Raw genomic sequence first — 57,671 nt, 5'->3', positions numbered from 1 at the left:
TGGCGGAGGAAAAACAATTAGCGATGTCTGCGACAACGCGAAGCGCGAACGCCCCATCTCCAATTTAGAAAAGCCATTACCCCCAACTCTACAAATCCATAAACGGGTAATGATGTCAAGCGAGTTAGAACGATATCGCCAAGTCGGGCAAAAAGCTAGCCTTGCAATGACAGAGGTACTCAAAGCCGCCAAGCCAACTTGGACGGAATATCAATTAGCGGGTGCAGGTGCAGAAGCCTTATGGGCCAAAGGGTTGCATCCAGCGCTGACACTGGTAGCAGGCGAAAGGCGTTTACCACTATACCGTCATGCTACAGCTACCGGAGAACAGATTGGACGGCAAGCGATGTTGGTGTTTTGTGCTAGAGGTTACGGTTTGTATGCAAATCTGACTCGGTTTGTTTGTTTTGGTCAGCTTTCAGGTGAACAAGCCGAATTGCATCGCCATGTGCGTGAAATTGAAGCAGTAATTTTGAATTTGTCCCAACCCGGAACCACTCTTGACAAAGCTTATCACGCGCTAGCTCAGACTTACGATCAGCATGGATTTCCCAATGCCATCCGCGAACATCACCAAGGAGGAACCACTGGATATTTAGCGCGAGAAATCGTTGCCAATCCAACTACTACTGATACTTTGACAGAAGGCATTGCTCTTGCTTGGAATCCCAGTTTACCAGGGGCAAAGGTTGAAGATACTTTTGTGATTCTCAAAGATGGAAAGTTGGAAAATCTGACTTTTGATGCAAATTTTCCTAGTGTTGAAGTAGAAGGAAGGTTACGCCCTGTACCTTTGTACAATTAAAAATTATGGATTTTCAACAAATATTTGGTAAACCACCTGAAACTCAAGCCACTGCCCCAGGAAGAGTAAATTTACTAGGCGAACATACAGATTACAACGATGGCTTCGTTATGCCAACGGCGATTCCTCAATCTACGACGCTACAGATGGGTTTTAGTAGCGACCGCCAACATCACTTTTACTCGGAAAATCTCAACGAGCAAGTGACCATTTTAGATATCAACTATACACCGTCTGGATTTGCCAGTTATATTTTTGGCTGTCTTGAGGTTTTGCAAAAATCAGGATACAGCATACCATCGCTTTGTGTGTATGTTACATCATCGGTTCCTATGGGTTCCGGTTTGTCTAGCAGCGCAGCTTTGGAAGTGGCAACGCTGCGGGCAGCACGCCAACTTCTAAATCTTCCCATTGATGATGTTGAAATCGCCCAACTCGCACAGCAAGCAGAAATTCACTATGCTGGCGTGCAATGCGGCATCATGGATCAGATGGCTTCTAGTTTGGCTGATACTGAGCATATCTTGTTTTTAGATACTCGTACTTTAGAACGCCGTGTGATGCCTTTGCCTAACAAAGCCGAGATTTTGGTGATTGATAGCGGTGTACCCCGTACCCTTGCAAGTAGTGGTTATAACCAACGGCGGGCTGAGTGTGAAGAAGCGGCGCGATCGCTAGGAGTTAAGGCACTGCGAGATATTACAGATGTTGACGTAACAGAAAAACTACCCGAACCTCTGCGGCGGCGTGCCCGTCATGTAGTTACAGAAAATAACCGCGTCTTGGAAGTATTGCAGGGAGTATCATCTGTGCGCTTTGGCGAATTAATGAACGCATCACACGCCAGTTTAAGAGACGATTACGAAGTCTCTGTACCTGCATTAGATACTCTAGTAGAACTGTTACAAAAAACTCCGGGAGTGTTTGGTGCAAGACTCACAGGTGCTGGTTTTGGTGGTGCTTGTGTAGCTTTGGTTGCGGCTGGTGAAGCCAGAAGTATTGCAGGCCATATCCTTGAACAATACAACCAAGCAGGTTACAACGGACAAATTTTGGTTCCTTCTCTGGAGTTAAGTGATGCAGCCTAAAGTTGTTTATGGAAACGCAGCCGTTGAAGGTGTAAATCGTTGGGGATGGTTCATGGGTCACTTTATCACCCCTGAAGACGATCCGCGTTCCACTGAAATCTTAGAAGTAAAATGGGCTGTTCACAAAGCAGGTGAGAGCAGAACTGATTGGGCAGTAAATAACCAAGCTGCTACGCTTTCAATTCTCATTGACGGAGAATTTCGGCTGCAATTTGAAGATAGAGAAATTTTATTAACTTGTGAAGGTGATTACGTTCTTTGGTGTGCAGGCGTTCCCCATTGGTGGGTTGCTGAATCCGACTGCACTATTCTGACTGTCAGATGGCCTTCAAAGCCAGGTGATAGTGTTGAATTGCCTGGAGTGTCAAAGAGTTAGTTTGTTAAGTAATTGGACATATAGTAGGGAGCAGGCAATAGGTAATAGGCAATAGGCTTGAAGGTCTGTTTTTCTCTGTGTTTTACGCTCAGTTTATGTCATAAACTATGGTTCAACGACCATAAATAATTTTAATTATTTGTTACAAGGAATTCGTATAAGCAACTAATTTGGAAAATAGTGCGTTACTATCGACAAGCAATAAAAAAATCTCCTAGAGGACTGATATTAATACGCCTCTAGTTATAAGTTGAAGAGGATAACAAAGATGGTTCAAAGTATAGGCGGTATAGCGAAATATTCAGCTACCGACCTAGACCGATTCGCTCAAGAACTGAATCAAGACGGAATTTGTGTCATTCCGAGTCTTTTTGAGCAAAAATTAATTGACGAGTGGGCACAAGCTTTTGAAAAGTTATTTAGAGAGCGTCAAAATCAACCAGGTGGACTTGCTCCCCGTGAAGTTTCCCGCTACTATCTGACATTACCTTGGATTTACCCATTTGCTAATGAATTAGTTTTTGCCAACCCAGTGATTATGGGTGTCCTAAAGCGCGTGTTTTTCCAAGAATACGTAATGGTTCAGTTGGGAGTTGATGTCCCATTTCAGGGTTCGGATTATCAGGAAATCCATCGCGATTTTCGTCCACTGTTTAGCGATCGCATAGTAACGCCACTCTACGCCTTAGCAGTCAACTTCCCCCTTGTGGAAGTAACCGCAGACAACGGCCCGTTTCAAATGGCACGTGGTACTCATGTGTTACCGCGTGAAGAAGGATTAGAAAAGGTTGCCAGTGGTGAAATTCCGATGGAATCTTTTTATATGCAGCCTGGTGACGTGATGGTGCGATCGCCTTTAGCGCTGCATCGGGGTTCCCCAAATCGGACGAATCAGCCAAGACCGATGGTAGTCATGGGCTATGCGATGCATTGGTTACACACGCCAAAGGTAGAATTAACTCTCCAACGAGACTACTATGAAAGCCTACCAGTGCATATACAACAAATGCTGCGGTGTCAGGTAGTTGAACAGTTGCCTCAAGAAAAAGTTGAAACATACGTAAATTTCAAGTACTAGGAGTAGGGGCGCACAGCTGTCATAGGTGTCAACTTAACGTTAAAGCCCAGCCTGATAAGCATTTGAACATTTGTTGATGTACCACCTAGATTTTCGATCCCCCCCTAACCCCCCTTAAAAATGCAGGGCTGTTTCATTTCATTTCAAACACAATTTGTCAAGATGGTCAGCGAGAAAAATTGTAAGTGAGAGTGACGACCAGATGAACTTTTAAGCACTTAAACAACAGTAAAATTGTTCATTTTATCGGCACGTTGGTAACAAAATAATCAATCTTTAATTGCTATAACCCTTGATTTTTCAGGCTATTTAGGGAATGAAACAGCCCTGCTTTTCAAGGGGGGTTAGGGGGGATCAGGGTTTCAAGCTTCAGTGCGTAAGTCCTGTAATTATTGCAACACATCCTTGGGTGAAGACGCGACGCCAGTCGCTACAACGGGGAGGCAGCCGTGTGGGCGGGTTTCCCGACTTGAAGGGACTGCCGAAAATACGCAACGCGCTGGCTCATGAATCGCGTCTCTACAGATGGTCTATTTGTCGCATTCTTTGTTGAAATTGGTATCACCTAATATTTTATACATTAAATATCCTGTAGCCACTGTAAAATACTAACTTTACTTTCTACCAAGCCCTTATATGCTAAAGCTTCTGGCGTCATCGACTCAATTGCAGCATAAAGTTTAGCATTTAATATTGAATGTTTTTTAACTACAGCACAATCTCTAAAGTAAGTACGAATAGTAAACAGTGCGGCTTCACACTCTGGTATTCCCCAAATTACCTGTCGCTCAATTCGCAGATAAAGCCTGGGATCTTGCAAATCAAACTTTCTACCTTGCCATTGGCTAACTGACACACCAGGCGGTGGTTCGGGATGATGGTTGAGGCGGGTATCGGTACTCAAACCCCAAGCAAAGCGCACCATTGGTTTCTGGGTAATCATTGTATTAGCGATCGCCTTCCCTCGCCGATTTATTTTTTCCATACCCGCCACTGGTGCATGGATTTTGGCAAAATCGCCACCAATTTTCTCTTCGGCTGACCAGTGGTTGGGATAGCACAGATGAACTGCACTCAACCAGTTGCTACCATCAGCAGAACGACAAATAATTGCTAGGTCTTCCTGTACCTGTGCTGCTAAAGCATCAAGAGTAGAAGCGTAAGCTGGAACAACTCGGTTACCTTGAACTTGTTGTAACTGCAACTGTGCATCTAAACAGAGTGTTTCTTTGGTGAGTTGGCTATGAAATTTTAGGGTGTTATCTATTGACTTTTGGCAATTAAAATGTTCTGGATGTTCTTGGGTGAGGCGATTAATTATTAAACGAGCGATCGCACTTGCCGCAGCTTTAGAATAATTGCAGGTTTGGTAATACTTGCTCAAGCGTTCCTCACGAGCTAAAAGTTTAGCTTGACGGTACTGGGTAAAATTATCATCAATTTGAAATACCTGCTCATCAACCTGAGTGTTACCCAAACAGCAGCCAAAAGGCATCATCCCTGGCTTAACTTCGTAGCGTCCACTCATCAGGGGAAAGTAGCAAGCCGCATTCTCAGCAGCTTCCACTGTCCTAACTTCTTGGAACAAGTTGTTTAGAGACACAGATTCTATAGATGCTTGTTTTTTATTATTTTCATTTCCAATATAGAAGAGATGGGGAGAATAACTAATAACCAATGACTATTGTACAGACGCCATTCATCGCGTCTCTACCAATGACTATTGTACAGACGCGATTCATCGCGTCTCTACCAATGACCAATGACTAATAATCAATTTCCTTCCAGCCATGCATAACAGCTATACCTTTAGTAACCCATTCAATTACAATTGGCGGAGCTTCTGAGATCAAGATGCTAGGATAAACTCCTGCACCCCATTCGGGATGAATTAACATACGGCATTGATTTTTTATCACTGGATAGTTGAGTAAAGCTTGAACAGCTGCTGTGTCGTCGTGGGGAATTGCTCCGGGATGGGATAATAAAGGATAACCTGTACGAGGGTCGATGAGGTCAGTTAAATAACCGCGGTCGCGCAGATTAAATGCCAAGTCGCAGCCAAATGTCATAAACTTTTCTCGCAAGCGTTCTTTCTCTGTTTCTATTTCGGCGGTCTTTTCCACTAGTTGATAACGCGATTGCTGTAAGACAATCACTACTCGCAAAAATGTCTGCTGTTTCCAATCTGGTAATATCCGTTCGCAGTTGGCACAGATATATTGACTGGGTGGATGAATTGAAATTTGAACCGCTTGTCCCGTTTCGCCAACTAAATTAATGGGATAGCCTTGCTCCGAAGTGTAAACCCTGGGATAGTTCACCAAATTGATTCGGTTTTTGCAAGTTTTTTAATTTAATCTACGGTATCGATGATAACTCTTAATAGTTGCAAAAAATCATCAAATTTCTATAATATATTAGTTTTCTGGAAAGTAGTTGTTAATAATTTGATAATTTTAATCTGATTTTTATGCTTTATTAACCTGTTTAATAGGATTTGCTCTGTTGGCTTTTGAAATATGGTCAATCAAAATTTCAAAAAATACAGCATAATTGATCAATTGAGCAGCAAAACAAAGACCTGGGTAAACGGCTGACCCTCGCAAGTTCGCTAGCGCTAGGCAACAACTAATCAGTTTAAAATAAGTGTATATTTTAGTGTTTCTTTCGTTAACGTCCGATATCGGCAGTCAGCCAACCACACTATAAACTTCTGAAAGTAGAATTTTTGCCAAGTTATTAATAAGGATACTGGCGATGCAGTTTTCTGTAATCAAGATTGCATACTTATATATTTGCCGACGCAAGGATAAATTTTACACTTGCATCATCTTAGTTGCAATTCACTAATACAGAGAACAAATTATGAATTTCCAACGTACTGTGACAATGGGAAGTTTAACATTGGCGATCGCTATTTCTGCCATTAACCCAGTATATGGTTATAAACCTTCTGTCACCCCACCTGTAAACTTAAATTCTCAGTCTTCATCATTCACTATCGCCCAACTCACAGAAGCTAATTCTCCTATTTACGGAACGTGGAAATTACAGCACAGTGTGAGTGGAATAGTTCATGAGAGTATTCTGACTATGCAAGGATATTATGGCAGCATGAAAACCCAGTATTTCGATCCTCAACCACGCAAGACTGTTGCTGTCGAGCAAACTATGAGTCTGAAGTCCTCATCCAAAGGACTGATTTTGTTAGGTTCTAATCCTGTTTATGCTGGCACTACCATTCAACATCCAACTTACAGTGCGGATAATTTTTTATTTCAAATCCGTCCTGATGGTACATTGTTCGTTTTTACTTGTGATTATAATTTGCAGTGTTCGTCTGTAGATTTAGAAGTCATCCGCTAATCAATGCCTAGATTTTGGTGAAATGGAATAACACACCATCAACAATTTAAGGTGCGTTGCCCTGCGCGACAACACACCTACATTAAATTTATATTTCTTCATATACTATCCGCCAATCACACAGAATTCAACTCTGAATTACAGCAGATTTCAAGTTAATGAAGTACACCATTTAGGTCTGGTAGCTAGGCATAGAGCCTATTGTAATTCTGAATTCAGCAATTGTGACTCTCCGAACTTCTGTTCTGCGGGAATCGCTCAGAGTTCTCTGTGAATTCTTCGTTGTTAATTGAGTTTTAAAGAATTGACAGGAACTTCATCCCAAGAATCGACTGTGCGTAATCGCGCTACCCAACCTGCTGCCTTTTGCGTCTCGGTCAAATTATTCTCAAAGGAATGATGACAATCTTTGGCTTGAGATTCGTTACAAGAAGCAATACAGGCATGAATCATCCCAGACGGATCTATTTGCTCATTTACCCAAATAGCCATAAAGTATTCCCTCAAAAACTCTAGTCAAAAAAGCTATTGATCATTTTAAAATACTAAATGTTCTCCGAGTTTTAATGTATATATGTTGTTACTAAAAAAAATATCAATTTAAGGACTAGTTTATGGCGGTAAACTTTGGTAGGCGTGAGTTGATTTATGGTTCAGCAGTTTTTGCTAGCAGCCTAATGCTAAAAGCTTGCAGTAGCAATAACCAAACTACAACACAAAGTAACGCGAGTGGTGGGGAAGGATTTAAAATAGCGATCGCTCTCCCTGGAGTCATCACCGATAAAGCCTGGAATCAATCTGGTTATGAAGGTGTAAATCTGGCGAAACAAAAGCTGGGTGGAGACATTGCCTATGTCGAACAAGTAGTACAAGCAGATCAAACAGAAACTTTAACAGATTTTGCTCGTAAAGGCTACAGTGTAGTATTTGCCCACGGCGGACAATTTGATGCAGCGGTAGAACAAGTTGCTTCACAGTTTCCCAACACATTCTTTGTAGCTGTTAATGGTTCTATCAAAGGTGATAACATTGCCGCTTTACGAATAGACCACCTACAAGGTAGTTATTTGTGTGGCATTATCGGTGCTTCTTTAACTAAATCCAACAAATTAGCTTATATTGCCGGACAGGAATTTGAAGCCACTCAACAAGAATTGCGGGGATTTGAATTAGGAGCAAAATCTGTCAAACCAAATATTCAGATTACTTCTACGTTTACAGGAGATTGGAATGATGTTGCTAAAGGAAAGGAAGCCACTCTAGCTTTAATTTCCACAGGAGTAGACGTAATTTATCAATGGTTAGATAGTGCCTCCGCCGCAGTATTACAAACTGCCAGTGATAAAGGAGTCTATGCCTTTGGTAATACTCAAGACCAGTTGGATGTTGCCCCAAAAGCAGTTTTAACTAGTGCCGTCAAACGATTAGATATAGCCATTGCCTACATAGCAGAACTCGCAAAACAAAAACAACTTAAAGGACAAATATATACAATTGGACTAGAAAAACCAGATATTTTATTTTTAGGAAAATTTGGAGCAACAGTACCAGAAGCACTCAAACAAAAGGCGTTGAATATCAAACAAGAAATTGTAGATAAAAAAATTACTTTTGAAAACTGCAAACAAGGTGGTAAAGATACCCGTTGTGTAAAAAAATAACGACTTTAAATAGTTACTCGCCTGGGCGACTAGAAGTCGCGGCTACACAGACAAAACCCACCTATCCTGTGGGAACGCCAAGGGCGAACGTGGGTTAAAAACCTTTCTTTTTCATTAGTCCACGGAGGTGGACTTTAGTTGTGTAGTAGCGAATTATATTCGCCCAATACTTTTCTTAATTTTATCTTAGTCCGCGGAGGCGGACTTTGCCTGTGTAGCCGCGAATTCTATTCGCCCCGGCTCTATATATTCCTTTTAAAATCGCTGCAAATGACATATTTACGCTTAGAAAAAATCACTAAATTCTTTGGTTCATTTATTGCAAATGATAACATAAATCTGAGTATTGAAGCTGGGACAATCCATGCAATTCTAGGAGAAAATGGAGCAGGTAAGACTACTTTGATGAATATTATTAGTGGTCTTTATCAACCTGATGCTGGTCAAATTTATCTCAAAGAACAACCAGTAAAAATTACTTCGTCTCATGAGGCTATTAAACTGGGTATTGGTATGATTTACCAACACTTCATGCTGATACCACAGTTGACTGTCACAGAAAATATTATTTTGGGAAAAAATAAAAATTGGCGTCTAAATCTACGTCAAAAGCAACAAGAAATTGCTGCATTATCCCAAAGTTACGGATTAGCGATTGACCCTACTGCTAAGGTAGAAAATTTATCGGTAGGGGCACAACAGCGAGTAGAAATTCTCAAAGTCCTCTACCGTCAAGCAAAATTATTGATTCTCGATGAACCAACAGCAGTTTTAACACCGCCGGAAGTAACATCATTAATTAGTATCTTGCGTCAACTTGCATCTGCTGGTAAGACAATTATTTTTATTAGCCACAAATTAGAAGAGGTGATAAATCTCTGCGATACAGTAACAGTATTGCGACAAGGAAAGGTAGTAGCAACTACAACAACTCAAGCAGCAACACCTCAACAATTAGCAGAATTAATGGTGGGACGCGAAGTTGTTTTACAAATAAATAAATCTCCAGTATCACCAGGAAAGATAATATTATCGGTGCAGGATTTACAAGTTGAAGATGAACGAGGTTTGACTGCTGTACGCAATATATCATTTCAACTGCGCGCAGGAGAAATTTTCGGAATTGCTGGCGTCGATGGAAATGGACAACGAGAATTAGCAGATGCAATTGCTCTTTTACGAAGTGCAAAACAGGGGAAAATTGAATTTTTTACAAGGGAAGTAAGCATCGCATATATTCCAGAAGATAGGCAAAAAACAGGTTTAGTATTGCAATTTACTATTGCTCAAAATTTGATTTTGAGGACTTTTAAAACCCTGCCATTTTGCCGCTATTTGTTATTACAAAAAATAGCGATCGCCAATTATGCCAAATCTACCATGCAAGAATTTGATATCCGCGCCACAGCAGAAGATGTGCAAGTAAGTCAGCTATCGGGGGGAAATCAACAAAAAATAGTCTTGGCGCGGGAACTTGCACAAAAACCAGATTTAATTATCGCCATGCAACCAACGCGGGGCTTAGATGTAGGGGCGACACAAGCAGTACATTCTCGATTATTGCAAGAGTGCGATCGCGGCGCAGCAATTTTGTATATTTCTACAGAATTAGAAGAAGTAATGGCCATGAGCGATCGCATTGCCGTAATCTACAGAGGTGAGTTTGTGGATATTTTAGATGCACAAACCACAACCGTAGAACAAATTGGTTTATTGATGGCTGGAGGTAGTGCGGAGTAGGGAAAATGAGGGAGACAAGGAGAATAACTCCTCACTCCTCACTCCTAAGGAAGCATACTCCCAGTCCCTCTTCTTCATGACACTTGACATAGTTAATAAACCCACGTTATAAAATCTTAAGAAAATTAAATCAGTCTGCCTAATCCACTTTATTACCTGAAAACTTTTGTAAACGGTAAACCGGAGCGGAGGAACCAATTCTGGGGCGTATCTTGCAGAAAGTGAGGAGTGAAGAGTTAAAAGTTACTAAATAAATAACTCATAACTCATAATTCATAACTTTTTCCAGAAGGACATCTCTCAGTCCTAGCCCGTCAGCTAACTTCGTCGGCATTGAGAAGAGACTGAACGAGCAGCATTCTTACAAGTAATGCCCTGTTCTCGTCAGTGTCCTTTGGCTGGTAACTTTGCACTTCGTTGTACCTGCCCTCGGCCTTGAGGAGAGGATAATATTACCTTGATTTCTGGCTTTTGAGGCAGGATTATTTACCTTGAGGTAAAGTTCAACCATGTTCCAGAATAAGAAACATCGCATTGCCCTAATTTCTGTTGATGGTGACCCAGCTATTGAAATTGGTCAAGAAGAGGCTGGAGGTCAAAATGTATATGTGCGTCAAGTCGGTTATGCACTAGCAAAGCTTGGTTGGCAAGTGGATATGTTCACTCGTCGTAGCAGTCCCGAACAAGCTGCGATCGTTCAACATAGTTCAAACTGTCGTACTATTCGGTTAAAAGCCGGTCCATCTGAATTTATCGGGCGAGATAACTTATTCGACTATCTACCAGAATTCATCAGAGAATTCCAGCGATTCCAGCAAGACCAAGGGTTCCATTACTCCCTAATTCATACCAACTACTGGTTGTCTTCTTGGGTTGGCATGGAATTGAAAAAGCAGCAACCGCTGATTCAGGTACACACTTACCACTCTTTAGGAGCGGTCAAATACAGAAGTATTGGTGATATTCCTGTAATTGCTGCCCAGCGATTAGCTGTAGAAAAAGCCTGCTTGGAAACTGTAGACTGTGTGGTTGCAACTAGTCCGCAAGAGCAGAAGCATATGCGGGTACTCGTTTCCAGCAAGGGAAATATTGAAATGATTCCTTGCGGCACCGATATCGACAAATTTGGGGAAATTCCGCGGTCTGTGGCGCGGGAGAAATTAGGAATTGCACCAGACGCCAAAATAGTTCTCTATGTTGGACGCTTTGACCGCCGCAAAGGAATAGAAACCTTGGTAAGAGCCGTTGCCAAGTCTAGTTTCAGAGATGAGCCTAACTTCCAGCTAGTGATTGGCGGTGGTAGCCGTCCTGGTCAGAGTGATGGCATCGAACGCGATCGCATTGCCAACATCGTTACTGAACTCGGACTAGAAAATTGTACAACCTTTGCCGGTCGCCTAGATGATACTATCCTTCCCTTCTACTATGCGACTGCTGATGTCTGCGTAGTGCCCAGCCACTATGAACCTTTTGGTTTAGTTGCCATCGAGGCAATGGCGAGTAAAACTCCAGTGGTAGCTAGTAATGTTGGGGGATTGCAATTTACTGTTGTCCCAGAAGTCACAGGATTACTTGCACCGCCAAAAGATGAAGTAGCTTTTGCTGCTGCCATAGACCGCATTATTGCTGATGCAGCTTGGCGAGACCAGTTAGGTGAAGCGGCTCGCCAACGCACAGAAATCGCCTTTAGTTGGTATAGTGTGGCATTTCGACTAACTCACTTATATACTCGTCTGCTAACTCAAACCGCATCCAATAGCCGACCCCGGATTGCAGCTTAACAAGAGGAGAATTCAGAATTCTGAATGAGAGTAGGCTGTGTGCCTAGCTAACAGACCTAGATGTTGTACTTCAAGGTTCTTGAAATCTGCTGTAACTGGAGTTAATTAGGGAGTTAAAACCATGATAAATATTGGAGATTATGCTTTGCATCAAAAAACAGGGCAGATTGGTCAAGTTTTAGGTTATGGACATCAGTTAATGGATGGAGTCTACATAACTACCCTCAAAGTTAGAATGACTAAGCGTCAAGGAACTCGCCGTCAAAGCACATTTGTGGAAGATGCTTACTCTACTTGGACGGTGACACAGGCAACATAAAAAATACCTAATTACTTTTTGTGGGGTGGGTGTCTGGCGTGCCCATAACTAAAGGCGCACAAAATGTCCATCCTACAAAAGGCAGACAAATCAACTGATTAAAAAATCTCACTCGCTCGTAATGATAGCGATCGCACCTCTTAAAATTAATTAGCATAGCTAATTACTGCTGGAGGTATTCAAATATGAGGCCGCTAAAGTCCGCCGAAGAAATACCTGGTACTTATGGCTTGCCCTTCTTGGGCGAGACTTTGGAAATCTTCCGCGATTTAGAACTCTATATATGGCGACGATTTCATCAGTATGGTTCAGTTTTTAAGACCAGGGTGCTGGGACGTAAACGTGCTTATTTGATTGGTCCTGATGCTAATCGCCTGGTGCTGGTAGAACAAGCAGAAAATATGTCATCGCGGCTCGGCTGGTATTTCCTGGAACCCACATTTGGCAACAATATTTTATTACAAGACGGGGAAGAACATCGGCTTACTCGTCGCTTAATGTATCCAGCATTTCACGGAAAAGCGATCGCTACATATTTCGACACAATTCAAAAGATAGTAGAAGACTTCCTTAAAAATTGGGGAGAACGAGGAACAATTTCTTTAAATTCTAGTTTCCGTCAGTTAACTCTAAGAGTTGCTACTCGCCTGTTTTTGGGAAGTCAAAACGAAAGCGAAGTAGAGCAAACTAGTCGTTGGTTTACACAATTAATCGATAGTAGTTTGGCAATAGTCAAATGGAATGTTCCTTTTACTTTATATGGTCGTGGTCAAAATGCCAGAAGTAAATTAGTAGCTTTTTTGAATCAAGCGATGCAAGAGCGTATCGAAGATGGTAATTTAGAAGAATCAAAAGATGTTTTGGGATTACTGCTAGCAGCTGTTGATGAAGACGGCAATAAATTGAGCCAAGCACAGGTAATCAACGAAGCATTATTACTGCTGTTTGCTGGACATGAAACCACAGCTTCTTTGCTGAGTTGGGTAATATTTGAATTAGGTCATCGCCCAGAATGGCGAGAGCGATTACGTAAAGAACAGTTAGCAGTTGTGGGAAATAATCCCCTAACTCTGTCTCACCTCAAACAATTTCCAGAGTTAACCAACGTCCTCAAAGAAACAGAACGCCTTTATCCCCCAGTGTATGCCTATAATCGTGGCGTCCTCAAAGATATTGAATATGCAGGCTATCGCATTCCCGCTGGTTGGTTTGTGACAATTTCCCCAATGCTGACTCACCGTCTACCAGAACTTTACACCGATCCCGATCGCTTCGACCCCGACCGCTTTGCACCACCTCGTGAAGAAGATAAAAAACATCCTTTTGGACTAATCGGTTTTGGTGGTGGTTCCCATAGTTGCTTAGGCATGGAATTTGCCCAAATGGAAATGAAAATCGTGCTTTCTACACTGCTTCGCCATTACGATTGGACAGTAAAACCAGATTATTCTGAAATTACTCCATATTGTAAAGCTTCTAAAGTTAAGGACACTCTAGAAGCATATATTACAGTAATTTGATTGGAAGTTTATTGTCTAGCTGCTGCTATCAAATGCTGATGTACTAAATACTCAAATTGATAAAGATAGGCAGCGATAATTACTTGAATGAAGATTGAGATTGTCGGCAGATGTGGTACTTCATTCTTAAATAAAGTTAATAAATTAAATAAATCAGGAGATGGTAAGAAAAGCCCTAAAATACCAAATGCTATTACCGTTGAGAGAATATTCACCGACCAACCATATAGTCCTTCCCACCAACTGAGCAAACTGGGAAAAATTCCTGGGGCTGATTCTGTTTCCGTTACTCGACTTTCTGGGAAGAAGCGATCTAAAAACCCATGTAGCCAATGGTGAACAAATGCCACCACTATGATGGGACACAGTTGGGCTATCAAAGTAAATAAATAGATTAACTTGACAAAAATAAACTTGGGTAGCAAATTAATCAGCATAAAAAGAATCATTCCCAGATAGGCGATCGCGTGTTGTAAACCAATTATTAGTAGAATGAGAGCGATCGCATTCACCCAAAACCGGGGAGTAGGAATCCAAGAAGGCCAATTTTGCATAAATTTTTTTAGAATGTTTGAAAAGCTGTAATCCTAGCTGAATTTAATGATTTTGATGAAGTTTTGTCAGGAAACTTGCACCATCACCACAAAATCTGGAATCAGAAACACTTATAGAGACAACACTCCTGAAAATAACTTCATAATCTACAGATAGCAAAATTAAAAGGCAAATATGACTGCCCTGATCCTTACTTTATATCCTGCCATTGAATTAACAGATGAGCAATTCTTCCAACTGTGTCAGAATAATCGAGATTTGCGACTTGAGCGCACGGCAGAGGGAGAATTAATTATCATGCCGCCAACTGGATGGGAAAGCGGAAATCGAAATAGTAGACTGACACAGCGCTTAGGTAATTGGACTGATGCTGATGGTACGGGGCTGGCTTTTGACTCTTCAACGGGTTTCAAACTTCCTAATGGTGCAAATCGGTCTCCTGATGCGTCTTGGGTGAGTCGCCAGCGATTAGAAGCCTTAAATCCAGACCCCGACAGATTCCTACCAATGGCTCCTGATTTTGCTGTGGAATTACGCTCTGCTTCAGACAGCTTAAAAAGCGTACAAGAAAAGATGCGAGAATATATTAACAATGGCGTGCGTTTGGGTTGGCTAATCGATCCCCAAAACCAAAGAGTAGAAATTTACCGCCCAGGACAGGATGTTGAGATTCTGCGTTCGCCTAGTAGTTTATCAGGAGAGGATGTCCTACCTGGCTTTGTGTTGGATTTAGCACAGATTTTGAATTAAATACCGTATTCTTTTACGTCAAAATCGCCCCACCCATCAACCGCTCATACCGATATTTCAACTCTTCTTTCATCAAATACCAACGCTCTAAAGTAACATCCATCTCTATGATTTTCTCGGCTGCTTGGCGTGCTAAAAGTAAAACTTCTTCATCTTCAAGCAAACTTGCTAAGGTAAAATCTGGCACTCCAGATTGACGAGTTCCCAATACTTGCCCCGGGCCACGAAAACGCATATCCATTTCCGAAATGAAAAAGCCATCCTGAGACTGTTCCAACACCTTCAGTCTTTGTTGAGCATCAGGACTCCTAGAACTACTCATTAACAAACAGTAGGACTGAGCCGCGCCACGACCAACACGCCCCCGTAATTGGTGCAGTTGCGATAACCCAAATCGCTCTGCATGTTCAATGAGCATAACTGTAGCATTAGGTACATCTACACCTACCTCAACAACAGTAGTCGAAACTAAAATTTGTGTTTGGTTGTCACGAAATTTAGTAATCGCTTCGTCCTTTTCGGCTGAACTCATGCGACCATGCAGCAGCCCCACCTGAAAATCTGGAAAGACACTCTCCTGTAACTTTTGATGCTCATCCACAGCCGATCGCAAATCTAATTTTTCTGACTCTTCCACCAAGGGTAAAACTACATAAACTTGTCTTCCTTGGGCAACTTCTCGACGCATCAGGTCGTAGGCATGGTTGCGTTGCTGACCTGATAGCACTGTTGTTTGAATCTTTTGCCGTCCTGGTGGTAACTCATCAATTTGGCTAACATCTAAATCCCCGTGTATCGTTAGTGCTAAAGTTCGGGGAATCGGAGTAGCTGTCATAGTTAACACATGGGGTTGCTGACCTTTTTGCTGTAAACGCGCCCGTTGTTCTACCCCAAAGCGATGCTGTTCATCAATCACTACTAACCCTAATCTCTGGAAATTTACAGGGTCTTGAATCAAGGCATGAGTTCCTACTAACAGCGGTAATTCACCTGTTTCTAACTGAGAATGTATTTGTCTGCGTTTCGCAGTTTTAGTGGAACCAGTCAGTAATTCCACTGGTAAATGCAGCAAGTTAAACCAACTAACTAACTTGCGATAATGCTGTTCTGCCAAAACTTCTGTAGGAGCCATCAACGCGGCTTGGTAGCCAGATTGAATTGCTGCGAGGATAGCTAGCACAGCAACAACAGTTTTACCCGAACCGACATCGCCCTGTACCAAACGATTCATTGGTGCAGGTTTTTGCAAGTCGTTGAGGATATCGTTGATGACTCGTTGCTGTGCGCTAGTGAGTTTAAAAGGCAGTATTTCGTAGAATTTTTCTATAAGTTGACCGCGTGGCGCGAGGATAGCGCTGGTTTGAATTGCCCTTGCTTGTTGTTGACGTTGCAGTAAACCGAGTTGCAGGTAGAAAAATTCGTCAAAGACTAGGCGACGACGGGCGACTTGCAGAGTTTCGCCGTCTTTGGGAAAGTGGATATTAGCGATCGCATCTTTCAATTCCATCAAAGTATACTTCTGCCGCAAACCACTTGGCAGAGGATCTTTGAGTTGAGCCGCAGCGGGCAAAGCAGCAATTACCGCTTGTCGCACTGAATTCGCCACCACTCCTTCGGTCAATGCATAAATTGGCACCACGCGTCCAATATTCAGCGACTCAATCGGATCTCCTGGATTTGCCAAAACCTCTAGTTCTGGATTATCCAGCGTCAAGCCGTATTTACTTTCTTTCACCAACCCACACGCCGCTACAATACTACCTACGGCATAGCGGCGTTTTAAACTTTCTTGCCAACCGCGACTACTAAAGCGCGTACCTGCGTAAAAACGCCCAATTTTGATTTGACCGCTATTATCTTTGACTAGCAGTTCTAAAATTGATAATTTCTGATTCTTGGGGCTAGTAAAGCAGTTGCAGCGCTTCACCGTCGCCACTATTGTCACTGTCTCACCGGCTTGTAACTCACGGATATTCACCTGACGCGCATAATCAATGTGGTCGCGGGGATAATAAAAAAGCAAATCGCGGACAGTGTATAAACCAAGACGCGCTAAGTTATCAGCTCTTTTAAACCCTATTTCCGGTAAATCACTCAGTTTTTGCTCAATTTTCGGAGCAAGCCTCCGACTCACTTCAGCAACAATTGGAGTTGCTAGATTTTGAGTTTTGGATTGATAAATTCTCCCTTGCTCCCCTGCTCCCCTGCTCCCCTCCTCCCCCTCTTCCTCCTGCTGTAGCTGGTAAAGATACCTACGAGTTTCTGCTACTAAGTTTTGTCTTTCTTCCAGTGCTAAATGTGGATAACTAGCAAATTGCACCGCTAGTCCTTGCCAACGACGGCGTTCAGTTTGAGGTAAGCCTGCGGGAAATTTTCCCAAAGTCAGGCTCAGAAATTCACTGAAACGGTATTGTCTGCCCACCAAATCTGAGAAGCCATGTTCGGCTTCTACCGCCAAGGCTTTATGCAATCGTATCCAATCTGGTTTTTCATTACTCATTAGTTATTAGTCATTAGTCATTAGTCACTGGTCATTAGTCACTGGTCATTGGTCATTAGTCATTGGTCATTAGTGAATAACAAAGGACAAAGGACAATCGACAAAGGACAAATGACTAATGACTAATTTTCAAACCAACTAGCACGCCAGGCAGCTTCGGCTTCAGCAACTGCCCTTTCTCGAAGTTTCTTTTGATACTCTCGTTCTAGCTTGTTTAGCTGAACTAAGATACCGCGGATCTGTCTGCGTTCAGATGAGAGTGTAGGGTCAGCAAATTCAATTTCCCCTAGTCGCAAATTAATAGCCATAATCTGCGTCAGACTAGAATCTTCTGACTGCTGCTCATTTTCAATTTCAATTATTAAGTTTAATAAGTTGGGTGGCCCTGGCATTACCTCGGCAGATGCTTCTGATGCAGCCGCAGCCGCAGCTGCTAAAATCGGTTCTGGTAATTTTTTGGGTAATATCGCGGCTTTTTGTAATAAAAGATTTGCATCATGGGAAACTTTTTTCAGTATCTCTTGGGTAACCTCCTCTAAGTTCTGTTGCCATTTTGCCAGTTCTATAGGACTAGAGGTATCAGGAGTAAAAGGCTGAAGGCCAGAGACACCAAGAAACACAGCAGATGAAGAAGATGTTACCCTCCCATCTCCCTCATCTCCCTCATCTTCCCCAACTTCGTCATCTCCCTCATCTTCCCCAACTTCGTCATCTCCCTCATCTTCCCCAACTTCCTCATTTTTAATATAAGTAACCAACTGCTCAGCGGCCACTTGACCTAACTTACGAATAGCTTGTTGCAATTGTTGGCGCTGATTCAATGACAAATGGAGGAAGTTTTCGGGATAGCCTTGAGTACAAAGGTGGTAAGTAGCTAGAATCAACTGTTTTTGTACAGCTAGTCCCAAGGTGGCTAGATAACTAGCATAAGCGGTTTGTAGTTCTAGTGCGATCGCTCCAATCGCTTCTTTGAGTGCTGCAATATCCCGCTCAATTCGCTCGATTGCTCTTGCCATAACTTCTCGTTCTTACCCATATCAACCATTAAATAGTACAAATGCACTTATTTATTTTAGGATAACTGTCCCAAGGATTTTAAATTTTGAATTATATGCGAAATTTCGCTACTTTTTCGCTACTTTATTAATAAAATACAGGTCAGGCTATTGGCTTGACCTGTCTTTAAAGAAGTTAGGAGTTATGAATTGTGAAGCCAACTCCTAACTTTTGTAGAGACGCGATTAATCGCTTCTCTACTTAGTTCCCATTTGTGCAGCGACTTCTTCAGCGAAGTTACTTTCTTGCTTTTCAATGCCTTCGCCCAATACATAGCGGACAAAGCGATTTACTTGGATGTCTTCGCCTACTTGCCCCTTGACTTGCTTCAATAATTCTTCTACAGAAATACTTTGATCCCGAATATAAGGTTGATCTAGCAAAGTCAATTCTTTGAGGCGTTTGTCAATCCGTCCCTGAACAATCTTTTCTTTAATGTTATCTGGCTTGTTTGCCAAATCATCCTTGCCCATTTCAATATCTTTTTCCTTTTGAGCTACTTCAGCAGGAATTTGATCTAGGCTGACATACTCGACATTGGGGCAGGCTGCAACTTGCATAGCTGCGTTCCGCGCCAAGCTTTGGAACTCTTCTTTGGCAGCAGCTGAATCTGTTTGAGAACCCAACTCTACTAACACACCAACTCGACCGCCAGTGTGAATGTAGCTGTCCACGATACCTTGCGTGCCTTCTGCTAGTCCAAAAGTGATAAACCGACGCAGTTGGATGTTTTCGCCAAGCGTGGCAATAGTTTGCTTGATGAATTCATCTACAGTCACGCTTTCATTTTCAATGTAGGGTTGAGCTAACAAGGACTCAACACTGTCAGCTGTTGCTGCTTGCTTGGCTAGGTTCTTCACCAAAGCTTTAAAAGCTTCGTTACGAGCCACAAAATCTGTTTGGCAATTGACTTCTATGAGTACACCCACCCGGCCACCAGGTTGAATGTAGGTGTCTACTAGACCTTCTGCCGCAATGCGATCGCTTTTTTTCCCTGCCGAAGTAATCCCCTTTTTCCGTAGCCAGTCTGCGGCTTCTTCTATGTTGCCATCAGTTTCTTTCAGGGCCTTTTTGCAGTCCATCATGCCAGCACCAGTTTTTTGGCGTAGCTCTTGGACGAGTTTTGCAGATATTTCCGCCATGTTCCCTCAATTCCTAACTTGACCTCGAATTGTAATCGCTCACCTAACTTAGTACTGAGTCACCGAAGTTCAAAGCGGCTTGAGCCGCTCTAACTTCTGGCTGAATTTTGAGTGTTCAGTTATCAATTTTGAGTTGCCAACTCACAATTGATAACTTCAAAAATCAAGACTCAGCACTATCCAAATTTGCCGAGTATTTCTATCTTACTCAGCAGTTTAGCCGAACCATCAAGCACTATTCTTCTTCTTCTTCGTCATCAGGAATCAAGGTCTCAGTGTAGTCACCTTCCTCGTACTCTTCGTCATACTCAGTACCATCGTAATCTTCGTAATCCTCTTCGGCATCGAGTTGACCGTGACGACCTTCATAAATGGCATCTGCCAATTTTCCAACTATCAGCTTAATCGATCTGATAGCATCGTCGTTTGCTGGTATTGGGATATCAACTACATCCGGGTCGCAGTTTGTATCCAACATGGACACAATGGGAATGTTGAGTTTTTGGCATTCTTGAACAGCGTTATATTCCCGACGTTGGTCTACAATCACCACGATATCGGGGACTTTTCGCATTGTTTTAATACCACCCAGGTATTTTTGCAGCTTCGCCATTTCGCGACGCAGCATCGACGCTTCTTTTTTCGGCAATAAATCCAGTGCGCCAGTTTCTTCGCGCCGTTCCAAATCTTTAAGGCGGTCTACCCGTGTTTTAATGGTTGCCCAGTTGGTCAACATTCCGCCCAACCAGCGCTGGTTAATGTAATGCGAACCGCAACGGCTGGCTTCTTGGGCAATAATTCCAGCAGCTTGGCGCTTAGTGCCCACGAAAAGAAATTTCTTTCCTTGCTCTGCTTGCGATCGCATGTAACTATAAGCGTCTTCCATCAACTGGGCAGTCTGCACCAAGTCGATGATATGTACACCATTGCGGGAAGTGTAAATGTAAGGAGACATTTTTGGGTTCCAACGCCGGGTCTGATGCCCAAAGTGAACCCCTGACTCCATCATTTGAGCCAATGAAACGACTGGCATATATTTTTTAACTCCGATTCGGGTTAAACCTCCATCCAAGCGTATTTCCCAATTGAGAAACACCCGAATTCTTAGATGTGCGAGATTAGTTAGCCATACTAGGTTAGCATATTTGCTAAATTTAGGGCATTGGGCATTGGGCATCGGAAGAGGACAAGGGAGAATAATTTTAACTCCTCACCGGAGTTTCGGAGTCTCCGGCTCAGCTGAACAGTCAACAGTCAGCACTCCCTGTTTGGCCCATGCCCCATACCCAATTATGCAAACTCGATAGTCTCAACAAACTCTAAAATATTTTCCTTGATATATTCGGCTTCTTCTTCGATGGAATCCGGTGTTTCGCCGTTGAGAATGCTGTGCTGGCTGCTAACTATATATAAAAATTCACCACTGATAAAAGTCAGTAGCCCTCGATACGCATCTAGTCTGACGGCAGTTCCATTATTTTCTTGTTTGGAAATAGTCGAACCTTTGGGCATATCAAGTAATACGTAGTAAGCTCCTGACAAAGTATCTTCTAAATATTCAGTATATTCTACAGTAGCATCAGGTACGTTTGCTAAAATTGCTTGGGGCACGTACTTCTCTACTAAGATTGATTGTAAATATTTTTGTTGTCCAATAGATTCCAGTTCCTCTAACTGTTCTAGGGGGAAAGGATAATAGTCAATTCTCAGCAAAGTACCGATGTCATCGGAAAAGCCCACTACTCCTTCCTGACTTTGAATTCTACCGCCGTTTTCGGGATCGACTGGAACCGATACTGTAAAATTCCCTAAGGGAGATTTATAAGTCTGTTGAGTATATTCTTCTATAACTACTGTTTCATCTTCGTCATCTGCAAATTCTTCCTCTTCTGCTTCTTCAAAGGCTGCAATTACCTCCTTAATGATTTCGTCTGCTTCTTCATCTTCAAGTTCCAAGGATGTTTGTAGCTTTTTGAGGTACGCTTGTTTCTGTTTGGGAATGGCAAGTTCATCGTCTAAAAGCACTATCACCCCGGCGGCGAAACCATCGAGTACTAATTCATCAGAGAGAGAAATTTTAGCGGTATTAAATAAAGCACCAAGTCCTTCGTCTTCTGCAATACCAATGAGTCGGTCTACGATTTCGACAATTTCATCTTCTGAGTATTCCTCAAAGACCTCGAATTCCCAGAGGATACCTGCTAGGCTTTCTGCATCAACATCTTCAATGGATAAATCAGCGATCGCTGTTACAGTTGCGATCGCGGCTACGGCTTCTTCTGGACTCAGCGATTCCTCTGAAGTCTCGGATGAGTTAAAAATCTTGTCATATTTGCTCATAATTTTACCAGGATCAATTGCTTTATAGTAATAACAGTTTGAAAGTGACAATGGTCAGTTTAGCAATGGAGTGAATCTCCAAAAGAAAAAGTTTGGTAATACGTAAATTACAACAATGTAGAATTGGAGATTTCTGATTAAAAGTCTTTACCAAAAGGCTGTTGAGTGTAATTTCCATAAAGTCGATGGTGAGACAATCCCACTACCAAGGATGAAAAATATTTCTTCCTCCCTTACTCCCTTTTTCATTCCTCATCCTGATTCGCTACATACAGGAAGCGTTCGGCAATGTTTTCGTAAAAACTTGCATCGAACCAGTAACCTTGGTGTCCTTGGTCACCCCAAGATGCTTGATATTTCATTTCAACGTTATCCAGGTTTTCATAGTAATCTAGGTGACCGCTGATTGGATCTTTGAGATGGTAGTAATTGACCCAATGAACTTGATCTAGTTTGCATTCAACTGGACTTTTGATTGAGTATTGATTTTTTTGTGCAAATTCTGGTTTCACACGAAAGGAGTTGAGGTGTTCTAAAATCCGCTGTCTGATATACTGTCCCTCCTGTGCTACCTCTCGGAAGAAAAAGGCAATTTTATCTAGTGGTGAACCAAAGGTAATTAACCCTTTAATCTTATCCAATAAAAGATTTTGATTCTTGTCTGGAGAAAGACTTGTTTCAACACAGAGAAGGTTTAATGTGTCGTAAGCGATACAGCTACCAAGAGAATGTCCAGCTATTATTACTTGGTTGTAATCTGCTTGTTTATCTTTAAGAATTGCTTTCAATAATGTTAAGGATTCCCTCAGTATTTGCTGACGAATTATTTTATAGGGCGATTTTTGGTCGGTGATAGTGTAGATAGTAATATCACCAATAAAATTAACCAAAGGTGGAGTTACAAGTTGTTTACTTAACTGCCAAGCTGACTGTAGAAAACGACCTTTAAGAAATGGCCCTGCCAAAAATAGAATTAACCAAACCCCCATTCGTAATACTGGATATAAAAAATTAAATATCCGCAGCAATATAGTGAGCGATCGCAGGCGATATGTAAAAAAACTTTTTCTATTTCTGTTAGCCAAAAGGCTATCTAATAAAGGTTGGTTTTCCTTACGGTTATAAAACTTAATTGTGCCATCAAGTGTTTGTTCTGCCCATTGTAATATCTCAGGTACAGTGATTTTATTTTCTGTATAAGCTGACCAGTAGTACTCGTGAATATCAATTAGCCAATCTTCATTGCTGTCAGTTGATTTCAATCTGACAAAGCTTTCTGTCCAAATAGAGCCTGTTGATAGTCTGCGTTTAGCAATTAGATGTTCTAGTTTGAAAGCTAAATTTTGCTTATCGAAGTATTGAAGAAAATTATGGGTGAAAAAGTCTACAGTTTCCAAAGGATTTTGTTCACCAATACCGTGGATAAATAAAAATGCTGTGCGACCTTTGAGCAATCTCACCTTTTTTTGTTTATCTGTCATAGATGATTCCCATTTTGATAGTAAATACTTGAGTTTTTCTAGTTATCATCGGCTATCTATTGCCACTATAATTAGTGTTTTCAGAATTCTCAGAGAACAGAAGTTATATGTTTTCGATTAATCTTATTTACTTTATTACTTTATTAAAAAACATCGAAGATAATTAGTTATTTTTTAAACAATTAATTTCACTTAATTTATGTGTGAAGCTCAACAAGTATGTAACAGAATGTGTCTACTTTACTTAAATACAAGCCAGTCCCAGTATTTACCGTGAGTTTTTCACTATGCTATTGATAGTATTAATTTTTGTTAAGAAGTAATGAACGTTAATAGCTGCTATATTCCTTTGTTTTTATCCTCTAGCAGATGAATTATATCTATCGATAGAATTATAAACTAGCTAGCGATAGATACCTACACCGTAGGCAGGATGTCACAATACCGACGTTTGCAGTTACACAAGATATTCAAAACACCTACTGGAATTACGTGAAATTTTGAGTTTTTTATGGTAAAAACACCTCCATCCCAATTCTCACCAGACCAATACAAAGTTGATTCAGCAACAGAAAAAGTAGAAGCTTTGATACAAGCGCCTCCTTCAGATACTGAGATCGATCTAGACTTTCTGTACACTAGGGATATTGAATTTCGTCAGGAGACAATCTACTTTCTTGTGGTCGATCGCTTTTATGATGGCGATCCAAATAACAGCGAAGGTGCAAACTCAGAACTCTACGATCCAACTAGGCAAGATTGGGGTAAGTACTGGGGTGGCGACTTACAAGGTGTGATTGACAAATTGGATTATCTCAAAAACATGGGAGTTACCGCCGTTTGGTTAACTCCGCTGTTTGAGCAAGTAGAAGAGTTATTTGTTGGTAATGCAGCGCTACATGGTTATTGGACAAAAGACTTTAAGCGAATTAATCCTCGGTATATTGCTGACGGAGAAAACCCTTCTTTAAACGCTACTCAAGAAGAAAAAAATACCACCTTCGATCGCTTAATTACCGAACTGCACAAGCGCAACATGAAGCTGGTATTAGATATTGTCTGCAACCATAGCAGTCCTGATACCAGCGGTAGCAAAGGTGAATTGTATGATGATGGCGTCAAAATTGCCGATTTCAATGATGATGTCAATCACTGGTATCACCACTATGGCGAAGTGCAAAACTGGGAAGACGATTGGCAAGTGCAAAACTGTGAATTAGCTGGCCTAGCAACCTTCAATGAAAACAATACTCAATACAGAGAGTATATAAAGTCAGCAATTAAACAATGGCTAGACCGGGGTGTAGATGCCCTGCGGGTGGATACTGTCAAGCATATGCCGATTTGGTTTTGGCAAGAATTCACTGGCGACATTACCAATCACAAGCCAGATGTATTTATTTTCGGTGAGTGGATTTATAGTAATCCTAGCGACGATCGCTCAGTGGAATTTGCCAATCACTCAGGCATGACCATGCTAGACTTTGGGCTATGCGTGGCGATTCGGGCAGCACTGGCGCAAGGTTCCGAAAATGGATTTCACACGATTCAATATATTTTTGACCAAGACCATCGCTACAGTGGGGCTACAGAGCTAGTCACCTTCATCGATAACCACGATATGCCCCGCTTCCAATCGCTGAACCCCGATCCAGCGATGCTGAAGGTGGCGATCGCCTTGATTATGACATGTCGCGGAATACCGTGTATATATTACGGCACAGAACAATATCTGCACAACGACACTGATGGCGGTAACGATCCATACAATCGCCCAATAATGGAAAGTTGGGATACGGATACAGAAATATACCGTTACATCAGGTTATTGTCTGGCTTACGGCGACTCAATCCCGCAGTCTCAATGGGTAGCCACTGGCAAAAATACTTAACACCAGACGTTTATTGTTACGTCCGCCGCTATCGCGATTCCCTGTGTTTTGTAGCTTTAAACCGGGGAGGAGAAGTTACTCTACCAGAAGTAGACACAGAATTACCTGATGGCGAACATACTTGCGTCGTGACTCGCAACAAGTATGAGGTGAAAGATGGTAAAATTTACGACTTGGTACTCGAAGAACGGGGAGTGATTGTTTTCAGCCACGTTGGAGAACGGATTAAAGCGCAAACCATAGTTCGCGTACAACTCAATGGCGTGCAAACTCAGCCTGGTGAAACCATTGTTGTGACTGGAGACTGTCCAGAGTTAGGCAACTGGGATATCAGCAAAGCCTATCCGTTGGAATACATCAATACCAATACTTGGTCTGCGGAGATTCCCTTTAATGAGAGTACAGGTAAGTTGATTGCTTATAAATATGCCATGTGGCGGCAAGGGCAATCGCCTCTGCGGGAAAATCTCGTTAACCGCCGTTGGGTAATTGCCAAAGAAGGTACTGTTAAATGGCGTGATACCTGGGCTTCCGGACGGGAATCGTAGAATGGGGCATGGGGAAGAGGCAGAGGGGTAGGGGGTAGGGTGCAGTGGAGAAGATCCTCTCTCTATGCTCTCCTGCCTTCTGACACTTCCTACTAACTTGTTAAACTAACGTGAGTTCGATAGCTTATATCCCAATACGGTTGAGTTAAGGCTAAAACCTTTTGCCAAAGTCATTTTTTTTAATGAACCACACAGGCGCAGAGGGCACACAGAGAAGAAAGAAATGCTTAACTGAACTGTATTGGCTTATATCCTAAGGTCAATCAAAAAACCTCTCCCTAGTTTTACTACGCAAAACCGTCCCTCTCCGATTCACATAGGGACAGACTTAAACTTTAGTTCAAGGCAGGGAGAGGTTCGTCGAACTCACGTTAAACTAAATCGCTCGGTTTTGAACCAGAAGTATAATATTTTGCTACGAATTATGAATTGAAACTGGCTGGTGTAAAATTATCATCTGTGGCTTAATTTTTTTAGATACAGATTTCAGATTTTAGTGGTAACAGGCTAATCACGATGACAAATAGACCTCCTTCCGAACCTGAGTCATCCCAAAGAACTGCCCTTGGCTTTGATGAATTTATAGCCATTCTGGTTGCCTTCACCACTATCGGAGCAATTCTTTTTTGGTCATTGTCCCGCAGAAATTCTAGCTGGAATTTTAACGGGTTGCTGTCACCTTCTTCCACTCCGTCTGGTAGCGCTTACCCTGATAAAGTATTGCCCTCCCCTACTCCTAAAGTAGAATCAAATACAGTTCCAAAATTCGACTCACCTCCACCTGAGGCTGTTGAACCCAAGAGACCTTCATTGCCGACTAATAGGGCAACTCCTTCGCCTGAACTTTTACCACCAGTTGAGGTAACGCCGACTCAATCTCCACAACCACAGACGCCTGTATCCTCTTCAGTAGGGCTTGAGTCATCAATTACATCATCAGCGTTACCTTTAGTAACTCCAGCAAAACAAAAATCTATTATTCCGCCGCCAATTGCATTTAACGATGTGCCTAATAACTTTTGGGGTCGCCGTTTTATAGATGTTCTTTCTTCTCGTGGTATTCTCAAGGGGTTTCCTGATTATTCTTTTAGACCAAATCAGCCTGTAAACCGCGCTGAATTTGCTGCCATACTGGAAAAAGCCTTTGACCAACAGCTGTCTAAGAGTGCGATCGCATTTCAAGATGTACCACCAAAATTTTGGGCAAATCCAGCAATTAACCAAGCCATCACTAGCGGATTTCTCAAAGGCTACCCCAAAAATACCTTCAAGCCACAAGAAAATATTTCACGAGTACAAGTTTTAGTTGCCCTTGCTAGTGGGTTGAATTTGAAAACACCTACTTCACCGAATCAGATTTTAAGTATTTATAAAGATGCTAAAGATATTCCGCCATATGCTAGGAGTAAAATAGCTGCTGCTACAACTAATGGACTCGTGGTTAACTATCCAAGCCCACAAATACTTGCTCCTAACAAAGTAGCGACTCGTGGTGAACTGGCGGCAATGATTCATCAAGCTTTAGTCAAACAAGGCAAATTGAAGGGTATTTCATCTGAAAATATTGTGCGAGCGCCGAATATATCTCCAGAAGTATCACCGACTCCAAAACGCAACCCAAAGGTTAACTTATCAGCAGGCGGCTCATCTCAATAAATATCGGGTTTACTTAGATCAAAACTTCTCCTATGGAAGACGCTACGCCTAGCAAAACCGCCACGGGTGGGTAGACACTCACAATAGCGCGTGATTTGGAATTAGAGCATTGGCGTAGCGTCTTGGCAGGAGAAGCAATAGTTCAGATATTAAGCTTCTGGAACTTGTTTACCAACAACTTGTGATTTAAGAGTAGTGATTTCACTAGTTAACTCTTTCCTAGTTGAGGCTTTGAGTAAATAGCGGTAAACAAACCAAACAGAGTAACCAATACCAATCAACTCAAAAGTAGGAGCTACCAAGGGAATATCATTCAAAGCATCTAATACTGCCAAGAGTACTTTAACTCCAACAATTGCTCCCACAATTAGACCAACACTAACTAGGGGCTGCTTATATTGATTAAAGAAGTTTCCGACATATTCTGGCAATGATGCTAAAAAGCTAGAAATTTGTTCGCCATATTTTAGCCATTCATCTTGGGGCTGCGCGGGAGGCTGGAGTTTGGTAATGGTTCCCGTTTGGCTGTTGATTTCTGGCACTGTAGCCTCTTTGGATGTGGTTTCTGTAAATTCTTGTTCTGGCATTTTCACTCCCATAAATTTGACAGTTGAGTTTTTCTAATCTAGATAATTACAACCAAAAGGCTGTTGATTAGGTAATGGACGAGTTCACCACTACAATTGGGTCAAGGGCAGAAAACGGTTTTAGTATCCTATAACCATAATTGCCCGGTAATATCTACTGCATCAACTACAAGGTAGAAAGTCAGTAGGAGGATAGAACTCACAAGTCAGCAAAATGTATTATAATCAGCTTCCTGAGTTGTATTTTTTGTCATTAACTAAAATCCTCAGGTTGTAGATTATCCGATTTCGTGTCATTTGCTCATAATCGTACTAAATCTAGGTACAAATCATGCAAAAATTAATCCACCTCTCATTTATATAAGCTTAAAAGCCGATTTTATACGATATTAAAGCTATCTTAAGGCGGGATGGTTAATAAACGCATTGGTATTGATATTAATACGTAATATCAGTTTTTCTGTGTTCACATATACTTGACTTTAAGACAATTTTATGGTATTCAAACTGAGGATTGGGGATTAGGTACTGGGAAATCTTCCTAATCTCTAGTCCCCAATTCCCAGTCCCCAGCATAAGCTTATCCTAATTAATTGGTAACTAATGATTTGCTCTTGCTATAAAAGAGGATAATCTAGATGTTAATCACCAGTTGAAGTGTTTGCACAAGCTAGACTGATTTGGTGATGTTTGCGGGAAGGCAAGGAGGTTTGAGAAATGCCGACTCAAAAGCCAACCCCTATTGACAGCAGTTCAGAAAGCAAAAAAGTGTCAGCGTCAGAGCCATCAACAGACGAACTCCCGACCATAGAATTTCCCTCGCGAGGGAAACTCAAAGCCAGTTCTTGGCGCATCCATCAAAAAATTGGCTATGGCTACTTTGTAGCTATTGGAATTGGCTTTTTTGGTTCACTGACTGGGTTGGTAATTGCCAACTATTACCGAGGAAGGGAAGTAAGGCAATTAAATCAAGCCCATGAACAAGGACAACTACTGAGTAATTATAAAGATGCAGTAGTAGGGGCACAATTGCATAGTTCTAACTTAGTTGCTGTGTTGGAAAATTCACAAAGTTTGCAAAGCAAAAAAGCTGATTTTCTGAAAAGTTTTGAAAAAGCTAAGCAACTAGAGTCAGAAATTAACGGGTTTATCGATAGTAAGCCTAAGAGATTAGCCGCAACAAGTTCTACTTTACAAACGTTATTGCAGGATTATAAAACTAATTTAAAAGCTTATGTTGACCAAATAGAGGCGGTTTTAGAAAAAATTGACTCTCAGCCAGTAAAGCCTCAGGAGATTTCCTTAGTCCGATCGCAGTTATTAGAAATAATGCGTAGTGATACAGCTGTGCGGCTAGATCAGCTTTCGCAAAATTTGACTAATATCCTACAAACTGCTGAAGATCAAGAGCAAGAAAGGCAAAAATCTGTTGAGCAGGCAAGAATAGTAGAGCGATTCATTGTGATTGCGAGTATGCTGGTTTCCGTGGCGATCGCAGCTATTGTAGCTTGGCGGACTAGTCGAGCGATCGCTGAACCAGTAATCGTTGTTACCCAAGTGGCTGAGCAAGTGGCGAGGAAATCTAATTTTGATTTGCGAGCTCCCATCACCACCGAAGATGAAATTGGTCTACTCGCCAAATCTCTGAATCGTTTGATTGAGGGAGTTTCTGAGCGAACTAAAGAATTACAACAAGCTAAAGAATTAGCTGAAGCTGCTAGCAAGGCAAAAAGCATATTTTTGGCAAATGTCAGCCACGAGTTACGTACACCGTTAAATGCTGTGATTGGCTTGAGCCAGCTTCTAGAAGACGATGCTACCGATCTTGGTTTATCGCCAGACTTTATCACAGACTTAGAAACAATTAACTCTGCTGGTAAACATCTACTGCATTTGATTAACGAAATCCTCGACTTGTCAAAAATTGAAGCGGGGAAAATGACTCTCTATCCAGAGACATTCGAGATTGCGACGCTGATTCATAACGTCGTCCTCACAGTCAAACCAGCTATAGAAAAAAATGCCAATGTCTTAGAAGTGGATTTGGATGAGCAACTTGGCACTATGTACGCCGATCAAACTCGGATGCGTCAAGTGTTATTAAACTTACTCAGCAACGCGGGCAAATTCACGACAAACGGCAAGGTGACTCTGACAGTCAGAAGAGAAAAGGACGATTTTAGACTAGAAGCTCCTTTAGGGAGCATTACTTTTACGGTGAGAGACACAGGCATAGGTATGTCTCACCGTCAACAGCAGCAGTTATTTCAACCTTTTACACAAGGGGATACATCGACTACGAAAAGATACGGTGGTACAGGACTGGGTTTGGCAATTAGCCGTCACTTTTGCCAGATGATGGGTGGTGAAATTATTGTCAACAGTCAGTCGGGAGTTGGTTCTACTTTCACCATTCGTCTGCCAATGACTGTGCAGGACTAAAGTAGGTAGCCAGCAGTAGAATGCGCGTTACGTTTGTAACCTAATAATCGTCTAAGGTGGTGCATTATGCTGCTACCGCTGTCTTTGGACATAAAACGTCAACCAGAGGCAGGCAAAAAGCTATTAAATAAGCAAAATGTCAGTAGCCATAGCAAATACGGTTGCTGTAACACTTGTGAGCAAGTCATAAGTGTTACAGAGTAATACTTATTTGGGAATACTTTTATTTATAGGAGTGATAAGGAAAGCGATCGCGCTAACACTTTTAATTCAAATGTACTACATTACCTTACAATCACTCCCATTCTACGAAAAAATTGTATCCATACTCACTAATCTACCAGGAGCAACCAAGATGGGATTCACTGAAGATATTGCTAAGGTGTCTGAACAAGTGCGTAAGCGAGCTGACCAAGTTGTTGGCGAAGAAGCTACTAAGATGGCACTAATTGTTCCTTTTTTGAATGCTCTTGGCTACGATGTCTACGATCCTAGTGAAGTCATGCCAGAATATGTAGCAGATTTTGCTACTAGAAAAGCAGGACAGTTTGAAAAGGTAGATTACGCCTTAGCTATCAACGGTACTATAGTTATGCTCGTAGAGGCAAAAGCCCGTGGACAAAAAGCTGAAGCACATGATGGGCAACTCAGCCGCTATTTTAATGGGCTTGTGACAGCAAAAGTAGCTATTGTAACCAATGGGATAGATTACCGTTTCTTTACAGACTTGCGTGAGAAAAATATGATGGACAAGGAGCCATTTTTTACTTTTAACATTCTTGAATATGATTCCAAAGATATTGATAACCTGAAATTCTTTCACCGTGATAATTTTGATATCACGGCTATTACTAGCCATGCAGAAGAAATGGTTTATGTAAAAGGTATGACTCAACTTGTAGGTAATCTTTTACGTTCTCCTTCTGAAGAATTTATTCGGTTCTTAGTTGCTGAACTTCGCGCTTCTGCCCCTAAATATGAATTTCCAGGTAATATTAATACTAGAATTATTAACAAATTTAATCCAATCATTAAAAAATCGATCCAGGCAAGTTTACTAGACTTAATGACAAGCTCACTTAGCCGAGAAATGTCTCAACCTGTCAAAGTTGAAGTAGAACCAGAAATTGAAGAAGAGGAACAAACCCAAGATCCTCAAGAATCAAGGATAGTAACAACGGCTGAAGAAATCGAAGCATTTGAAAAAATTAAATCAATTACGCAAACTTCAAAGAGCTATAGTTTTGAACTTAAATACAAGGATACTACTTCGTACTTTGGCATCCATCTTGGCAAAACTACCTGGTGGTTTCTGCGACTGTATTTGTCTTCGCAGAAAAAAAGTTTTATTACTCGGTTAAGTGTAGATGAAGTAAAATCTCTAGCTCCAAATTTTGAAGTACAGGAAGTAACCGCCTCACTGGGAGATGCAGCATCAAAAGTAATTATTTCGTCGGTGAGTGATTTCGATAAGCTTACATCACTGATTCTCAGATGTTACGAAGCAGAAGCAGCTAAGCATCAAGTATTTGCAACAAATGTAATCAGGATGGAAAAATCAGCATAACTCAAAATATTTACTGCAAAATTAAATCTGATTTTCGCCTGCTAGCAAATGAGGCGAAGAATTAAATGCAAACAGGTAAGCATAAAAAAAGTGGTTCTGCAATCAACAGAACCACTAAAGCTTTCGCAAAACTGTTATGACTTAACGAACTGCGCCTTGAGCAGAAGCAGCATCAATGGGTTTCATCAAGTACAGCCGTAACAACTGCCAGCCAGTGGAGATGTAAACCGGCAGTTTTTGGAAGAATTGCAGAAATTTGGGAGTATTAGAGTTAGCGATCGCACTCAGTTTCTCATTATTGCTGATACAAGTATCCAACCGTTGATAAAACTCTGGATTTTCCACATCCAGCATCAACGGGAACACTCTACCTGCCGTTTCGTTGGTCTTTTTAATTACATGGATGTCATATTCTCGCGCATCCAGTCCAAGGGTGGCATAAAAGTCCTTGCGTTGGATGTCATTGAGATACATTGTTGCAAACACTGACAACAAGAAGAACCGACTCCATAGCCGTGCCTTCCAATCATTGAGCATTTGCGGTTGGGATTTCATCACCGCATCGAAGAAATCACCATGACGGTTTTCATCTTGACACCAGTTTTCAAAGAACCGGAAAATCGGATAAATCCGGTCTTCGGGATGTGCTTCTAAATGGCGATAAATCGTGATGTAGCGCCAATAACCAATCTTCTCAGAAAGATAAGTAGCGTAGAAGATAAATTTTGGCTTAAAGAAGGTATAATCACGGCTCTTAGTCAAAAACCCTAAATCTAGGGACAGATTAAAGTCCGACATAGCTTTATTTAAAAAGCCAGCGTGACGTGCTTCATCCCGTGACATCAGGTTAAAGCACTCTGCCAAGACGGGGCTTTTGTCTTTCAAGCGACGGCCGAGTTCTTTATACAGCAAAAATCCGGAAAACTCTGCTGTACAGGAACGTTCTAGAAATTCAACAAACAACCGACGAGTGTCTCCATCAATATGATCCCAGGATTGTTCAAACTCGGCATCCCGAACAAAGTGATGGCGGTTATAGTCAGCGCGAAACTCGTCGAGAATGGCTCTTAACTCGTCTTCGTTGACAGAAATATCCATCCGCGCCATTTCATCAAAATCGGTAGTATAAAACCGAGGTGTTAACAGGGTTTCTTTCGCGGGGACTTTAATTCCTGGCCGTATTTCTTCAAAGCCTGGTTTTTTGAGGGAATCTACCATGTCTTGATTGCAATGAGTGTCTTTATTATCTTGAGTACACCAGAAAGCCAAGGATAATGCTCTGGCAAAGCTCAACAGCCGACAAATAATTCATTTGTATAAAGTTCAGTCTACCAAGGTGCGGGGGAGAAACAAGTAAGCAAAACATTAAGAGTTGCAACAATAATCCAATTTTGGCGGAATCGACAATGGGCGATCGGTAGTCAAATTAACATCGGCAAACTGAGATCTTACACCCAGTCTCGGCAATTATAAATTGCGGTTCATGTTGTACACAAACTCTTTTTCGGTCTGCAAAGTCAAGCAATTTGAAACCTGTCGAGGTAGATTTTCTCCGTATAGTCCAGCTAGTGCGTTGACGTTCAGTTCTCCGACTTCAAAAAACTGGTGTGGGACTTGGAGTAACTTAGTACTATTACAGTCATTTTCTGTGGTTCTGACTACAATAAATAAAGCGGTCTGATCAATAAGTTGCTCATCTGAAAATTAATAATCTATGACTGGCACGATTACCGAATACTTATTATGACTCTACTCCAGAGCTTGCACCATTATTAATAAGCGTAGACAAGGCACTCCCCACTACAGAAAATCAGGGTTTAAGCGGATAGTCAGCAGTGCCAAACTAGAAAAATTGTCATCAAATATCATCAAATATCATCAAATAACTGGTGCAAGATATCAGCCTAGCTATGCATACTGTTCTCAAATAAAACAGTATGGAAAAACCATTTTAGACAACAAGAGCAAATCCAAAGGGTTGACAACAAGATGAATCCTGAAAACAATCAGCATAAAGACCGACTTCTTGTCTCTTACATCTTGTGTGGAGTCGGATTTTTTGGCTTAGGGGGACTACACCGCTTATACAATGGCAAGATCGGCACAGGATTGTTATGGCTGTGTACTTTTGGTTTATTTTACATCGGGCAGGCTGTGGATTTGCTTCTCGTCCCTGGTATGGTTGACGAATACGAAACCAACCTGAAACTAAAAGCAGGTGTATCGCCATTTGGTGTACCTTTAAATCAGCCTGCGGCGATCGCTACTCAAGTTCACCCTCCAACTGGTAATCAACTGATGATTAAACTCATTGAAGTGGCGGAAAGCAAGGGTGGCTATCTCACTGTCACTCAAGGGGTAAAAAGCACGGGAGCCAGCTTCGCTGAAGTAGAAAAAGCTCTCAAAGAAATGTATAAATCAGGTTATGTAAAAATTGATAACGACCCCATTACTGGAGCCGTTACCTATCATTTCCATGAACTTTAATTGTTTTTTGTCATTAGTCCTTTGTCATTAGTCCTTTGTCTGAAATACTGATGACCAATGACCAATGACCAATGACCAATGACTAATTTCTACCTAGCCACTTTTGACCGTCTAAACGCTGCACTAGACCGAATACCAATAGGTCTAGTGTAGTTTTGCGCTCATCAATTAAGAATGACTCAAGAGTGCTGGGTTTTTTGCCTTCATTACAAGAAAAACCCTTTTTCCCTTGAATATCTTCTTCGGGAAAATACAAATTAAAATTGTACAGACCGTTTTGCAAACTGCCGATAACTTGCCATGATTCGTCAGCCGATTCAAAGCCTTTGATTGGCACTTTTTGCTTAGCAAAAGCCACTTTTAAATCTTGCACACCTTGTTGAGCGATCGCTTTTTGTAAAGCTGGCAAGTAGTCTTGCTCAATAAACTCTACAAATGGTTTATCTTCAACAGATGGGGCTTTTTCCTTTTTGGCGGCTTTGGCTGCGGCCGCTGGTTTTTCTTCTCCTGCGGCGGCGGCGGGTTTTTCTCGCTTGGGTGATGCCGCAGCTGGTTTAGCAGCATTAGGGTTCTCTTCGGGGTTTGCGGCTTTAGGATCTGGCGCGTTGGCAGTAGGGATGTCTGTCGCTTCGGGTGAGTTTGTACTAGGAGCATGTTCTTCGGCGACACTGGGAGCCTGCTTGTCAACAGTGCTGGGAGCTACTTCTCCCGCTTCATTGTGATTAGTTTCTTCTGCCATTACTCAGGTCAATCCTTTACTCTTGCTTTAGGAGCGATCGCTCACCTTGAGATATCGGGTATTTTCATTTTGACATACTAGTGCAGCTGTCAAGAGTGCGGAGTGTGGGAAGGCAGGGGAGCAGGGAGCAGAGGGGATCTTCTCCCCTGCTCCCTGCCCCTCGGCCTCTTCTCCATACCCAATGCCCAATCCTCTTCAAATCCCCTTAAATCCCATATTAGTTTCTACCTGTTGTTGTGTTTGCATAGAATTTACTTTGGCGGAGGCAATTTTGCTATGGGTCTTACGCCTAATGCCAAGATGGCTAAGGATTATGCCTACTAAAATCAAGCTACCGCCAATATATTGAGCTAAGGTAGGAACTTCGCCCAAAATTAAATAGGCTGCTAAGATGCCTGCAATTGGGCCAAATGAGCCAACTAAGGAAGCCATTGATACAGTGGAAGTTTTTAAGCCTTTAATCCAGAATGACTGACCCACTACTACAATCAACCCACCATATAAAAACATCCACTGCCAGAGAAATGGTGAGAGGACATCAGCAAAATGCTCCTTACCATAGAGTATCAAAGCAATAAAGAAAAAGATTACAGTTCCTATTGCAGTGCGAAAGATACTATAGATTCCTACTGGTATCTGCGAAAGCTGTTTTTTGCTAATAATTGTGGAAGCGGATATGGCCACCGATCCTGCTACTGCCAAAAGTTCTCCTATACCTAAACTCAAACCTCCCATATTCATCATCGCTTCTTGTGGGGGTTGGAGGATAATAGTTAGGATAACGCCAACAAAGGCGGCGATCGCTCCTGCAATTTCCCAAAGATGTACCCGTTCGCTCAATAACCAAATCGATAAAGCCAGAGTTAACGGTGGTTCCAAGCGTCCAACTAAGATGATATTATTCACCCCTGTAAGTGCCAGTGCTTGGAAAATTAACCCAGGGGCGAGCGCTCCTGAGAGGATAGCTACGGCTGTTAGACTGACCCAATCCTTCTGGGAAAGCTGCTTCAAAGTCGTTTTGTTCCACTGTCGCCCATAAATTAGAATTAGAAGTATCAAGGCACACAGGTTGCCTACAAACAAAACATTACACAAAGAAATCGGATTGCGTAGCTTGCCGCCGTAGGCATCGCCCATAAAATGTTGGGCACCAATTTCTGTAAGCTTGCGGGTGACTGCGCTAGATGCTCCAAAAATTAGCATTGCTAGCCAGAGATATGTTTGTCCGGAAATTTTTATAGGGATGAGGCGAGGTAGTCTTTTGGGTCTAGTCACAATAACATCACCGCAATCAAGGCATTGTTAATTATATTAATTTGTTTTATTTAAGTTAAAAATGAGGTTTTGCTGAAAAAATATTTAAATTAAGCTGTGGCTTGTGAACACCATTCTTTGCTGAAAAAATGCTGAGAATTCACTAAATTTTCTTCAGTCAGAAATTCATGAAACTAGTGCCTTAGTTTCAGTTCTGCTTCAGTCAGAACTGCGATGCTTTGGTTGTTCGGGATAAATCAAAGTTCAGGAGTAACAAATGAAACTTGCCCCACTACTCACAAGTATCGCCTTGGTTGGTTTTTTCACAGTTTGGGATGCGCCACTCAAGGCAATTAATCCTTCATTAGTTCAAGCATCAGCAGCCGAAGAACTCCCTGTCTCACAAAAACTAGACTTGCTAACTAAGAGTAAAGGTCAAATCGGTAGTGGCGATCAACTGCGTCGTTTCTTCTTTGGTGACTTGGAACCAATTGGTATTCAACCAGGTGGAGCAGGCCATGTAGTTAATCTTTATAACAAAGCTAATGATGTTACATTTTCTTACTGTTCAACTTATGATGTAATTGTCGCCGTGAAAAAAGGTAAGGTGACGAAGTTTGATCCCAATGAAGTGAAGTAAGTACAACGGCTTAAATAATTCACGCTATGTCATTGCGAATGGAACGAAGTGAAATGAAGCAATCGCAAGGTTTATGCAGATTTTACATTCCGTTACATAGTTGGGTTTATTTTCACCGACTTACTTAAGTTAAAACGCGATCGCCTGCAAAAATTAAATTATTTATCAACAAGATACCCGACTTTTTTGAAAAGTCGGGTATCTCTAGTATTCGATTCTAGATTTGAGATTCTTATACTTGTATGCTAATAACACAATTGAGTTTTAGTTATTTTAGTCTTATATAAATTTACATTTATTTTAAGTAAAATTTCACAATTTTGCTGTATACAAATAGCATATATCTTTAGTAAAATCTTGACATCAAACTAACCGGAGCGACCGGAGTTGTTATTTACAACAATTTTCAGGTAAATACATCAAGCTGTTAGGATACAGCAATGCTGTGTCCTAATAAAATATGTGCTTTAGCTAAATAAAAACTGTTGTAAAAACTGGAAAACTTAGTATTTGATTTTGAAAATTATTTTTCTAAGTCGTGCAATATGCATCCATGAGCAAAACCAGTGATGACGAATCGTTTTTACAAAACCAAAGTTGGCAGCGTGAGCGACAAATTATAGCACGTTTGTCTTCTTTAAACTATAGAACTGGTGAACTGGGAAGCTATTTGCACAATATTGCCTGCGGAGTCAGCGAATTAATTAGAGTAGATTGGACAGTTGTTACTTTTTGTCAAGAGGGGTTTGAAACTGTTCTAGCGAGTAGTTTGGAAATGGCGGAAGATGCGCCCCGTGTTTATGCTTTGCATGGCCGCCTAATTGCTACAGTTTTGCAAATTGGGCGTACATTAGCAGTTAAAGATGCTGTAACTAATCCAGAGTACGGCAAACCTGCACCTGGTTATCGAGCATATCTGGGGATACCGTTGCAAACTTCTGAAGGCCAAGTATTTGGTACTATTTGTTCTTTTCATCGCCAGCCAAGGGAGTTTTCTGGTGATGAAATCCAAATTGTGGAGTTATTTGCAGAACGAGCAGCTACCGCGATCGATCATTATCATCTTTACCAGCAACAGTGTCAATTTAATCATATCCTGGAGGCTGAAGTACAAAAACGTACGGCAGAATTACGAGCAGCCCAAGCCAAACTAGTAGAACAAGAACGACTGGCAGCTATTGGTGAATTTGCTGCTATTATTGTCCATGAAATTCGTAATCCTTTGACTACAATGATCATGGGATTAAAGTATTTCCGAAAAATCATTCTCGCTGAATCTGCTCAAGAACGATTAGCATTAGCACTGAGCGAAGCTAGTCGTCTAGAACGTCTATTGAGTGAAATTTTACTCTACGCTAAACCCCAAGTTTTGCAACTTTCTGAATTGGACGTAAATGAATTCATTGGTGAGTTACTTTTATCCATGCGTGAAATGCCAGAAGCTGTGGAACGACAAATTGAATTTATTCCAGCATCGTCTCAGATAAAAATTTTAGGGGATAAAGACAAACTTAAACAAGTATTTATTAACATTGTTCGTAATGCTTGTGAGGCAGTAGCACCAGGAGATGTTATCAAGTGGACAGTAGACTTTTGTCATACAGATAAAGTCTGTATTAATGTCCAAAATAATGGCGAACCAATTCCATCAGAAGTTCTCGCTAAGCTTGCTATGCCATTTTTCTCTACAAAACCTTCTGGCACTGGGCTAGGGCTTGCTATTACCAAACGCATAGTCAATGCTCATAATGGAGAACTATTAATTTCTTCTGAAGTGTTAACAGGAACTACTGTGACTGTTCAGTTAGCTGTAGTTAATATTCAGAACTTTTAATTGATAAGCTGTTCAACATCTAGTTTGCATATCTAAATTTAATACAACTCTTGTGGGGAGGGCAAGATGCCATTGGTGTCAAGTTAAGAAAAATAGAATCTTGTCAAGTGGTTAAAGCTCAATAGTTAAACTCAACACAAGGGTGTTGAGAATAGCCATGACAAAGCCACGGAAAAAACAAGGAAATCCAGACTTTCGACATCGGGTAAGTTGCCCTTGGTTAAACCTGTTCGTCAACGGCATCGACGCAACGCCGCAAGGTCGCTTGACATCTCGGCATCTGCTTTCACTTGACACCAATGGCAAGATGCCCACCCCACAAGAGATTCATTTTTTTGAGAATGCAAATTAAAATATTTTTAGCTTACGATAAAAAGCAAATGAGTGTGGAATTCTTGCCTGTGATTTGGACCACATCGATTTTTGGTCACCAGAGGCCTGTAATTAGTCATTAGTCATCTGTATTTACAAAGGACAAATGACTAATGACTAATGACGATTTCGTAAATTTATAGAATGCCCCAGAAGTGTAAAATCCCTTGACCAGAGAATGCTTCAATTAAAACGGCAGCTAAAAAACCAATCATTGCAAAACGACCGTTCCAGTTTTCACTCTGAGGAGTAAAGCCCCAGCGTAAAGCATTAGGATCTTCTGAAACCGAAGGCGTAGTTTTGTTAGCGTTTGACATAATTAACACTCCGAGCTTCTATGTTGTGACAGTTATTACTGCCTGTAAAGTAATGTAACAGATTTTTACGAAATTGCAACATAAACTAAAATTAAATCCGTGGTCTAGTATATATTACGGATACGTAGTTTTTATGGTATGGTGGCGATGCCTACGGCGGCAAGCTACGCTTCAACAAAAAATTACCATAGAGGGCAAAAGATTGCGTGAAAAAACTTATCACAACTTGAAAAGCCTAATTTCCCAATCACTATCTATATAGATAAGTTCCAAAATCAAATATGATTCCTATATAATTTCTAATTATGATTAAAAGCCCTCTCCGATACCCTGGTGGTAAGTCAAAAGCAATAAATCAAATAGTTGAATACTTACCAGATAATTTTTCTGAATTTCGAGAGCCTTTTGTCGGTGGTGGTTCTGTATTTATTTACTTAAAACAAAAATTTCCCGATCTCAAAATTTGGATTAACGATTTAAACCGCGAACTTTTCTTATTCTGGAAATTTGCCCAATTTGATATAGCTCAGTTAGTTAAAGAAATTCGAAAGATTAAAGTCAAATACAGAGATGGTAAATTACTCTTTGCAGAATTGACTAGCGTAGATGTCAACAAGTTATCTGATTTTGAAAGAGCAGTCCGCTTTTTTGTCCTCAATAGAATTACGTTTTCTGGCACTGTAGAATCAGGCGGTTTTTCGCAAGAAGCTTTCCATAAACGTTTTACTGATTCTTCAATAGAACGACTAGAAAAATTAGAAAATATTCTGGCGAAAAATGTAGAAATTACTAATTTAGATTACAGTCATTTATTAAGCCAAGCAGGCGAAAAAGTATTTCTGTTTTTAGATCCGCCATATTTTAATGCCACCAAATCAAAACTATATGGTAAAGACGGTGACTTGCATACCTCATTTCAACATCAAAGATTTGCTGAACTTTTGCAACAATGTGATCATCGCTGGCTAATCACTTACGACAATTCCCCACAAATTCGAGAAAATTTTCAATGGGCTAATATTTCAGAGTGGGAATTGCAATATGGCATGAATAATTACAAGCAGAATGGTGCTGCCAAGGGAAAAGAGTTATTTATTACTAATTACAAACTTCAACTTGATTTGAATAAAAAATTACAAAATCAGAGTCTTATGAATGCAGCTTTGCAGTTAAGCCTCGATCTTTGAGCTGAACTTTGATGAAACCCAATTTTCCGGTAGGATAGCTCCCATGCCATGCAACGTAGCTACACCCTACAACACACACAAACCCTAGCGATGACTACTTCCCCAATTCCTGCACAAGAATCCTATTATGTTCTGCTGCAACAATTAATAGATGGCCAATCATTGTCGCGTACTCAAGCTGCTGAATTGATGCAAGGTTGGCTTAGTGAAGCCGTTCCTCCAGAGTTATCAGGAGCAATTTTAACAGCACTGAACTTTAAAGGCGTTTCTGCCGACGAGTTAACCGGCATGGCTGAAGTCTTACAATCACAATCAAGGCTGGGGACTGGGCAAAAATCCACCCAATCCCCAATCCCTAATCCCCAATCCGTAATTGATACCTGTGGTACTGGTGGAGATGGCTCGTCAACTTTTAATATTTCGACAGCAGTTGCTTTTGTTGTCGCAGCTTATGGTGTACCCGTCGCTAAACACGGCAATCGTTCAGCCTCAAGTCTCACCGGAAGCGCCGATGTTTTGGAAGCCTTGGGTGTAAATTTAAATGCCTCTAGCGAACAAGTACAAGCTGCTTTACACGAAGTGGGGATCACTTTCTTGTTTGCCCCTGGCTGGCATCCAGCACTCAAGGCGGTCGCGTCATTACGGCGGACTCTTAGGGTGCGAACAGTGTTTAATTTACTCGGACCGTTGGTAAATCCCTTGCGTCCAACTGGGCAAGTGGTGGGGTTATTCACTCCCAAACTTTTGGCCACGGTTGCCCAAGCTTTACAGAATTTAGGCAAGGAAAAGGCAATTGTGTTGCACGGGCGAGAAAAACTCGATGAGGCTGGGTTAGGAGATTTAACTGACTTGGCAGTGTTATCAGAGGGAGAAGTGCAGTTAACTACCATTAATCCCCTGGATTTAGATGTCACACCTGCTCCCATAGGTATGCTTCGGGGTGGCGATGTCCAAGAGAATGCGCTGATTCTCAAGGCTGTACTCCAAGGCAAGGGAACTCAAGCGCAACAGGATGCAGTAGCTTTAAATGCTTCGTTGGCGCTGCAAGTTGCGGGGGCTATACCTTTCCTGGATCATGCCCAAGGTATTAAAATCGCTAAGGATATCCTGCAAACTGGGACGGCTTGGACGAAGTTGGAGCAGTTAGTTCAATTTCTGGGGAATTGACTTGCGATCGCAATTGCGGCCGGAACTCTACCACATTACGCTTGATTGTGACATCGTAATTACCAAAAAAATCATGTCCTAAAAGTCCGGTTTCGAGTTCCGTACCAGCGATCGCAACAGGTACTCGATTCACCGTTACCCCGCCAAGTGCCATTGATTCAACATAGCCCACAGGAAATTCTACAGATCTAGAACTGGCGGTGTTTGCCTTAGCTCTCCCCACTGGCACTATTCCCAAAGAATTTGCAATCTCTTGGGTGATTACAGTGCCACTGGCTCCCGTATCTACAATCATTTCAAACTTTCGCTGGCCATTGAAGGTGACTTCCACAATTGGCGTACCACCAGCCCGCCTTTTAATCGGGGCTGTAAACACTGGTTGATCTGGAATTACAACTGCTGACGAAGCTCTCTGTGTTTCTGGTGGTAATAATTTTTTTTCTACAGGAATCGATAGAGGCGATGTGAACTTTGGTGTAGTTGCTGCTTGGGGAACCACAACTACTAGTTTTTGAGGTTCCTTAACTGCCACCGGGCGAGGAGTAGCTTTTTGTTTGGCATATTTGATTTGGCGCTGATATTCTGTGATTTTAGATTGAGCGAAGGCAAATTCTGGGGTTTGTCGCCCGACTTGTTGCATCAGAGCGATCGCATCCTGGTATTGACTGGCCACTAAATTCCAATCACCCGGAGATTGAGCAGATTGGCTGATACTCCAAGCACTGACAGCTTTATCTAACGCCAGTTCAAAAACACTAGGTTCAGTTTCAGACGCCTGTGGCGGCTGTGCTTCAGGGCTTGCTACTGGTGTTGGTGGTTCGGTAGCGGCAGGCTGTACTGATGCCAAATCACCAATTGCCGCGGGTTGCTCATTGCCAGTAGTCGTAGTGTTTCGTTTGTCTTCACTACAGGCAACACTTAAAACCGCTAGAGCGCTAAGTACAAAAATTAGGGTTGCACGGGATAAAAGCATAATTAATATTAACTGCCCAAGCTCCTGCGAATCCACTCTTTAAAGATTTTAAGTAAAAGGCAATAGGCAATAGGCAATAGGCAATAGGGAATTTTAATTTTTACTTAACAACCTGAAAACTCTTAATTGCTCGACTCATGGGATAATTGACGATTGCAGTCTTCGGGAGTAGGGAATAGGAAGTAAGAACTAGGGACTAGAGAAAAGTTTTCCCAATCCCCAGTACCCAGTACCCAATCCCCAATCCCCAATCCCCAATCCCCAGCCTATGTCCTTGTCTGACGCAATACCAGCTTTACTTGTCTTGGCAGATGGAACCACTTATCGCGGTTGGTCTTTCGGTGCTACGGGAACCGCGATCGGAGAAGTGGTATTCAACACTGGTATGACTGGCTATCAAGAAGTACTGACCGATCCTAGTTACTGCGGTCAGATTGTGATTTTTACTTATCCAGAATTGGGGAATACTGGCGTCAATTCTGAAGATGAGGAATCAGAACGCCCCCAAGTGCGCGGTGCGATCGCGCGTAATATTTGTCACAGGCCAAGTAACTGGCGATCGACCCAATCCTTACCTGACTACCTCAAACAGCACCAAATACCAGCTATATACGGCATCGACACCCGCGCCCTCACGCGCAAAATCCGGATGTTCGGAGCTATGAACGGTGGCATTTCTACGGCTATTCTGGATGAGGCAGAATTGCTAGAGCAGGTGCAGGCAGCTCCTTTGATGGCGGGATTAAATCTGGTTCGTGAAGTGACTACACCAACAACTTATGAATGGTCAGATCCCACAATTCCAGCCTGGGAATTCAACCTAGAAACTGCGAACAATATTGAGGAACCCTTTACCGTTGTTGCCCTTGATTTTGGCATCAAACGCAATATTTTGCGTCGCCTAGCAAGTTATGGTTGTCGGGTGATTGTTGTACCTGCTGATACGCCACCAGAAGAAATTCTCAACTACAATCCTGATGGTGTCTTTCTTTCTAACGGCCCTGGCGACCCTGCTGCCGTCACAGAAGGGATTGCAACTGCCAAAGCGCTGCTGCTGAGTCAAAAACCCATTTTTGGGATTTGTATGGGACACCAAATTTTAGGCCATGCCTTGGGAGCAGAAACCTATAAACTCAAATTTGGTCACCGTGGTTTGAATCAGCCTGCCGGTTTACAACAAAAGGTAGAAATTACCAGCCAAAACCATAGTTTTGCCATTGACCCAGATTCTCTACCTGCGACAGTTGTGGAAGTTAGCCACCTCAATTTAAACGATCGCACCGTTGCCGGGGTACGTCACAAGTCTCTGCCTGTATTCTCTGTACAGTATCACCCAGAGGCCAGTCCTGGCCCTCACGATGCTGATTACTTGTTTGAGCAATTTGTTCAAGCTATGCGAACAGCACGTCAAGGTGATGGGGGCTAGGGAATGGGGAGATGGCAACGCCTTGGGGAAAGGGGCAAGGGGCAAAGGGGAAAGGGAATAAACCCTACCTTTCCCTTTTACCTTTTACCTTTTCCCTACCCGAAGGGTTTTGCTCCAACAGATTGTAGACAACACGCTCAAAAACCATCTATACTTGAGCGTTCACTTTAACTTATGAGGAGGGAATTATTGCTGAGCCACTGAATCTAACCGTGAGCCTGAGGGGCACTCGTGAAGTCCGGGATAACTGTCAGCTATTCCGCCTCACAGGTTTGTTAGATGCCTTTTCTGAGCCGACATTTCGCAAGGTACTTGAGAGCAAGATTGAAGAAGGTCCTAAGCATATTATTTTGGATCTCTCACAAATCGACTTTATTGATAGCTCTGGCTTGGGTGCTTTGGTGCAAGCAGCTAAGAAGGCTCAAAACGCTAATGGCACTTTGCAAATTGTCACGAATGCCCGGGTCACTCAAACGGTCAAGCTTGTTCGCTTAGAGAAGTTTCTCTCCCTGCAACAAACAGTTGAAGCGGCTCTAGAAAACGTCAAGCAGTCTTGATTGCTCGACCTGAGAGATTAACTTAGCTATCCAGATTCAACATCGGGTAGCTGAATTTTTAAAACTTCTGGCAAAACCTCTCTCCTTGTGGGAGAGGCGCTAAGCCAGTTGAGCTATTATATATAAAACTGGTTAAGAGTAAAGATATAAACAGTCAATCAATTTTGTTTGGATTTTAGATTGCTGATAGTCCAGCTTTAGCTATTCTGGCAGTGTCTTTTGGATTTCAACGAGTACCAGAGTAATTTTTAATCTAAAAATTTAAAGTTGGCACTGTAGATTCTTATAAGGTGTTTGTCAAGTATAAATGTTTAACTCGCTCCCGCTTAACGACAATTGAAAAGTCGAGAACATAAAATACCAAGCTCTACTCAAAAAAGGGAGATTTAGGGAAATTTTCTAACTGGTTTGGGTATCATCAAGAACTTTTCAACCATGTTCTTAGAGATGTCACTGTTGGCTAGGATATTTGATAAAAACCCCAGAGAGAGAAAGTTGTAGTAAATATCAAGTGAACTGATTAATCTTGCTCTCAACTTTAACTCGATCTTCTATGCTTAGGGATCGATACCTACTCAGTAAACATAGCAATTTAGCCAATTTCAAAGACGAGCTAGTACTTCTAAATTTTCTCTGATGTAAGTAAATCTAAGAACGCAAGAAGTATGCAAAATTACCTGATGCCGAATTTGATATTAAGGTAATCTAAAATGCCAAGTTTTCATCGAAAAGATAAAATTTAGTAAGTAATTCTGATAGTGTTGATGATGCTAGGTATACTATGATGGCATACTTCAGAAAAATCACTCTTTGCGAAGAATGCCTGCAAAATTGAGCTAGTCAAGGAATGATTATTTGTGAAGTCACAGGAGGAGGAAGGGCTATTAGATGAACAAGATGAAGCTGCCAAACAGAGTTTATCTTGGACTCAAGTACTGTTGTTAACTACAGCGCCATTATCTCAACAGATTTCTTTATCACAAGTACAACAAATTTCTCCCGCTGCTTTAGCCTATCTGGGGGATGCAATTTATGAAGTTTATGTTAGAATGTTCTATCTACTACCACTACAGCGAGCAGAAACTTACCATCGTCTGGTAGTGGCACAGGTAAGAGCGGAAACACAAGCGCTACATTTGCGATCGCTGACTCCTCATCTGAGGGACACCGAATTAGAAATTGTCCGCCGGGGTCGAAACGCTGCCACAGGACGCCCTAAGCGGCTCGATCCCGGAATCTATCAACAGGCAACTAGTCTAGAAACCTTAATTGGCTACCTCTATCTCACCGATTACCAACGTCTAACCGAACTGTTGGAAATACTCCATCTTGAAAAATAGTGAGAACTCAATTTCACAATTATCAAAACAGTAGAGTAGGTCTGGTAAATCGAGCTGATCAAGATGCCCATCATACGCTATATCCTAAAACTAAAATGTCAAATCAACCAAGAAAAATCAAGACTTCTAGCGAACCCAATCGTGGGAAACCCGTAAAACTTCAAGGTAAGCGTGTTGTTACTAATCCCATTCGCAATCCCAGAAAGAAAATAGATATCAACCCCATTTCTGGCAATTCGCGTCCACAAAATAGCAACTTCTCCCATCCGTCTGTATCTGCAAAACCAGCAGAAGATAGCGATTTAATCTACGGCCGTCATCCCGTATTGAGTGCATTGCAAAATCAGCGGGGTCTCAACCGCATCTGGATTACTACCCGTCTGCGCTACGATCCCAACTTTCACCATTTGCTTTTGCAAGCCAAGGAAAATGGCACAGTCATTGACGAAGTTGAACCCAAGCGCTTAGACCAAATCACTAATCACTCTAATCATCAAGGTGTGGCGGCTCAAATTTCTCCCTACACCTATATTGAATTGCCGGATCTCATTGAGCAAGCAAAATCTGTAACCGATCCCGTCATTGTCGTGGCAGATGGAATTACCGATCCCCACAACTTGGGAGCAATTATTCGCACTGCTGAGGCAATCGGCGCTCAAGGATTAGTAATTCCCCAAAGAAGGGCTTCTGGGATCACTTCTACTGTTGTCAAAGTTGCGGCGGGTGCTTTAGAAAATTTCTCTGTAGCGAGAGTTGTTAACCTCAGCCGTGCTTTAGAAGAATTAAAAACAGCTGGGTTTTGGATTTACGGCACTGCTGCAACCGGCAGTGAACCCTTACACACAGTCAATTTCAGCGGCCCCATCGTTTTGGTAATTGGCTCTGAAGGTGAAGGTCTGAGTATGCTAACTCAACGTTCCTGCGATGTCTTAGTATCAATTCCTTTACAAGGTAAAACTCCTAGCCTTAATGCCTCAGTAGCAGCAGGTATGGCACTCTATGAAATTTATCGCCAGCGATCGCAAAATACCCTGCATTTAGAAAAATTACAAAAAATCTCTTTGAAAAAATAGCAGTAAAAGAGTATAAAGAAATGTAAAAGATAATAAAGTAACATATCCTTTAACACCCTGTAGCACGTTTACAAATCAGCGAAAACCATGAAAACCATTTGGCATAATCTCAAGGAAGGGTTGATTAATACGTTCAACTACCTCGGCTTGGCTTGGTGGGTAGAAATTGCAACGCAAAATCCCCGCTGCACATACTACTTCGGTCCATTTCTAAATTATTCTGATGCAAAATCTGCCAGCATTGGATACATAGAAGATTTGGAGATCGAAGGAGCGCAGGGAATTGTTGTGAATGTCAAACGCTGCAAACCCAATAATTTAACAATCGCTGAAGACTTGGGGGAAAGATTTGACCGCAAAGTACAGCCTGCCTTTGGCGGTCAAATTTAATAATTTAGGCAAGAGAAGAGGACGCAAAGATGCGGGGACGCGGGGACACGGAGAATTCTTTTAGTACGTCGTCTCTGGGTTTTACCTTGTTTGTATCTTCTTCTTTCACCGCGTCACCTCGTCCCCCTGTGCTATTACCTGAGGATGTTCTTCCAACCAATGGTCAATGTCACTCAGTACGAGTTGGGGAATTTCCCAGGGGAAAAGGTGGGCGGTATTGGGGTAGCATTGCCACTGGCAATTGTTCAGGTGTCGAGCTGTTTCTAAGCTAGAATCAACTGTGATGTGACGGTCTTGAACACCAGCAAGTACCAAACTAGGACATTGAATTTGTGGTAAGTCTACAAGTCTGTTATACCCTGCTTGAATTGCGCTATAAAGGGCGCGAGTAGCAGCAGGAGAAGTTTGCAAATATGCCGGCACTGCTTCGGTGGCAATATAGTTGTAACTAGTGGATGTATGTTGTTGGATTAAGTAGCGAAAAAGCGATCGCTTGCCAAAAGTTTCAATATTCCACTGCCAACTCGGTTTTATATAATTCAGTAAGGCAGCAACGCCAGTATATAAATTATCTTGCCAACTGATGGGAGGATGACTACCACGGGGTTTTGCTGCTGTTGCTACCAAAATCAGACCTGTAATGCGCTTTGGCAAACGTAGTGCCAGTTCCATTGCCAGAATGCCGCCAAGTGACCATCCCAATACTAAGCATTTTTCAATTTCAAAGCGATCTAGCAACGCTTCTAAGTCCGTCAAATGGTCATTCATATCAAATTTACCATTCCAGCGACTTTTGCCGTATCCGCGTAAATCTGGGGCAAAAGTTTTGTAGCGTTTTGATAAATGATTGGTGAACACAGAAAGACTGCGACCAGAACCAGGATGACCATGTAGGGCTAAAATTGGAAATCCTTGGCCTTGGACGTAGACGTTGAGATTTGCAGCAGTAGTAGTATAACTTTGGCGATCGCTCATCATATCATGTCTGGTTAATTACTTTCTAAACTCGAAGAACCCCACCCCGCCAAAGCTATGCCTTGTCTCCCCTAAGAGCAAGCCTACGGTGTACACACAAGTCCGAAATAGTAGTCTGTGAACGAATAATTGACGAGTAAATTCTCTGTAGAGACGGCGATTTATCGCGTCTTGTGAACGTGTCAGTCTTTTAGACGCGATAAATCGCGTCTCTACATGAGGGCTTTCTGGCTTATCCCAAGCGTATTGGAATAAAACTCGATCTGACTTGTGTGTACACCGTAGCCCCGCAAGCGGGGAGGAGATTAAGGGGTGGGGTCTAATGATTAACGAAATCATAACTAATTACCCGAAGATAATATTACTCACCGTTCTCCTATCTGACAAATAAATGTTTCAAAATACGCTGATTTTCAGTTTCCAACGTTCTAATTTATAAAATTGCCTTAATCCAATCTAGCCTTTGCGTCATAGCCGTTTGTTGTCCTATTTGTTTAATTGTGTCATACCACTAGCAACGAAGAATTAAGCAAGATTTACAGGTAGTTTCAACTAAGTACAGCTTTGCAGAAGTTTGTAGATAATTGAAATAATAAATTTCTTACTATAAATTCATGGGAAACTGTAGTTGGTGAAGTTGAGAAACTTCTTTGTAGACACCAAGATTAATTGAGAATAGTATTAATCTTAAATAGGTAAGTTTAAGAAATCGGTTCAAAAACCATTTGGGGGATCAACACTTCGTCTTGTAATTCTCCAATACCTAAAAAGCGAGTCTCTTCATCATAAACTCGCACGATTCCAGAAACATCGAAAGTTAGAGAAATCCGCTGACCTTGACACCATTTTTGAGCAGATGTTGGTGGTAAAGTAATAGGTGACAAATGTTGTAATGGTGCATCTGGAGAGATGGGTTGAAATGTCCCAGCTTGGAGTTGCGTTTCTAAGTCTGCCAAAGTGAGACTATCTGTTAAATGGAAACCACTGCTTTCGGTACGAATTAAAGCCGCAAGGGTGCCACCAGTTTCTAAAATTGCACCCAAGTCACGAGCGATGGCTCTAATATATGTACCACTTCCACAGGCGATCGCCACATCCAATTCCGGAAAATCTCCTTGGCGCCAGTCCAAAATTTCTGTGTGAAAAATTTCCACTGTCCGCACTGGAATTTCTACTATTTCACCTTTACGTGCTAAGTCGTAGAGACGTTTTCCATCCACTTGAATTGCACTGTAACTGGGTGGTATTTGCTCTATTTTGCCTTGAAATTTTGATAGTGCAGTTTTTACTTGTGCCAAACTCAATCCAGCACAAGCTTGAGAATTAATAATTTCACCTTGTAAATCATCGGTTGTAGTACGCACACCCAGCCGAATTGTCGCTTTGTAAGCTTTGTTTTCTGGTAAATATTGTAATAGTCTAGTGGCTTTACCAAAAGCGATAGGTAACACTCCGGTAGCTGCTGGATCTAAAGTTCCTGCGTGTCCCACGCGTTTGAGGCGCAACAATTTCCGCACCCGCGCCACACAATCGTGGGAAGTCCAGTCAAATGGTTTGTTTAAGTTGAGAAAACCTTGAAATAACACAAAATCAATACTTCCACTTTTTAAAGTTTATTAAATGCTCAAAACCTATTAACCACAATCAAAACTTGTTTTCAACATCTTACCGAAGAATACACAAAAACCCCAGATAGCCCGAAACATTATCCGCAAATATCAGGTTGTCATTTATAAGTTCAAATACATAAAACTATAATAGATAAAATTCACATGACACTTCTTGTTTTTGTTAGCTACAAGCTAGGGTAGCACAGCTGTGCTACCCTACAAAATGCTGTATATCAAGATTAACTATTATATCATGAGTTCGGGCAATTAGACTTTAATTAACATCAATAAAATGAAAAAAACAATCTTCACTACTACATTTCTTTTTTGCTCTATATTGATTGTCAGTTGTGGTAATTCTGGCAACAGTACTTCTCAACAGAATCAATCTAATCAAGAAAACATACCAATAGTTAAGCAAAGTAATTCTGAATCTAGTTCAGCAAATAAAGCAAAGATAGAAAATCAGGAAAATCCAAAAGAAATTAATCATTCAAGCTCATATGAACAAACAGCTATTAAAAATGATAATCCAACTTCTGGCACTATTAAAGGTATGCAAAATGGTGATTTAAAATGCTATGTTACCGTTGTTGATCGCAATGGTAAATTATACGAAAGTGTTGGCGCTACATTTGATGTTTGTGAGCCAGATAAATACGCGAATAAAAATGTAAATTTATCTTATGAACTAGAAAATGTCAATGATTGCCAAAGTATTGAGCCTTGCGGAAAAACAATCAAAGAATGGCTAATTAATAAAATCGAAATTCGAGATTAAAAATCACAAAATTAATCTCATGGAAAAACGCCAATTTATTGAGTTATGAATTCTGGCTATGCCGAGAGTTGACCCATTGAGAATACCTTTGGTAAGGTGACTGTAACTTTAGTTCCTTGTCCTACTTGACTGAATAAAGCGATATTACCACCGTGTAACTCTACACAAGCTTTGGCGATCGCCAACCCTAAACCTGTGCCAGGAATTGTATCAACGTTACTTCCACGACTGAAAGATTGAAACAAATTTTCTTGATCTGCCATCGGGATACCAATTCCCCGATCTTGGATGGAAAAAATGACTTGTGATTCTTTACCAATGAGGTGGAACTCTACAGTACCCCCATCTGGAGAATACTTAATTGCATTGGACATTAAGTTAGTAAAAATTTGCTGTAAAAGCCCGCGATCGCCCCAGAAGCCCTGATTATTTCCAGTAATCTTAAAAATCAATTCGTGGCGATCGCCTGCTGTTTCTCGCTCTTGTTCTATCAAGTCAGAAAAAAATTCTAATAAGTCGAGCTGCATTGGCTTCAGCTTGGGCTTTTGCACTTCAAATTGATTAACCAAAAGCATATTGTCCACAAGTTTGGACATATACCTTGCTTTTTGTTCAATAATTCCCAGAAACTTCTGCTGTCTTAACTCATTGAGCTGCTGGCTATGTTTTACCAAAGTTGATGCAGCAGCCAAAATTGAAGTCAAGGGTGTTCGATACTCATGGGAAACTGTTCCAATAATTTGAGATTTAAATGCATTGAGTTGTTTTTCTTTTGTCAGGGCTGCTTGAGTTTGGGCTAGCAATTCCGCCTGTTGGATAGCAATAGCTAGTTGCACCGATACTTCATTTAACATCTGGGCATCATCAGCTTGCCACTGTCGTTCAAAAGAATTATGGTGGGCAATCAACAAACCCCAAAGCTTGGGAGTTGGGTTTCCATTGTTGCTCAGATTAATCGGAACTACCAGATTTGATTCAGTATTAAATTCCTCTCTCAGGCTTAAACGATTACACAAGCCAAGCTCATAAATGTGAGGGATGGGGGATTGGGGATTGGCGATTGGCGATTGGGAATAAGACGCCGTAACGCGGTGACGCGGTGAGGAAGTCGGAGTCTTGGACGCCACTTCCTTCAAGCCGGGAAACCCCTCCAACGGAGTGGCTCCGCTTTCCGTCGAGTCCGAACTTCCGAACCCCAAGGGTGACGCGGTGAAAGAAGAAGACACGGTGACCGGGAAACGCGCTGATTCAGGGAAAAAATTCTCCGTGTCCCCGTGTCCCCGTGTCCCCGTATCCTCTTTGTTCCCAGCCCCGACAAGATCGCATAGCGCTACGGTGGTGTATGGCTCAACTGATGAGGCAACTATCTTACCGTCTCTATCAGTGGCAAACTGATATACCATCACGCGATCGCATTTCAGAAGTTGTTGCACCTCCGCTACAGCCGTATTCAAAATTTGCTCTAGGTTAAGAGACTGGCGAATTCTCAGAGCAGTTGTAGCAATTAAGCGCTGACGCTCAAGAGTTTTACTGAGTTGGGCTTGCAAGTATAATTGCTTAATAGCGTTGCGGACTGCTAGTTGCAGTACATCCTGTGTCAGGTGTTGCTTGACTAAATAATCCAGCGCACCTCGTTTCATTGCTTGCACAGCAACTTCTTCATCACCACGTCCTGTCAACATAATCACAGGCACAGAAGTCTTAAATATCTCCTGTTGCATTTGATCGAAAAGTTCTAACCCACTTTTATCAGGTAGGCAATAGTCCAGCAGAATCACGTCACAATGTATTTTTTGACACAAAGCGAGTCCGTCTTCTGCACAGTCAGCCTCCAAAATCTGGTAGGACTGGTGCGGATCTTTCAAAAGATATCGACGATAGATTTTCCGATCTGCTGCACAATCATCGATGATGAGTAGCGTCCATGTGTCCAACATATTAAGTATGAGGATTGGGGAGCTATGTAGATCCCTTTTATCCAGATTGTGGTTTATTGCATAATTCTAAAAATAATATAAAATAAATATAAATAAAATCTAAATTCTTTACGAAACCTAAAGCGCTCGCAAATACTACAAGGCAGCAAGAAAGACGGGAAAATGGGGAAAATCAATCTCAGACAGACAAGCAAACACAGTGACTCAAAGACGAGAATGTCTCTGTGCCCTCTAAGTCGTCTTCTTTGTTATCCCTTTGTCCCTACTGCCTTATCAGCAGAAAATAAACAAACTAATCCAAGACGGGCGGCGTATTCGCTTCAAGCCAGTAGTCCACGAAAGCCCGAATCGTCTTTTTTAGTTCTTGAGCATCCATTGGCTTTACTAGATATCCATTTGCGCCCTTTTGGTAGCACAATTCAATATCTTTGGGGTTCGATGACGTAGTAAAAACAACAATGGGGATTTCCTTAAAACTGTTGTCTTGCTTAAGCCGAGCTAATATGTCACGGCCATCAATACCGGGTAAATTGAGATCGAGCAAGATCACAGAGGGTCGTAATGCTAGTTGAGAGTTGCATGTGTCTTCGCCCTGGTCGTAGGTATCGCTCCTATTTTGATAGAGGAACTCTATAACCTCGTCCCCATTAGTACAACGATGTATGGGGTTCTGGACGGACATGTGCCGCATCAGACGTTGTAGCATCCGAAAATCTTCATTGCTGTCCTCAACAACGAGCAGAGGTTCATGAAGTTTTTTTGTCATTCGTGGTCTTAAAACAACTTAACAAAAATATATATTTGGTGACTATCTTAAACTATTCGAGCGTAAAATAGAATATCGAACCGACGCCTAAAGTAGACTCGACCCAAATTTGACCGTTGTGAAGTTCAACAATTTTCTTAACAATAGCTAGCCCTGCACCTGCTCCTCCGCCGTATTTTTCCTGGGAGTGCAGGCGCTTAAATAGTCGAAAGATAGTTTCTAGATGATGTTGTGGAATTCCAATACCGTTATCGCGGACATAAAAGATTGGGGACTGGGAAGAAGACGGGGTGACGGGGTGACGTGGGGACGCGGGGAAAGAAGACGCAGGGAGGGCGTGACGCGATGACGCGGTGAGTAATTTCTCAGTGTCCCCGTGTCCCCGTGTCCCCGTATCCCCTCGTCCCCGCGTCCCCGCGTCCTCTTCTAAGTAGCCAATCTCAACCCATTTTTCAGCTTTATCATTATATTTGAAGGCGTTACCAATCAGGTTGCTGAAGACTTCGTTGACGAGAACGCGATCGCACTGAATTATGGGTAAAGGTCGAGGAATGCGAACATCGACAAATTGAGAGGTTTGGCGACTAGCACCAAAGACTTCAATTACTTGGGTGACCAATTCGTTGAGGTCGGTTACTTGCTCTCGCAGTTGTGCTTGTCCTAACTGGGAGAGTCGCAGCAGAGCATTAATCAGTGTTTCCATGCGTACAGACAAGGAGACTACTGTCTGCAAGCACTCAACGCCGTCATCATCTAAGATTTGGGCATAGTCTTCTAAGAGTACCGTCGAGAAATTATAAATACCGCGCAAAGGTTCCTTGAGGTCATGGGAAGCAGCGTAGGCAAAGGAGGCTAGTTCTTGATTGCTGCGTTCTAACTCCAAATTAATTTTGGCTAACTCATCAGCCTTGGAGAGTACAATACCAACGATCGCATTTCTCAAACTCAAGGCACTCTCAAGTTCGGACGTCCTCCAAGGTAGAGAAGTTAATCTCACTGTTTCTTGCCAAGCGGCAAAAGATTTTCGCGCAGATACGGTAACGCTACCATCTGCTTGGGCTTGAATTGATTCCTTGGGATTACCTGCCCAGTTTACCGTCTGGATAACTTCAGGACGAAACCAAAGGATGTAATAGCGCCGGACTTGAGAAATCCGCAGTAGCAACAAGCCGCTAGCTGTATCTTTGAATATCAGCGCCTCTGGATAAAGCTTTGGCAAAGAATCAGTGGAAAACAAGTCGTCATTAACTTGAGTATCCGCCCATTCAATCAAGGCCTGCACCTGGTGAATATTCGGTGTTGCTCCCACAAGAGTAACTTCATTATCCAGACAAATCGCTGCTCCTGAGGCACTGACAAGATCCAACAAACGGATTTCAGGTTTGATGAGGGCATCGATAAAATTGTCTGCTTGGGAAATTGATTTGAGAAACTCAGACTGTAGAGATTTGAGCTTTACTTCATAGTCCCATTCCGAATGACTAATTTTGTGCGCCAATTCTGAAGAAACTATCTGTCCCAAAAATTCGCACATTTTCAGCACTTCGTAAGAAATATACTTTGGTGTTTGATGATGGCAAGATATTAATCCCCAAAGCTTTTGATCTTGAATCAGCGAAATCACCAAAAGAGCCGTCACTTGCATGTTTTGATGATATTCAATACAACACGAATCAAAACTGCGTAGCATAGAGTAGCTTAAGTCAAGATGGTGATGTGTTGTCGGATTTTCTGTGGGAACTAGCTTTACAGGTTCGGCAGTCAAATCGGGGATGAAGCGGAGAAAGCAACGTGTGTATAATTCCCTAGCTTGGGCTGGAATATCTGTAGCGGGATAGTGGAGTCCTAAATAAGGTGATAAATCTTCTCGTTTGACTTCTGCAACTACAGAACCGGCTGCTGACTCGTCAAATTGATAAACCATCACCCGATCGAAACCAGTGATTTCTTGGAGTTTCTCTGCTGCGATGTGCAAAAATTCTATTAGATTGGATGTGCTTTGCATTTTAGCGATCGCTTCACCCACCAAATCATGAAAGCCGAAGAAACTCAACTCCGATTCCGAGTCTCTCGGTTCTAGCTCTACAATCACAGCCTCTTGTGTTCGATGAACAATAGCATCAAAGTATCGTTCACCATTTGAAGTGTTGATTAATACTTTAAAAGCGTTAGAAATACCAATTTTTTTCACCAAGCACTGCTTAACAGCTTCCACTTTTCTCGCGTCAAGCAAATAGCTCAGCGGTTTACTGAGCAAATCTTCTGGTTCTTTACCCAAGTATTCTTGGGTATTGTTGCTGACTTGCACTATCTCTAGGTGAGTATTGAGTGCTAACAGTACGCCATGAGGTTGAATAGAGCCAGGTATATGAATAGGTTTGCGATCGTGGTTAGTCAGAGCAGTAGCTTGGGCAGTGGTATCTTCAGACTGGCTCATAAATCAACTGATGTAAAGCTGATTTTTACAATAGCGCAATTAAATGTCACATTTCTTAAAAGTATATGCCTAGAAGTGTGAAGGCGATCGCATCTAACCCTACTTCATGTAATAGATTTAAAGGTATTGGACTCGGCTGGCTTCTAGAACTGATAATGCTCGTGACAACTACAACTAACGCAAAAAATGCGATTAACAGTTGTTTTCCTTAGCCATTGGCTCTGAGAATTACTTTTGTTTGTTGTAGTTAATATGACAATAAACGAAAAACACTACTCAAGCGCTAAGAATATGGATATGGGTAAAAACAAACACCAAATTTCAAAAAACAACTAAATTTTATATATCTAAGGAAATAAGACTAGTGACAATGAAACTTGATTAAATCAAGTTGATAACACTAAATGATGCCCACTAGGCAGCTAGTTCGCAGCTAGCTACCTGTAGGACTTCCTCCCTAATTGATTAGCCAACTCAGGAGACGAATACATCGTGTCAAACAATTTTGAGTGTGTACATCCTCTTGAAGATAGAGTAAGCATAAATGTGGATAATTTTCATCATCAAGAAGATAGAAAAGATATAGGTATTTTTCAAGGGAGGACAATTCTTGTAGTAGATGACAATGAAGATATTATTGCTTTAATTACCTGTATTCTTAAAAATTATGGCATTCGTGTAATTACCGCTTCATCAGCTTTAGAAGCATTTGAAATTCTGAAAAAAATGACAGTGGATCTTTTAATTAGCGACATTGATATGCCAGAAAATTCTGGATATTTATTAATTAAAAAAATGCGAATGATTGCGTCTGCAAAAATTAGAGAAATTCCCGCGATCGCCTTTAGCTATCGTGCTGAAAATAAAGCTTATAAACAGGCTCTTGCATGTGGGTTTCAAAGTTATATGAAAAACCCTTCAAACCCGACAAAGTTAATAACAGAAGTAGCAAAACTACTGGGGCGTTCTTATAACAGAAACTTTTCGTTATTTGGTGATTATTCCTGTTGAGATAAAAGGTGAGGAAATCAAAATTCAAGAGTTAAAATTAGGACTGACATATTGAAATAGAAATCAAGTATAGGGATTTTCATTATGAATGTAAGTAAGTCGGCGGGGAAATTTATAACTATGTAACGAAAAGTTAACCGTAGAG

Annotated in this window: 50 protein-coding genes and 1 riboswitch (1 of these 51 running past the window's edge); of the genes, 28 read left to right on the top strand and 22 right to left on the bottom strand. The window is 41.7% G+C overall.

The window, feature by feature from the left end:
- From ACM0OY_RS24180 to ACM0OY_RS24165, 4 genes are all read left to right on the top strand, one after another.
- Window positions 1–805, top strand: the 3' portion of a protein-coding gene (locus ACM0OY_RS24180) for a M24 family metallopeptidase (RefSeq protein WP_414571368.1). 308 nt of this gene lie to the left of the window's left edge; the window shows 805 of its 1,113 coding nt (coding positions 309–1,113); its start codon lies beyond the left edge, outside the window; the stop codon is at window positions 803–805.
- Between the two features lie 5 nt (window positions 806–810).
- The gene (galK, locus tag ACM0OY_RS24175) at window positions 811–1,893 is read left to right on the top strand and encodes a galactokinase (protein WP_414571367.1); all 1,083 of its coding nucleotides are present in this window, start codon (window positions 811–813) and stop codon (window positions 1,891–1,893) included.
- Window positions 1,883–2,269 carry a signal peptidase I gene (locus ACM0OY_RS24170; protein ID WP_414571366.1) on the top strand — a complete coding sequence of 129 codons (387 nt, stop codon included), beginning with the start codon at window positions 1,883–1,885 and terminating at the stop codon, window positions 2,267–2,269. The genes galK and ACM0OY_RS24170 overlap by 11 nt, the downstream gene beginning before the upstream one ends.
- Before the next feature lie 268 nt (window positions 2,270–2,537).
- Window positions 2,538–3,347, top strand: a complete 810-nt coding sequence (locus ACM0OY_RS24165) for a phytanoyl-CoA dioxygenase family protein (protein WP_414571365.1) — start codon at window positions 2,538–2,540, stop codon at window positions 3,345–3,347.
- 580 nt (window positions 3,348–3,927) lie between these two features.
- Here the strand turns inward: ACM0OY_RS24165 and ACM0OY_RS24160 are convergent.
- Entirely contained in the window at window positions 3,928–4,875 is a 948-nt protein-coding gene (locus ACM0OY_RS24160) for a heme-dependent oxidative N-demethylase family protein (RefSeq protein ID WP_414571374.1), read from the bottom strand.
- A 238-nt stretch (window positions 4,876–5,113) separates the two neighbouring features.
- Window positions 5,114–5,674, bottom strand: a complete 561-nt coding sequence (locus ACM0OY_RS24155) for a methylmalonic aciduria and homocystinuria type D protein (RefSeq protein WP_414571364.1) — start codon at window positions 5,672–5,674, stop codon at window positions 5,114–5,116.
- Window positions 5,675–6,215: 541 nt separating this feature from the next.
- Here ACM0OY_RS24155 and ACM0OY_RS24150 point away from each other — a divergent pair.
- Complete coding sequence (locus ACM0OY_RS24150; protein WP_414571363.1) at window positions 6,216–6,716, top strand: hypothetical protein; 501 nt, start codon at window positions 6,216–6,218, stop codon at window positions 6,714–6,716.
- A gap of 285 nt (window positions 6,717–7,001) precedes the next feature.
- Here the strand turns inward: ACM0OY_RS24150 and ACM0OY_RS24145 are convergent, their stop codons facing one another.
- The gene (locus ACM0OY_RS24145) at window positions 7,002–7,208 is read right to left on the bottom strand and encodes a glycogen debranching protein (protein ID WP_414571362.1); all 207 of its coding nucleotides are present in this window, start codon (window positions 7,206–7,208) and stop codon (window positions 7,002–7,004) included.
- Between the two features lie 122 nt (window positions 7,209–7,330).
- Here ACM0OY_RS24145 and ACM0OY_RS24140 point away from each other — a divergent pair, with 122 nt between their 5' ends.
- From ACM0OY_RS24140 to ACM0OY_RS24125, 4 genes are all read left to right on the top strand, one after another.
- Window positions 7,331–8,377: a BMP family protein gene (locus tag ACM0OY_RS24140; protein ID WP_414571361.1), complete on the top strand. Its 1,047-nt coding sequence runs from the start codon at window positions 7,331–7,333 to the stop codon at window positions 8,375–8,377.
- Between the two features lie 270 nt (window positions 8,378–8,647).
- Window positions 8,648–10,117: an ABC transporter ATP-binding protein gene (locus tag ACM0OY_RS24135; protein ID WP_414571360.1), complete on the top strand. Its 1,470-nt coding sequence runs from the start codon at window positions 8,648–8,650 to the stop codon at window positions 10,115–10,117.
- Between the two features lie 126 nt (window positions 10,118–10,243).
- A riboswitch (cyclic di-AMP (ydaO/yuaA leader) is annotated at window positions 10,244–10,465 on the top strand.
- 161 nt (window positions 10,466–10,626) lie between these two features.
- The gene (locus ACM0OY_RS24130; protein WP_414571359.1) at window positions 10,627–11,898 is read left to right on the top strand and encodes a glycosyltransferase; all 1,272 of its coding nucleotides are present in this window, start codon (window positions 10,627–10,629) and stop codon (window positions 11,896–11,898) included.
- Window positions 11,899–12,019: 121 nt separating this feature from the next.
- Window positions 12,020–12,217 carry a hypothetical protein gene (locus ACM0OY_RS24125; protein WP_414571358.1) on the top strand — a complete coding sequence of 66 codons (198 nt, stop codon included), beginning with the start codon at window positions 12,020–12,022 and terminating at the stop codon, window positions 12,215–12,217.
- Window positions 12,218–12,224: 7 nt separating this feature from the next.
- On the opposite strand, the gene ACM0OY_RS24120 is transcribed toward ACM0OY_RS24125, so the two are convergent.
- Entirely contained in the window at window positions 12,225–12,374 is a 150-nt protein-coding gene (locus tag ACM0OY_RS24120; RefSeq protein WP_414571357.1) for a hypothetical protein, read from the bottom strand.
- A gap of 28 nt (window positions 12,375–12,402) precedes the next feature.
- Here ACM0OY_RS24120 and ACM0OY_RS24115 point away from each other — a divergent pair, with 28 nt between their 5' ends.
- Window positions 12,403–13,737, top strand: a complete 1,335-nt coding sequence (locus ACM0OY_RS24115; RefSeq protein ID WP_414571356.1) for a cytochrome P450 — start codon at window positions 12,403–12,405, stop codon at window positions 13,735–13,737.
- Window positions 13,738–13,745: 8 nt separating this feature from the next.
- Here ACM0OY_RS24115 and ACM0OY_RS24110 read toward each other — a convergent pair whose 3' ends face one another.
- On the bottom strand, window positions 13,746–14,291 hold the full coding sequence (locus tag ACM0OY_RS24110) for a hypothetical protein (RefSeq protein ID WP_414571355.1): 546 nt from the start codon (window positions 14,289–14,291) through the stop codon (window positions 13,746–13,748).
- 175 nt (window positions 14,292–14,466) lie between these two features.
- Here ACM0OY_RS24110 and ACM0OY_RS24105 point away from each other — a divergent pair, with 175 nt between their 5' ends.
- Window positions 14,467–15,042 carry a Uma2 family endonuclease gene (locus tag ACM0OY_RS24105; protein ID WP_414571354.1) on the top strand — a complete coding sequence of 192 codons (576 nt, stop codon included), beginning with the start codon at window positions 14,467–14,469 and terminating at the stop codon, window positions 15,040–15,042.
- Window positions 15,043–15,055: 13 nt separating this feature from the next.
- Here the strand turns inward: ACM0OY_RS24105 and recG are convergent, their stop codons facing one another.
- The 6 genes from recG to ACM0OY_RS24075 all read right to left on the bottom strand — a co-directional run bounded on the left by recG (window position 15,056) and on the right by ACM0OY_RS24075 (window position 23,561).
- Complete coding sequence (gene recG, locus ACM0OY_RS24100) at window positions 15,056–17,542, bottom strand: ATP-dependent DNA helicase RecG (RefSeq protein ID WP_414571353.1); 2,487 nt, start codon at window positions 17,540–17,542, stop codon at window positions 15,056–15,058.
- Between the two features lie 122 nt (window positions 17,543–17,664).
- Window positions 17,665–18,558, bottom strand: a complete 894-nt coding sequence (locus tag ACM0OY_RS24095) for a hypothetical protein (protein ID WP_414571352.1) — start codon at window positions 18,556–18,558, stop codon at window positions 17,665–17,667.
- 237 nt (window positions 18,559–18,795) lie between these two features.
- Entirely contained in the window at window positions 18,796–19,740 is a 945-nt protein-coding gene (gene tsf, locus ACM0OY_RS24090) for a translation elongation factor Ts (RefSeq protein WP_414571351.1), read from the bottom strand.
- A gap of 235 nt (window positions 19,741–19,975) precedes the next feature.
- Window positions 19,976–20,773 carry a 30S ribosomal protein S2 gene (rpsB, locus tag ACM0OY_RS24085; protein WP_414571373.1) on the bottom strand — a complete coding sequence of 266 codons (798 nt, stop codon included), beginning with the start codon at window positions 20,771–20,773 and terminating at the stop codon, window positions 19,976–19,978.
- A gap of 257 nt (window positions 20,774–21,030) precedes the next feature.
- The gene (locus ACM0OY_RS24080) at window positions 21,031–22,080 is read right to left on the bottom strand and encodes a hypothetical protein (protein ID WP_414571350.1); all 1,050 of its coding nucleotides are present in this window, start codon (window positions 22,078–22,080) and stop codon (window positions 21,031–21,033) included.
- 245 nt (window positions 22,081–22,325) lie between these two features.
- Window positions 22,326–23,561, bottom strand: a complete 1,236-nt coding sequence (locus tag ACM0OY_RS24075; RefSeq protein ID WP_414571349.1) for a hypothetical protein — start codon at window positions 23,559–23,561, stop codon at window positions 22,326–22,328.
- A 511-nt stretch (window positions 23,562–24,072) separates the two neighbouring features.
- Between ACM0OY_RS24075 and ACM0OY_RS24070 the strand changes: the two genes are divergently transcribed.
- Entirely contained in the window at window positions 24,073–26,001 is a 1,929-nt protein-coding gene (locus ACM0OY_RS24070; protein WP_414571348.1) for an alpha-amylase family glycosyl hydrolase, read from the top strand.
- Window positions 26,002–26,517: 516 nt separating this feature from the next.
- On the top strand, window positions 26,518–27,657 hold the full coding sequence (locus ACM0OY_RS24065) for an S-layer homology domain-containing protein (protein ID WP_414571347.1): 1,140 nt from the start codon (window positions 26,518–26,520) through the stop codon (window positions 27,655–27,657).
- Window positions 27,658–27,806: 149 nt separating this feature from the next.
- Here ACM0OY_RS24065 and ACM0OY_RS24060 read toward each other — a convergent pair whose 3' ends face one another.
- Window positions 27,807–28,244, bottom strand: a complete 438-nt coding sequence (locus ACM0OY_RS24060; RefSeq protein ID WP_414571346.1) for a CAAD domain-containing protein — start codon at window positions 28,242–28,244, stop codon at window positions 27,807–27,809.
- Between the two features lie 717 nt (window positions 28,245–28,961).
- Between ACM0OY_RS24060 and ACM0OY_RS24055 the strand changes: the two genes are divergently transcribed.
- Window positions 28,962–30,686, top strand: a complete 1,725-nt coding sequence (locus ACM0OY_RS24055) for an ATP-binding protein (protein WP_414571345.1) — start codon at window positions 28,962–28,964, stop codon at window positions 30,684–30,686.
- Window positions 30,687–31,041: 355 nt separating this feature from the next.
- Window positions 31,042–32,253 carry a type I restriction endonuclease gene (locus ACM0OY_RS24050; protein WP_414571344.1) on the top strand — a complete coding sequence of 404 codons (1,212 nt, stop codon included), beginning with the start codon at window positions 31,042–31,044 and terminating at the stop codon, window positions 32,251–32,253.
- Window positions 32,254–32,394: 141 nt separating this feature from the next.
- Here the strand turns inward: ACM0OY_RS24050 and acsF are convergent, their stop codons facing one another.
- Window positions 32,395–33,471: a magnesium-protoporphyrin IX monomethyl ester (oxidative) cyclase gene (acsF, locus tag ACM0OY_RS24045; RefSeq protein WP_414571343.1), complete on the bottom strand. Its 1,077-nt coding sequence runs from the start codon at window positions 33,469–33,471 to the stop codon at window positions 32,395–32,397.
- Window positions 33,472–34,242: 771 nt separating this feature from the next.
- Here acsF and ACM0OY_RS24040 point away from each other — a divergent pair.
- Complete coding sequence (locus tag ACM0OY_RS24040) at window positions 34,243–34,740, top strand: TM2 domain-containing protein (protein ID WP_414571342.1); 498 nt, start codon at window positions 34,243–34,245, stop codon at window positions 34,738–34,740.
- A gap of 82 nt (window positions 34,741–34,822) precedes the next feature.
- Here the strand turns inward: ACM0OY_RS24040 and ACM0OY_RS24035 are convergent, their stop codons facing one another.
- Window positions 34,823–35,479 (bottom strand): DUF2996 domain-containing protein, encoded by a 657-nt coding sequence (locus ACM0OY_RS24035; protein ID WP_414571341.1) that lies wholly within the window; start codon window positions 35,477–35,479, stop codon window positions 34,823–34,825.
- A 195-nt stretch (window positions 35,480–35,674) separates the two neighbouring features.
- A complete protein-coding gene (locus ACM0OY_RS24030) occupies window positions 35,675–36,754 on the bottom strand; it encodes a DMT family transporter (protein ID WP_414571340.1) in 1,080 nt (359 codons plus the stop codon).
- Window positions 36,755–37,010: 256 nt separating this feature from the next.
- Here ACM0OY_RS24030 and ACM0OY_RS24025 point away from each other — a divergent pair, with 256 nt between their 5' ends.
- The 3 genes from ACM0OY_RS24025 to ACM0OY_RS24015 all read left to right on the top strand — a co-directional run bounded on the left by ACM0OY_RS24025 (window position 37,011) and on the right by ACM0OY_RS24015 (window position 39,559).
- Window positions 37,011–37,373, top strand: coding sequence for a hypothetical protein (locus ACM0OY_RS24025; RefSeq protein WP_414571339.1), 363 nt, complete (start codon window positions 37,011–37,013; stop codon window positions 37,371–37,373).
- Between the two features lie 553 nt (window positions 37,374–37,926).
- The gene (locus tag ACM0OY_RS24020; RefSeq protein WP_414571338.1) at window positions 37,927–39,207 is read left to right on the top strand and encodes an ATP-binding protein; all 1,281 of its coding nucleotides are present in this window, start codon (window positions 37,927–37,929) and stop codon (window positions 39,205–39,207) included.
- Window positions 39,208–39,364: 157 nt separating this feature from the next.
- Window positions 39,365–39,559, top strand: coding sequence for a hypothetical protein (locus tag ACM0OY_RS24015; protein WP_414571337.1), 195 nt, complete (start codon window positions 39,365–39,367; stop codon window positions 39,557–39,559).
- Between the two features lie 157 nt (window positions 39,560–39,716).
- Here ACM0OY_RS24015 and ACM0OY_RS24010 read toward each other — a convergent pair whose 3' ends face one another.
- The gene (locus ACM0OY_RS24010; protein ID WP_414571336.1) at window positions 39,717–39,896 is read right to left on the bottom strand and encodes a high light inducible protein; all 180 of its coding nucleotides are present in this window, start codon (window positions 39,894–39,896) and stop codon (window positions 39,717–39,719) included.
- A 305-nt stretch (window positions 39,897–40,201) separates the two neighbouring features.
- Between ACM0OY_RS24010 and ACM0OY_RS24005 the strand changes: the two genes are divergently transcribed.
- On the top strand, window positions 40,202–41,083 hold the full coding sequence (locus tag ACM0OY_RS24005; RefSeq protein ID WP_414571335.1) for a DNA adenine methylase: 882 nt from the start codon (window positions 40,202–40,204) through the stop codon (window positions 41,081–41,083).
- 90 nt (window positions 41,084–41,173) lie between these two features.
- A complete protein-coding gene (gene trpD / locus ACM0OY_RS24000; protein ID WP_414571372.1) occupies window positions 41,174–42,250 on the top strand; it encodes an anthranilate phosphoribosyltransferase in 1,077 nt (358 codons plus the stop codon).
- On the opposite strand, the gene ACM0OY_RS23995 is transcribed toward trpD, so the two are convergent.
- Window positions 42,180–43,232 (bottom strand): TIGR02281 family clan AA aspartic protease, encoded by a 1,053-nt coding sequence (locus tag ACM0OY_RS23995; protein WP_414571371.1) that lies wholly within the window; start codon window positions 43,230–43,232, stop codon window positions 42,180–42,182. The two genes, trpD and ACM0OY_RS23995, sit on opposite strands and share 71 nt — an antisense overlap.
- A gap of 259 nt (window positions 43,233–43,491) precedes the next feature.
- Between ACM0OY_RS23995 and carA the strand changes: the two genes are divergently transcribed.
- The 5 genes from carA (at window position 43,492) to ACM0OY_RS23970 (ending at window position 48,009) form a co-directional block, all read left to right on the top strand.
- Window positions 43,492–44,649 carry a glutamine-hydrolyzing carbamoyl-phosphate synthase small subunit gene (gene carA, locus ACM0OY_RS23990; RefSeq protein ID WP_414571334.1) on the top strand — a complete coding sequence of 386 codons (1,158 nt, stop codon included), beginning with the start codon at window positions 43,492–43,494 and terminating at the stop codon, window positions 44,647–44,649.
- Between the two features lie 212 nt (window positions 44,650–44,861).
- Window positions 44,862–45,206 (top strand): STAS domain-containing protein, encoded by a 345-nt coding sequence (locus ACM0OY_RS23985; RefSeq protein ID WP_244918039.1) that lies wholly within the window; start codon window positions 44,862–44,864, stop codon window positions 45,204–45,206.
- Between the two features lie 857 nt (window positions 45,207–46,063).
- Entirely contained in the window at window positions 46,064–46,546 is a 483-nt protein-coding gene (locus ACM0OY_RS23980) for a Mini-ribonuclease 3 (RefSeq protein ID WP_414571333.1), read from the top strand.
- Between the two features lie 95 nt (window positions 46,547–46,641).
- Window positions 46,642–47,619, top strand: coding sequence for a 23S rRNA (guanosine(2251)-2'-O)-methyltransferase RlmB (gene rlmB / locus ACM0OY_RS23975; protein ID WP_414571332.1), 978 nt, complete (start codon window positions 46,642–46,644; stop codon window positions 47,617–47,619).
- Window positions 47,620–47,706: 87 nt separating this feature from the next.
- Window positions 47,707–48,009, top strand: a complete 303-nt coding sequence (locus ACM0OY_RS23970) for a DUF1816 domain-containing protein (RefSeq protein WP_414571331.1) — start codon at window positions 47,707–47,709, stop codon at window positions 48,007–48,009.
- Between the two features lie 105 nt (window positions 48,010–48,114).
- Here ACM0OY_RS23970 and ACM0OY_RS23965 read toward each other — a convergent pair whose 3' ends face one another.
- Together ACM0OY_RS23965 and truB are read right to left on the bottom strand one after the other, a co-directional pair.
- Window positions 48,115–48,984, bottom strand: a complete 870-nt coding sequence (locus ACM0OY_RS23965; protein WP_414571370.1) for an alpha/beta fold hydrolase — start codon at window positions 48,982–48,984, stop codon at window positions 48,115–48,117.
- Window positions 48,985–49,685: 701 nt separating this feature from the next.
- Window positions 49,686–50,570 (bottom strand): tRNA pseudouridine(55) synthase TruB, encoded by an 885-nt coding sequence (gene truB / locus ACM0OY_RS23960; RefSeq protein ID WP_414571330.1) that lies wholly within the window; start codon window positions 50,568–50,570, stop codon window positions 49,686–49,688.
- A 316-nt stretch (window positions 50,571–50,886) separates the two neighbouring features.
- Between truB and ACM0OY_RS23955 the strand changes: the two genes are divergently transcribed.
- The gene (locus ACM0OY_RS23955; RefSeq protein WP_414571329.1) at window positions 50,887–51,375 is read left to right on the top strand and encodes a hypothetical protein; all 489 of its coding nucleotides are present in this window, start codon (window positions 50,887–50,889) and stop codon (window positions 51,373–51,375) included.
- 56 nt (window positions 51,376–51,431) lie between these two features.
- On the opposite strand, the gene ACM0OY_RS23950 is transcribed toward ACM0OY_RS23955, so the two are convergent.
- From ACM0OY_RS23950 to ACM0OY_RS23940, 3 genes are all read right to left on the bottom strand, one after another.
- Window positions 51,432–53,312 (bottom strand): ATP-binding protein, encoded by a 1,881-nt coding sequence (locus ACM0OY_RS23950; RefSeq protein ID WP_414571328.1) that lies wholly within the window; start codon window positions 53,310–53,312, stop codon window positions 51,432–51,434.
- Window positions 53,313–53,604: 292 nt separating this feature from the next.
- Complete coding sequence (locus tag ACM0OY_RS23945) at window positions 53,605–54,078, bottom strand: response regulator (RefSeq protein ID WP_414571327.1); 474 nt, start codon at window positions 54,076–54,078, stop codon at window positions 53,605–53,607.
- 52 nt (window positions 54,079–54,130) lie between these two features.
- Window positions 54,131–56,515 carry an ATP-binding protein gene (locus ACM0OY_RS23940; protein ID WP_414571326.1) on the bottom strand — a complete coding sequence of 795 codons (2,385 nt, stop codon included), beginning with the start codon at window positions 56,513–56,515 and terminating at the stop codon, window positions 54,131–54,133.
- A gap of 492 nt (window positions 56,516–57,007) precedes the next feature.
- On the opposite strand from ACM0OY_RS23940, the gene ACM0OY_RS23935 reads away from it, so the two are divergent.
- A complete protein-coding gene (locus ACM0OY_RS23935; RefSeq protein WP_414571325.1) occupies window positions 57,008–57,526 on the top strand; it encodes a response regulator in 519 nt (172 codons plus the stop codon).
- The last annotated feature ends 145 nt before the right edge of the window (window positions 57,527–57,671 follow it).

This window comes from Nostoc sp. CCY 9925, from assembly GCF_963920935.1.
Classification (GTDB): Bacteria; Cyanobacteriota; Cyanobacteriia; order Cyanobacteriales; family Nostocaceae; genus Nostoc.
This window is presented reverse-complemented; position numbering and strand designations above follow the sequence as displayed.

What these genes read in the sequence shown, in the direction of transcription:
- galK (WP_414571367.1), top strand. Translation starts at nt 811, where the DNA reads ATGGATTTTCAACAAATATTTGGTAAACCACCTGAAACTCAAGCCACT.
- ACM0OY_RS24170 (WP_414571366.1), top strand. Translation starts at nt 1,883, where the DNA reads ATGCAGCCTAAAGTTGTTTATGGAAACGCAGCCGTTGAAGGTGTAAAT.
- ACM0OY_RS24165 (WP_414571365.1), top strand. Translation starts at nt 2,538, where the DNA reads ATGGTTCAAAGTATAGGCGGTATAGCGAAATATTCAGCTACCGACCTA.
- ACM0OY_RS24160 (WP_414571374.1), bottom strand. Translation starts at nt 4,875, where the DNA reads ATGAGTGGACGCTACGAAGTTAAGCCAGGGATGATGCCTTTTGGCTGC.
- ACM0OY_RS24150 (WP_414571363.1), top strand. Translation starts at nt 6,216, where the DNA reads ATGAATTTCCAACGTACTGTGACAATGGGAAGTTTAACATTGGCGATC.
- ACM0OY_RS24145 (WP_414571362.1), bottom strand. Translation starts at nt 7,208, where the DNA reads ATGGCTATTTGGGTAAATGAGCAAATAGATCCGTCTGGGATGATTCAT.
- ACM0OY_RS24140 (WP_414571361.1), top strand. Translation starts at nt 7,331, where the DNA reads ATGGCGGTAAACTTTGGTAGGCGTGAGTTGATTTATGGTTCAGCAGTT.
- ACM0OY_RS24135 (WP_414571360.1), top strand. Translation starts at nt 8,648, where the DNA reads ATGACATATTTACGCTTAGAAAAAATCACTAAATTCTTTGGTTCATTT.
- ACM0OY_RS24130 (WP_414571359.1), top strand. Translation starts at nt 10,627, where the DNA reads ATGTTCCAGAATAAGAAACATCGCATTGCCCTAATTTCTGTTGATGGT.
- ACM0OY_RS24125 (WP_414571358.1), top strand. Translation starts at nt 12,020, where the DNA reads ATGATAAATATTGGAGATTATGCTTTGCATCAAAAAACAGGGCAGATT.
- ACM0OY_RS24120 (WP_414571357.1), bottom strand. Translation starts at nt 12,374, where the DNA reads ATGCTAATTAATTTTAAGAGGTGCGATCGCTATCATTACGAGCGAGTG.
- ACM0OY_RS24115 (WP_414571356.1), top strand. Translation starts at nt 12,403, where the DNA reads ATGAGGCCGCTAAAGTCCGCCGAAGAAATACCTGGTACTTATGGCTTG.
- ACM0OY_RS24110 (WP_414571355.1), bottom strand. Translation starts at nt 14,291, where the DNA reads ATGCAAAATTGGCCTTCTTGGATTCCTACTCCCCGGTTTTGGGTGAAT.
- ACM0OY_RS24105 (WP_414571354.1), top strand. Translation starts at nt 14,467, where the DNA reads ATGACTGCCCTGATCCTTACTTTATATCCTGCCATTGAATTAACAGAT.
- recG (WP_414571353.1), bottom strand. Translation starts at nt 17,542, where the DNA reads ATGAGTAATGAAAAACCAGATTGGATACGATTGCATAAAGCCTTGGCG.
- ACM0OY_RS24095 (WP_414571352.1), bottom strand. Translation starts at nt 18,558, where the DNA reads ATGGCAAGAGCAATCGAGCGAATTGAGCGGGATATTGCAGCACTCAAA.
- tsf (WP_414571351.1), bottom strand. Translation starts at nt 19,740, where the DNA reads ATGGCGGAAATATCTGCAAAACTCGTCCAAGAGCTACGCCAAAAAACT.
- rpsB (WP_414571373.1), bottom strand. Translation starts at nt 20,773, where the DNA reads ATGCCAGTCGTTTCATTGGCTCAAATGATGGAGTCAGGGGTTCACTTT.
- ACM0OY_RS24080 (WP_414571350.1), bottom strand. Translation starts at nt 22,080, where the DNA reads ATGAGCAAATATGACAAGATTTTTAACTCATCCGAGACTTCAGAGGAA.
- ACM0OY_RS24075 (WP_414571349.1), bottom strand. Translation starts at nt 23,561, where the DNA reads ATGACAGATAAACAAAAAAAGGTGAGATTGCTCAAAGGTCGCACAGCA.
- ACM0OY_RS24070 (WP_414571348.1), top strand. Translation starts at nt 24,073, where the DNA reads ATGGTAAAAACACCTCCATCCCAATTCTCACCAGACCAATACAAAGTT.
- ACM0OY_RS24065 (WP_414571347.1), top strand. Translation starts at nt 26,518, where the DNA reads ATGACAAATAGACCTCCTTCCGAACCTGAGTCATCCCAAAGAACTGCC.
- ACM0OY_RS24060 (WP_414571346.1), bottom strand. Translation starts at nt 28,244, where the DNA reads ATGCCAGAACAAGAATTTACAGAAACCACATCCAAAGAGGCTACAGTG.
- ACM0OY_RS24055 (WP_414571345.1), top strand. Translation starts at nt 28,962, where the DNA reads ATGCCGACTCAAAAGCCAACCCCTATTGACAGCAGTTCAGAAAGCAAA.
- ACM0OY_RS24050 (WP_414571344.1), top strand. Translation starts at nt 31,042, where the DNA reads ATGGGATTCACTGAAGATATTGCTAAGGTGTCTGAACAAGTGCGTAAG.
- acsF (WP_414571343.1), bottom strand. Translation starts at nt 33,471, where the DNA reads ATGGTAGATTCCCTCAAAAAACCAGGCTTTGAAGAAATACGGCCAGGA.
- ACM0OY_RS24040 (WP_414571342.1), top strand. Translation starts at nt 34,243, where the DNA reads ATGAATCCTGAAAACAATCAGCATAAAGACCGACTTCTTGTCTCTTAC.
- ACM0OY_RS24035 (WP_414571341.1), bottom strand. Translation starts at nt 35,479, where the DNA reads ATGGCAGAAGAAACTAATCACAATGAAGCGGGAGAAGTAGCTCCCAGC.
- ACM0OY_RS24025 (WP_414571339.1), top strand. Translation starts at nt 37,011, where the DNA reads ATGAAACTTGCCCCACTACTCACAAGTATCGCCTTGGTTGGTTTTTTC.
- ACM0OY_RS24020 (WP_414571338.1), top strand. Translation starts at nt 37,927, where the DNA reads ATGAGCAAAACCAGTGATGACGAATCGTTTTTACAAAACCAAAGTTGG.
- ACM0OY_RS24015 (WP_414571337.1), top strand. Translation starts at nt 39,365, where the DNA reads ATGACAAAGCCACGGAAAAAACAAGGAAATCCAGACTTTCGACATCGG.
- ACM0OY_RS24010 (WP_414571336.1), bottom strand. Translation starts at nt 39,896, where the DNA reads ATGTCAAACGCTAACAAAACTACGCCTTCGGTTTCAGAAGATCCTAAT.
- ACM0OY_RS24005 (WP_414571335.1), top strand. Translation starts at nt 40,202, where the DNA reads ATGATTAAAAGCCCTCTCCGATACCCTGGTGGTAAGTCAAAAGCAATA.
- trpD (WP_414571372.1), top strand. Translation starts at nt 41,174, where the DNA reads ATGACTACTTCCCCAATTCCTGCACAAGAATCCTATTATGTTCTGCTG.
- carA (WP_414571334.1), top strand. Translation starts at nt 43,492, where the DNA reads ATGTCCTTGTCTGACGCAATACCAGCTTTACTTGTCTTGGCAGATGGA.
- rlmB (WP_414571332.1), top strand. Translation starts at nt 46,642, where the DNA reads ATGTCAAATCAACCAAGAAAAATCAAGACTTCTAGCGAACCCAATCGT.
- ACM0OY_RS23970 (WP_414571331.1), top strand. Translation starts at nt 47,707, where the DNA reads ATGAAAACCATTTGGCATAATCTCAAGGAAGGGTTGATTAATACGTTC.
- ACM0OY_RS23965 (WP_414571370.1), bottom strand. Translation starts at nt 48,984, where the DNA reads ATGAGCGATCGCCAAAGTTATACTACTACTGCTGCAAATCTCAACGTC.
- ACM0OY_RS23955 (WP_414571329.1), top strand. Translation starts at nt 50,887, where the DNA reads ATGAAAAAAACAATCTTCACTACTACATTTCTTTTTTGCTCTATATTG.
- ACM0OY_RS23950 (WP_414571328.1), bottom strand. Translation starts at nt 53,312, where the DNA reads ATGTTGGACACATGGACGCTACTCATCATCGATGATTGTGCAGCAGAT.
- ACM0OY_RS23945 (WP_414571327.1), bottom strand. Translation starts at nt 54,078, where the DNA reads ATGACAAAAAAACTTCATGAACCTCTGCTCGTTGTTGAGGACAGCAAT.
- ACM0OY_RS23940 (WP_414571326.1), bottom strand. Translation starts at nt 56,515, where the DNA reads ATGAGCCAGTCTGAAGATACCACTGCCCAAGCTACTGCTCTGACTAAC.